Here is a 57,671-nt window from a genome sequence, read left to right as displayed (position 1 = left end):
TTACAAAGGAAAGGATGAAATTGGAACTCTATACAAAGACATTTTTAAAATGAGTGAAAAATTAGAAAATATTATTGATCTCTATAAGGGGAAAATCTCTAAAAACAAGGAAGCTCAAATACGTTTAGAGGAGAGCATAAAGTTATTTATGCACGAGGTTAAAACCCCTCTTTCAGCTATAATTGGCTTTAGTGATCTTCTTTTAGAGGATGAACCTAACGATGAGATTAAAATTATAAACGAAGAGAGTAAAAGAATTTTAAAAATGGCAAACACTCTTTTAGAGGACAACGCTTTTTATCAGGAGGGTATTAGTTTAGATATAACAAGATTTAATCTTACCTCTTTAATCGAACTTTCTTTAAAAATATTTGAAAATGAGCAAAAGCTATTAAATAAAAATATAATCTCATTTTTGTGGAAAGATATCTATATTTTAGGAGATCGAGAAAAACTAGAACAGGTTATTTTAAATATCTTAAAAAATGCACTAGAATATGCTAAAAAAGAGATACGAATCTATGTGGAAGAGCAAGAAAATACTGTTACACTATTTTTAGAAAATGATGGCATCCATATTGATGAAAATGATTTAAATAAAATTTGGAACAAATTTTTCTCTTCTAATAGTGAGGGACGAGGACTTGGACTTTATATCTCCTCTGAAATTTTAGATGCCCATGGATTTCAATATGGCGTTAGAAATACCAACTTTGGAGTAAGTTTTTTCATTGTTTTAAAAAAAGAGATATAAAAGAGATATTTGTACGTTATTATAAGCCATAAAATAAAATTTATTTAAAGGAGATTATCAACATGAAAAAATTTTTACTTTTAATGACTTTAATTTCTGCACTATCTTTTGCTAAGGATTCACCTTCTGATATTTTAGAGGACCGTTTAGAGGATCACTTAAAAGTTAGAATGTCTTCTACTTTAAAAAATGCTGATTATGATGTTACAATTGTTAACAACAATATGAATATAGAAGTTGAACTTGAAGGATTTTCAACTCCAAAGTTAAACTTTGATAAAGTTGCTCAGGAGATTTTAAATAATATAAATACTGATGGTTCAATTGATGATATATATATCGTTATAAAACATGATAGCACAGTGGGAGAGGATAAAATTCTTTACTCTCAATACTTTAAAAAGTAGTGTTTTATAAAGCTCTCTAAAAGGTTTAGAGGGCTTTTTTATTTTAAGAATTTATGTTATACTAATCTAATCTATTATCTTAAATCTAAAAGGAGTTTTAGCTGTATATGAAAAAAAAATCTTACAATATTTTCGTTATTTTATCTATGACGTTTCTGACTTTTTCTTTAATTTTTTTCTTAGTAATTAGAAATAAAAAAGAAAAAGAGAGAGAAGCCTCTTTTTTAAATAAAATTACGCTATATACTAACTATGTTGATTTTAATAATCTTACTCCTTTAGAAAAAAAAGTTCTAGATGAGTTTAATAAGATTCCAAAGAGTGAATATCCACATAGATATAAAGAGATTGCAGAGAATAATCGAGTTCTTTTAAACTCAATCTCTGAACGTAATTTAGGGGCATTTATCTTAAAACAACTTTTAAATAGCGATAATTTATCCCCAGAGGCAAGATTATATCTCTTAAATAAACTTAGAGTCTTAGATGCTTCTAGTGGAAATATTGCTAATGCCATTAAAATTACTATGGATTACTACAATTTAGCTGAAGAATTGAATTCACAGTATGATATTGCTAGAGCTAAAATCGCCCTTGGAGCTATTTTCAGCAGTCTTGGAGGATATGAAACCTCTATTAAAATTTTAACTGAAATTAACTTAGAAGATAAAGAATTTCCTGAAATATTAAGATTAAAGACATCCCTTTATCTTTACTTAGCTGAAAACTATTATTTTTTAAAAGAATATGACAACGCATTAGATGCTTTAGATAGTATTCCTAATTTAAATAGTGAACCTATTGATTATCAAAAAAATGTAGTTGTCCTTAAAGAGCTTATTAATGCTCGAATATATACTGAGTTAAATAATCCTAAAATAGTAAAAGCCTCTATTGATAAGGCTAATTTTGAATTAAATAACTTAACCAAAATTTATTTTACAGATTTAAAAACTTTTCATATGATTGCTTTACAAGGTTACTACTTAAGATATGATACACAACATTTTTCACCAACTGTTCTTGAAGATTTTATTGAAAAAGCAAAGCTCAATGGAGATATAGTATTTTTAAAACTAGCTTTTAAACAACTTTTTAATTACTATTTTGAAATAAAAGATTTTGATAGATATAGAAAATTGTCTATTGATTATGAAACTTATCTTGATAAAATTAACTTCACTAACAACAAAGTTTTTAGTTTATATCTCATTGAAAATATAGAACATGAGCGTTTTGCTCGGGAAAATGAGAGACTTTATAGAAACATAGCTCTTTTGTTTTTAGCTATATTTGTTATTTTAGGAGTTTCATATAAAAGATCTCAATATTTAAGTAAAAAAGCTAAAATTGATGCTTTAACTGATATTGGAAATAGATTGGCTTTTAACAATGATATAAACTCTCTTAAAAATGAGAAATACTCTATGTTACTCTTTGATATTGATAACTTTAAAAGAATAAATGATAAGTTTGGACATGACTTTGGTGATGAGGTTTTAATTACAATTGGTAAAATTCTTAAAACCATAGAGAATAAAGAGATAACTATATATAGAGTTGGAGGAGAGGAGTTTGCCATTATCTTTACTCATTTAAACGAAGCTTTCGCCATGGAAAGCTGTGAATATATTCGTAAAAGTGTGGAGAATATCCACTGGAAACATCATATTACCGTTACTATAAGTGGAGGTTTTTCCAAGGCTACCAAAAATACATATGTTGAATGTGATAAAAGACTTTACAAAGCTAAAAGCTCTGGAAAAAACATGATTATATATCAAGATATTAATGAAGGAGATTTAAAATGATTTACCGATTGTTTGTCATTGTTTTTTTTGTGCTTTTTAATGCGGCCTTTAGCCAAGTCTATATCCCTAAGACCTTAAAAGAAAGAGAGATTCTTGACACCTTAAAAAAAGAAAAGATCACCATTGCTTTACTTGATGAACCTTTTTATAATTTAAGTTATCCAAATGTCCCATCTTTAAATGAAACTGTTAAAAGATTTTTTAAAGATTACATGCAACTAAATGTTACTTTTAAAACAATCTCTTATAAAAATTTAGAAAAAACTTTAGAAGATAAAGAGGTTGATGGAGTTGCTCTTATCCCTAAAAATAGTATATATGATGCTCACCTTGATTTTAGTGATAGTATTTTCTCTGAAGAGCTTTATGTTGTTTCTCAAGAAGAAAAAATAAACTCTTTGGGAGATCTAGAAAATAAGGTTATATACACACCACATATGAGGTCATACAATAATATTTTAAAAGCTATTTTAGATAACAACGATCTATACAGTTATCCCATACCTGTTGATAATTTAAATAACTATAAAAATAAGCTTATATTGACAACTAACCCAGCTCTTTATAAACCTAATTATGGAGTTAGAATAAGTCACTCCTCTGGAGTTACAATGGCTTTTTCTCATAGATATAAGGCTCTTATCCCTCTGGTAAATGAGGCTTTAAATAAACATTTTAGAGCTGTGTTTTTAGAGGAGGTAGACTCTTTAAATAAAACTTTAGCCTATAATAACTTCTATACATCTTTAACCTCTGAGGAGAAAAAGTATTTAGAGACTCTTCCTCCTATTAAGGTGGCTTATGAGAATAGAACTCACTCTTTAGTTTCTTACAAATCTAAAATTGATGGGCTTTATAAAGGAATAGCGCCAAATATTTTTAAAGTTTTAAAAAAACTTAATATACAATTTATTGATGTTACCACTAACACTTGTCAAACTCCTGATAATTTAAGAAGTAAACAGTTTGACACTATGCTACTTTCTAAAACAAAAGAGCGTAGCAAAGACTTTATATTCTCTAAAAAAATCTATGAGATTGGTGTCTATGTAATTAATTTAGATAACTCCCCATCATCTTCTGGAAGTATTGGAGTTTTAAAAGATAGCGTAGAGGAGCATATTGCAAGAAGATATGATGTTGATGATAATATAACTGTTTTTGATGATTTTAACGATATGGTTAAAGCTCTTGATTCTAGGAAAATTGGAAATCTTTTAGTAACAAATAAAGAGGATTTCGATTCTAACAAATATAATATTATTCCCTTTGAAACAATCCCTATAAACTTAATGTTTAATAAAGAGGATAAGATTTTAAGAGGTGTTATTGATAAAGCTTTTAAATACTTTATTGATCTACAAAAATTAGAGGATATCTCTAGCTTAGAAAAAGAGTTTGAAGATAAAGCTATATATTTAAAAAATAAAGAGATTCAAAACCTTCTTGTATTTTTCTCTGTTTTATTTATATTTATAATTTTAGCTGTCTCAACATATCTATATAGAGAGCGTTTAAATAAAAAAACCCTCCTTAAAGACTCTTTAACAGAGCTTCCTAATAGATTTATATTCGATAAATTTTGCAGTGAACAAAACACCTTATCAGGATGTACTTTTGTTATAGATTTAAATAACTTTAAAAATATAAACGACTCCCTTGGACATGAGTTTGGAGATGTTATTTTAAAAGAGTTTGCTAACTTTTTAAAAAATAGCTTTATTGATTCATATATATTTAGAATCTCTGGAGATGAATTTTATGGTTTCTCTTTTGAGAACTCTGAAAGCATAATAAATAAATTAAAGAGATTTAGAGATTACTGTCCTACTCTATTAAAATACAATATTACATTTAATTTAGGGCTAAGTTATAAGGATTCTAAAAGTTCTTTAGCCACTAGCTTTAAATATTCAGATTTAGCTATGCTTGAAACTAAGAAAAATAAAACTAGTTTTTATAAAGTAGCTGATGAAAAATTTATTGAAAGAATGAATAGAGAATCTTCTATTCTCTCTCTTTTAAAAGAGGATATTAGAGGAATCTATCCTATGTATCAACCTAAATTCTGCTTAAAAAATGAAAAACTCATAGGAGCTGAAGCTCTTGCTAGATATAACTCTCCTGAGCTTGGATTTATTGGTCCTTTTGAGTTTATTCCCATAGCTGAGAAATATAACTTTATCCATAAAGTTGATTATAAAATTGCAAAGGACTGTATTGTTTTTATTAAATCTTTAATAGAAAGCAATAGCATTCCATCAGATAATTTTAGAATCTCTTTTAATATATCTATGAAGACTTTTAAAAGAGATGATCTTATAACTATTATTGCCGGTTTACTTAGTTATTTTAAAGTTCCTGGAAAATATATAGAGGTTGAGATTACAGAATCAATTTTTGTTTTAGATATGAAAGATTTAGTAACTAAGCTTAAAGCTTTGAAAACCCTTGGAGTTCAAATATCTTTAGATGATTTTACTGCTGGACACTCTACCGCTGGTCTACTACCTCTTTTACCTATAGATATTGTTAAATTTGATAAATCTCTTCTAGATTCAATAGATATAAATAACACTAAGGGAGAGATTGTCTATAAAAATCTAACTACCCTTATTAAAGATTTAAATTTTAAAATTGTATCTGAAGGAATTGAAACTAAAAAGCAACTAGATTTCTTAAAATCTTTAAATGTTGATTGTGTTCAGGGCTACTACTTTAGTAAACCAATCTCTAAAGAGGAATTTACTATGGAGGTCAAAAAAATATGATTTTTAAAATATTTTACATCTTTTTAGTTGGTCTATTTTTTCTTTCAACTTCAATTAATAAAAGTCATCTATTTAATGAGATTAATTCAGCAGTTGAGGCTTTTAATATACATTTTAATAGAGATATTCAAATGTTACGAAATGAAATTGATTTCCTACACGCAACTAAAAAGGAGTTACCTTTTTCTGGATATAAAATTGACGAGAATATGACATACTTTAATATTGACGGAACTGGAGTATATTTTAAAAATATAGTTTCTTACCCTAATCAGTTTAGTTTTTACAACTTAAAAGAGGCCAAGGATAATCTTAACTCTAAGCTTGATAACTCTCTTTTATATATTGTTCACAACAACATTAGATCCTTTGCCCACGATAGAAAAGTTATATATACAGATGACTTTAGTCAAACTTGGGTCAATGTTTTAAAAACTAGTGCTTTAAGTTTAGCTGTTTTCAAAGATAAAAGAACTATCTCTAGAAACAACACTGAGTTTGCTCTTCACAATCTATATGTTGATAAAGTTCATAACAAAGAGATGTTTACAATTATATTTCCCAACTATGAATACTTTAACAATGCCCAAAAGCTAAGATCTCTTTGGTATTTTGATTTTAACAGAGATTTTTTTGCTAAAAATAGTAGGCGTTTAAAAAGAACTCTAAATTTAAACACCACTATAATTGACTCTGAATTTCAAGTTATTTACTCAACTGAAAAAGATGCAGCTAAAGTTGTTGAAAACATTAAAGATTACTATGTTTTTCCTTTGGAAAAAACCAACTATAAAATCCTAATTGAAAAGGAGAATCTATTTCATTTAGTAAATTTAAAGGAGATTTTTCTACTTATATTTATTCTTTTCTCTGTTTTTTATATCAATAAAAAAGAAAAGTTAAATAAAGAGTTAAACTCTTTAAAAATGCTAAATAAGATTAAAAGCAAACTACTTTTAAGAGAACCTTTGACAGCTCTTTACAATAGATATTACTTACAAGAAGAGATGAAGTTTCCTATAAATAATTGTGGTGTTGTACTTCTTGATATAGATCATTTTAAAAATATAAACGATAAATTTGGACATGATAAAGGAGATTTTGTTTTAAAGGGTGTTAGTAACTGTATAAAATTAATTGCCAATAAAAATATCTATCCTTTTAGATGGGGTGGTGAAGAGTTTCTAATTATTTTTAGAGATATTGGCCAAGATGAGTTATTAAATCAAGTTTATTTTCTTCAAAAGTTAATTAGAGATTTAGACCTTATTGAAAATCATAAAATTACAGCTTCTTTTGGAGTTTTCCACGCCGATATTAAGGATAGAACATCTTTTTATTCATCAGTATCTAAAGCTGATGAAAAATTATATACTGCTAAAAATAGCGGGAGAGATAAAATTATCTATTAAAAATAAAAAAACTGCAAGATTAGCTTGCAGTTTTTTATATTAAATTTAATATATTCTCTAATATTAAAGCATAGATAAAGTAACTATCCTCTATTGATAGCTGTAGATCTAAATCTACATCTAAAAGAGCTCGATCATCATTTTTTAATCTCTCTCCTATAAATATAGTGTTTAATCCCTTATCTTTATTACTTTCAAATATATTTCTAACTGATTTAGATATAGTTCCACTTAAAACTAAAACAACATCATCTTTTTTAAAGGTTTCAATAACTTTTAAACTGCTCTCTTCACCTAAGTTTAAAAATATATTTTTTCCTGTTGTTAAAAGTTTTGAGTACACAAATCTCTCTAAATTGAGAAACTCTCCTTCACAAATAAGCATAACTCTATCACTATTTTTTATGTATTTAGCAATTACTAAGATGTTTTCTAAAGTTACTGTTGGAGGTAGAGCAAAGATTTTATCTTTGAAACTATCTAAAAGTTTCTCTAAAAATGTGTTATCTTCAGCTAAGTAGTCTCGACTTTTATTCAAATCTATTTTCATATCTAAAAATCCACTGTATCCAAGTTTTTTAGCCAATCTTATTATAGATGGAGCACTGACTCCAGATTTATCTGCTAAGTCCATAACATTGTATTTTTTTACTAACACTAGATTTTCTTTTATATACTCCACTAGCTTTTTTTCACTTTTAGTTAACTCATCCTCTATTCCTTCAACTTTTAAAAAAAACATATTACCAACCTTTTAAATATTTTTTATTCTGCTCTATCACCATATCTAGTGCTTGCTTTGCTAAAGTTCCGCTGTTAACTAGTGGATTTATAGTAAGAGCTTGCAGTGCTTTTCCATAATCACAATTTATAGCTGCATCTATAACTAACTTTTCAAAAGTTTTAAGTAAAGCTACCTCTCCCTGAGCTGACAGCGATAACTGCGAACTAGATAGTGGAATAGCTCCTGAACTTGTTATATATGCTGTTGTTTCAATAACACTGTCATCTGATAGTGATTTTATTATACCATTATTTAAAACGTTTACAACCATTAAACTTTTTTTATTGTTGTATATTGATGAGATCAGTTCACATGCAGCTTCTGAGTAGTAAGCTCCACCTCTACTCTCTAACTCTTTAGGTTTTTCACTTAAGTTTTCATCTTTATATATTTGGAAAAGTTTATCCTCTACCTCTTTTACAAATTCAGCTCTAGTTTTATGTCCCTCATAATCCTTTAGCTGTTTTTTTAGCATATCCCCTCTCATATAGTAGTATTTATGATATGGACATGGCATCATTCCAATCTCCTCTATCTGCTCTGGTATCCATGGAGTTGCATCAATGTTTTTAGGATTGAACTTCTCTGAAAGCATAAGCTTAGGCAGTATCTCTTTTACTACATCACGACCTTTAAAATATATATGTTTTCCCCATACATAGTGATTTAATCCCACAGCGTGGAATATAAAGTCATCGCTTCCTAAAACCTCTTCAACAGCTTTCATCATTCCCACAGGAACATTACAAAGACCTATACACTTTACCTTTGTGTTGTTTAAAACTGCCTCTGTTACCATTCCACTAGGGTTTGTAAAGTTTATAAGCCAAGCCTCTGGGCATAGCTCCTCTATATCTTTACATATATCTAAAATTACAGGTATTGTTCTAAGAGCTTTTGCCATACCTCCAACACCATTTGTTTCTTGTCCCATCATCCCAAGTGATAGTGGAATTCTTTCATCTTTTATTCTAGCATCTAAAAGTCCTACACGAAGCTGAGTTGTTACAAAGTCAGCACCTTTTAAAGCCTCTCTTCTATCTAAAGTTAGTGTTATTTTCCAATCTAATCCTGCTGCTGCTACCATTCTTCTAGCTAAATTTCCAACTATCTCTAGCTTCTCTTTTCCATCCTCTATATCCACAAGGGCTATCTCTTCAATTGGAAGTTCCTGTGCTCTTTTTATAAATCCCTCTATAATCTCAGGAGTATACGATGATCCCCCTCCAATTGTAGCTATTTTCAATCTTTTTTTCATATTAAAACCTCCACCTAGCTTAATCTTTTAAAAGTAACGTTGCACCGTATTCATTGCTGTATTTTCTTTTTACAAAATCTATTCCTAAGCTATTTAGCTCTAAGAGTAACTTCTCTCTAATTATAGTTTCATTTTCTATGATTCCACCTACAAAACCAACAGAGTTTAAATCTGTAACTCTTTTTAAATCAAGTATTAGATTTTTTAAATCTTCCACTGTCTGATCTATAATCTCTTCACATATTTTGTGATTACTATTTTTTAGAACTATAGAGGATAGCTTCGCTATCTCTCCCTTATCATTTTTATAGATCCATTTTAAAAACTCTCCACTATTTTTAGTGTCTGTTAATTTTAAAATATCCTCTAGAACTTCCTTTGGAAAACTCTCATCTTTATCAAAAGAGTGAAATAATCTTTTTCCAAGGGATAGACCGATAGAGTAACCACTTCCCTCATCTCCTAGTAGATGACCCCATCCACCTTTTCTATATAGAGTAGAGTCTTTTACTGCAAAGCCTATACTTCCAGTTCCGCTTATTATCATCATACCATCATTTTTTCCATGAATAGCTAAAAGACCTATGTGTGCATCGCTGCTTGCAGAGTATTTTTTAAAACCAATCTCTTTTAATATTGAGTTTAGCTTCTCTACATCTTCAGGTCTTCCTGCTCCTGCTGCTCCTACTCCTATTTTTACACTCTTTGCTTCTAAATTAAAGTGGCTTAACATATTTTCAAAAACCTCTTTTACTTTATCTCCACTAACAACTTGGAGGTTCATAGGACCACCTAAAAAGTGTCCTAGAACCTCCATCTTGTCGTTGTATAAAGTAGCTGTTGTTTTTGTTCCCCCACCATCAACACCTAAAATATACTCCATTATTTTACCTCTTTTAATATAAATTTCTCCCAAGGTTTTATATCATCTAATAGATAGATCTCATCCTCTTTTATTCTACCTACTACATTTGTTTTTCCAGTATTTTTCATATCTGTTTTAGCTATTTGAAGCTCTCCTGCATAATGTCCATATAAAGAGCTCTCTATTATAATGTCCCCTCTTTTTATATCTACAGGATTAAATACCTCAAAATTATGACCCTTATACTTTACTCTAGATTGAGTTGATCTTATTAAATTCTCATTTACATCTCCTCTATTGAAATGTAAGAAGTTTAATACGATATTTTTTTCCACTTCAGGTATATTGTCTACTAAAGTAACTGATAGATCTAACATAGTCTTTTTCAGTTCCCCTAATTTTTTAAGCTCCTCTTCACTAGCATAGCAGTTTGATATGATAACTGTATCAATTCCCTCTTTAAATAGATCTTTTGCTGCTACATCTACAGGTAGATATCTATGCTCCTCTAATGTACATAACCCCTCATCCACTGGCCATGGTCCAAAAGTAGCATTCTGTGAGTTCACAAAAGCTGATGTCACTAAACCATACTTCATAAAGTTTTTATTACACTTTCTAAAGTGTTTTCTAGTTAGTCCTGTATATCCATGTGGATAGAAGTTATGACACCCTAAAAGATTGTCTCTATTAGGCTTATAATCCATTATAGTATCAACATATTTTGTGTCGTTACTCATATTGATCTCAATTTTCAAGTCATACTCATTAAAAGTCATAAGTGATTCTTCATTTCCTGTGTATCCAACATCTAAACGTATTCCATAAGCATCTAAATTTTTAAAGAAGCTTAAATCACTATACGATATATTTAGATCACTAAAAATTTTTGGACTTACATCAGCTATAACTTTAAATCCTAGAGAGTTAGCATATGCAATTGTCTCTTTGAAGTTTTGAACAATCTTCTCTTTATCCCCTTCTATAGATAATAAACATGTAAAAATTCTAGTAAATCCATATTTAGAAGCTAACTTTATATACTCTTTATCCTTTTCAACATCTGAATGTCCTGGATATATTGAAATTCCTAACTCTCTCATAATTTCTCCTATCTATTTTCTAATTTTTCTAGTCTTTCATTCATCTTAAACATAGTCTCATACATCTTTATCATCTTTTTGATTAACTCTTTTTCAGCAATTGCTGTCATTAAATGATCTTGTGCATGAACGAAAACCATAGATATTGGTGTTGGCTCTCCTGCTGCTTCTTTTTGAATAAGGTCTGTTTGAACATAGTGAGCCTTATGAATAGCACTTTCTGCCTCTTTTAATTTTGCTGCAGCTGCTTCAAAGTCACCTTTTTCAGCTTCTCCTAAAGCCTCATAAGATAGTCCTCTACACTCTCCTGCTTGTCCTACTATAGTAAATATAATCTCCTCTAACTCTTCACTCATCTCTACAACTGACATATATATTAAGCCTCCTCTAATCCTTCTTCTTCTAACTCTTGTGCTGACATTTTCTTATCATACGCTTTCATGAACGGATAATAAACTGCTGCCATTAAAACTATATTAAATATACAAAGTGCAACTGCTCTCACATCTCCACCTGTTGCTAGGTATGCTCCAATTGGTGCTGGGAATGTCCAAGGAGCTAGAATAGCTGGTCTTGAAACTAAGTTTAGCGCCATTACTGTATAAGATACTATTGTTGCTAGAACTGGTCCTAGTACAAATGGTATTGTGAAAAACGGATTTAACATAATTGGTAATCCAAATATAATCGGTTCATTTATATTGAAAATTGCTGGTAATATTGTAGCTTTTCCTAGATCTTTTAGGTATTTAGACTTTGCAAATAGAAGTAAGAATACAAGTCCTAATGTTCCTCCTGATCCTCCAATCCAAATAAACCACTGGAAGAATGGCTCTGGAGTTATATATGGTAAAACTTTATCTCCAGCTTGCATAGCATCAGCGTTTGCTGTTAACATCTCAAGCCAAATAGGTCTAGCCATAGCTCCTATTACTGAAACTCCATGAATTCCAGCTGTCCATAACATTGTTATTAACATAACCATTATTATAGCTCCAATTGGAGTATCTACAATTCCCTTTAAAGGGTTAAATATATTTGCAAAGATATTGTGAATATCTAATTTAAACATTACAAATAGTAACCAAGTAACTAAAACTACAGCAACTGTTGGAAATAGAGCTTCAAAAGATCTAGCAACTGAATCAGGTACACCTTCAGGCATATTTATTGTGATTCCCTTTGTTTTAAAGAATCTTAAAACTTCCACAGCAAATATAGATGTCACTATACCAACAAAAAGTCCAGCTCCTCCAAGTTTACCCATAGGTAAAACAAATCCTAATCCCTCTCCAGTATTTGAAGTGGCAATAGATGGAATTATGGTCATAAAATATGCAACTAACGATAGTGTTCCTCCTGAAACTCCATCTAGTTTATAATTTTTAGCTAAACTGTAACCAATATTATAAGTAGCATATATTGCTACAAGACCCATTGTAATTCTAAAAGGTATTAGAATATCTCCAATATTCTTTTGAATCCACATAAATACACCCATGCTTTCTTTCCATGCTGCAGGCACTGGAGGGAAAGCTATTATTAAAAAGAAACTTCCTACTATTGTTAAAGGAATAGTTGAAACCATTCCATCTCTTATGGCTTTTAAATGTCTTTGTTCTGCTAATTTAGTCATTGGTTTCATAAAAACATTTTCTATTATTGCATAAAATTTTTCCATTTTATTTTATCTCCCCTGTTTTTTTTATTTTAACATCTCTTTAACTTGAGCAAGTAAAAACTTTCCACCTAATGGACTGTAACCCTTTGTTTCTATAACTTGTACTGGAGTGTTATTCTCCTCCCCAATAGCTTTAAACTCATCAATTTTATGTCTGATCTGTGGTGCTACTAAAGCTCCATCCCATCCATTTTTTAATTCAGTTTCAAACTCTCCCGTTCCTACAGCTTTTGAAGTGATCTCTAATCCCTCTTTTTTCCCTTCATTAACTAAAGCTTTAACAACCATTGCACTTGACATTCCACCTGAACAAACTAATAATATTTTCATTTTCCAACCCTCCAACTTTCTTTGAAAAAATTTTCCATTTTTTTATTTTTTATATTTATATATTTACTATTTTTTTGTCAAAATGTCAACTTTTTTATTTTTTTTACTTTTTAAGAACATATAGTTCTTTTATGGACTTGTAAAAAATCTGTATTTCATCGTATAAATTTTGTAAAAAAATTCCAAAATATCATTTTAAATAAAAAAAACTGCAAGATTAGCTTGCAGTTTTTAAAATATATAACTTACTCCTGCTGTCACTTTCCAAGACTCATCCTCTGAAAAAAAATATTTATATCCTGTATAAAAGGACACCCCTGTAGCTGGATTCCCAATAGCTCCGTTTAAACCAAACTCTTGGGAAAAATCATTTTTATCCTTTAAGTCTCCTCTTTCACTCTCCTCTACTAAACTTTTCATTCTATTTTTTACATCTTCATCTATTCTATTAAGCTCCTGTCTAACTCCTGCACTCATAGAAAAATCCACTATATGACTCTCTTGAAAATACTGTTTTCCAACTCCCATTCCCAAGTAAAAAGTATTTAATATTCCATTTAAATTATCTAAACTCACATTGTAGTTTCCATAATTCTCATTTATACTTCTTTGAAAAACAGCCATAGACTGAATTTTTCCCATAGGTTCTAAATAAAGGGAATCAACTTTAATTTTTTTAGAAACTTTTCCAACTCCTCCAAAAAAATGGTTTTTTAAGTTAGAGTTTAAAGATTCATTTAAATTTTCACAACTAAATCCTATTAGATCCTCACTATATCTCAAGTATGCAACATTTACTTTCTCATCTGATTTTAATTTAGGAGTTCTTAATCCACTTTTTAAATTGGTATCCATTTGAATATAACTCATAGTCCAACCTGAATCTAAACTTAAATTTACTGGATATCTTTTTCCTATAAAGATTTTATTCTCTTTTTTATCTGAACCATAAAGCAGTTGAAAAAATAGAATAAACACTAGAAAAATACCCCTTGTCACAGAACCCCTCCCATAAGCTTTTTTTATTTATACAACAGATTTTTTAATTTACCTTTTGCTTTTTTCTCATTAATTTTATTTTTTTTAAAAGAAATTTTTAATTTTTTACGAATAACTAAAACAAAGATATATTTACGGGAGGTTTCTCTATGGGATTATTTTCATGGATTATATTAGGACTTTTATCTGGCGCATTAGCTAGACTTATGATGCCAGAAGTATATACAGCTGGACTTTTTGCAACTACAATTTTAGGGATTGTAGGAGCTTTAGTTGGTGGATTTATAGGTAGTCTTCTTGGAATAGGATCAGTTACTGGTCTTAATTTAGGTAGTATTTTCCTATCTGTTATCGGTGCTTTTGTTGTTCTATTTATTTTTATAAAATTTAGAGGACGTTAACATTTGCCTGTTAAGTAAAATTTAGATAAATGGAGGAGGGGTTAAGGTTTCTGACCAGGCTTTAACCTCTTTTCTATTTTTTGGAAACAAAATGAAGGAATGATTTTTTTAATTTTGTATATTAAATCCAGATTGGATAATATATTTTAAGGAGGAATTGTATGGAGATATTTGCAGACTATATTCGCTCTAACGTTTTAATTGCACTTTTTCTATCTATTGGTATCGGATATGCTATTGGAAAAATCAAAATCGGTAAGTTCCAGCTAGGTGGAATTGCTGGTAGCTTAATTATTGCAGTTATAATAGGACAGCTTGGATTCAATGTCCCTGGTATTTTGAAAACTGCTTTCTTCGCTTTGTTTATTTACGCTTGTGGTTATGAAGGGGGACCAAAGTTTTTCGGAGCACTGAATAATAAAGCTTCGATGAAATTTGTAATCTCATCATTTTTCATGACTGTTGTAGGTTTGCTGTGTGTTCTTTTTTGTTCATACTACTTTGATTTAGATAGAGGGCTTGCCGCTGGGCTTGCTGCTGGTGGTTTAACTCAATCAGCTATTATTGGTACTGCTGGAAACTCTATTGGAAATTTAGGTTTAAGTCCTGAGTTAACTAAGCAGCTTCAAACAAATGTTGCTGTAGGTTACTCTGTTACATATATTTTTGGTACTCTTGGTCCTGTTCTTATGGTTGGAACTATTCTTCCATTAATTATGAAGTGGGATCTTAGAAAATCAGCTATTGAACTTGAAAAATCTCAAGCTAAAGGTATTGTTTTAGGTGAAAATGAGTTTCTAGCTCTTGAAAAAGTTTCATCTAGAATCTATGAGATAACTAAAGACTCTAAATATCTTGGAAAAACAGCTCGAGAGTTAGAAGAGGATTTCAAAGAAAAAATATTTCTTTTAGATGTTTCTCAAAATGGTTCTGTTATAAAAGTAGATAACTATGATAACTATGTTTTCCAAGAGAATGATTGGGTTGTTATTGGTGGAAAAACAAAGGCTCTTCTTAATCTAGATGGTGTTCTAGGAAATGAGCTTTTTGATTGCACTAAGTTCTCTACAACTACTACTGAATATAAGAAATCTATTATTTTCCACTATAAAAAATTTGCTGGGAAAACAATTGAAGAGATAAAAGCTCTTTTACCTCCTGCTGCTACTCTTGGTTTTGTTGTAGCTCAAGTCTATAGAGAAAATGAGGAACTTCCTTTAAAACCTGACTTTAAATTTGAATTTGGAGATGAAGTTATTTTAACTGGTAGAAAGCAAAATATAGATAACTCTTATAAACTTTTAGGTTATGCTACACCTAGCAAAAATGTTGTTGACTATATCACTTTCTCAATTGGTATGATTTTAGGTATCATGATTGGAGAGATCACTCTACCTATTGCTGGTATTCCTATCTCTTTAGGAACTGGTGGAGGATGTCTTTTCTCTGGTCTTATTTTCGGATGGCTAAAAAGTAGATTCCCTAAAGTTGGTGGAATGGACACTGGTACAGTTTCTTTCCTTAAAGTTTTCGGATTAGTTGTTTTCGTTATAATTGTTGGTTTAAATGCTGGTAAGAGTGCCCTTGTTACTATTGAACAATACGGTATGACTCTATTCTGGCTTGGTGTTTTTGTAACTATGGTTCCACAGATTATTACATTCCTATTTGATTACTTTATCTTAAAAATTAAAAATCCTGTTGATTCAGTTGCTATCATTGCTGGAGGTAGAAGTGCTAACCCCGCTTATGCTGAGGTTCTTAGAAAAACTCAAAACTCTACACCAGTATTACCGTTCTCAGTTGGATATGCTGTTGCTAACGTATTTTTAACTATGTGGGGACCTGTTATTGTTGGAATTATAACTAAAAATTAAATGGAGGTATTATTATGAAAGAGTTAAGCCCATTTGAGCTAAAAGATCAGCTCATTAAATTAGCTGACGAAGCTTTTAAAGGTGAAGTTTTAAATGCTGGTAGAGGAAATCCAAATTTTTTAGCTACTCTTCCTCGTAGAGTTTTTAACTTAATTGGTAAATTTGCCATTGAAGAGTCTGAAGTTTCATACTCGTATCTTCACAATCATATTGGTGGATTCCCTAAAAAAGATGGTATTTACACTCGTTTCTTAATATTTTTAAGAAAAGAACCTTGTTCTGCTGAAGTAAATGGAATTTTAACATACCTATCTTATATTGAAGACCAACTTGGTTTAAATACTGATGAGGTTTTAATGGAGTTTGTAGAAGCTTACTTAGGAAGCCACTATCCTACACCTCCAAGAATGCTTGTTAACTCTGAAATTATTGTAAAAAAATATCTAACTAAAGAGATGTGTCAAAATAGAATTGAAACTGATTTTGATGTTTTTGCAACAGAGGGTGGAACAGCTGCAATGTTTTACATCTTCAACTCTTTAGCTACAAATAAACTTATTAAACCAAAGGATAAAATAGCTATTGTAACTCCAATTTTCACACCATATTTAGAGATTCCAAAATTATCTGAATATGATTTAGATATTGTTGAACTACAGCTTGATCCTAAATCTGATTGGCAGCTTCCTGCAGCTGAACTTGAAAAGCTTAAAGACCCTAGTATAAAACTACTATGTCTTGTTAATCCAAGTAACCCACCATCAACAAAATTAAGTACTGAAACTCTATTAAACTTAAAGAAAATTATAGATAACGACAGACCTGATCTTATGATTATAACTGATGATGTCTATGGAACATTTGGTGATAACTTTGTTTCATGTTTTGGAATAGTTCCTAAAAATACTCTTTTAGTTTACTCATTCTCAAAATATTTCGGAGCTACAGGATGGAGATTAGGTACTATCTCTGTTTCACATGATAGTATTTTTGATAAGTTTTTAAAAGCAGCTGATGATGAAGTTAACAGTAGATATGCAATAATGACACCAACTCCAAAAACTCTATCTTTCATTGATAGAATAGTTGCAGATAGTAGAGCTGTAGGTTTAAACCACACTGCAGGAATATCTACTCCTCAACAGTTACAGATGGTATTATTTGCTTTAAACTCACTAGTTGATCTAAATTCAGATTATAAAAACTCATGTAAACAACTTATAAGAAACAGATGTAAACTTTTATATTCATCTTTAGGAAGTCATTTTAATGATGATGAAAATATTGTAAGTTACTACACTCTTATAAATGTTGCTGATATTGCTCTTGAACTTTTTGATGAGAAATTTGCACAGTGGTTTAAAGATAACAATAAAATAAATGATTTCCTATTTGCTTTAGCTAAAGAAACTGGTGTTGTTCTACTTCCTGGAAAAGGATTTGGAGATACTCATCCTACTTTAAGAGTTTCTCTAGCAAACTTAAAAGAATACCAATATGAAGCTATTGGTAAAAAGACTAAGCAAATTTTAAAAGAGTTCCATACTCAATATGAAAACTCTAAATAAAAAAGACTAAAGTTAACCCTTAGCCTCACTTTACAAGCTGTAGATAGCTATTGCATCTGCAGCTTTTTTTAATGCTTTCTCTTTTTTCTTAGCTTCTATCTCCACATCAAAATCTTTAAAAAGCCAGATGTACTTTTTTATATCCTCATCTGATATGTAATCACTATGAGATTTATCATCTATGGAGTCTTTTCCACTTGATATATGTGCTAATGGTTTCTTATTTTTCCATGTTTTTTTTATTTTTTCTATATTATAGTTTTCATCCTTTGTAACTCTTGCGTGATGCACATCTAAAACCATAGAGATATCCATTTTTTCACATAGCTCTAAAACTTCAGTGGCTCTATAATAGTGACAATTTTCTAAAACTAATATACTTTTAGTGTAATCGTCTAAGGTATTATATGTTTTTATAAATTTATCTATACCATCTTTTTTTCCAATGTGAAGAACTAGTTCACTTATACCTGCAAATTTTGCAAACTGTACTTGGCTTTCCAATATTTTCAAGGAGTTTTCTATAACTTTTTCACTATCGCTATTTAAAACTACAAATTGATCTGGGTGAATTATAAGTCTTATTTTAGAGCTATACTCCTTTATGATTTCTAACTTTTGTAAAATATCTCTATCCTCTCTCCAGTTCCAAAGATCAGGATATGGAATTACAGATGATGAAACTCTATAGATGTAGTTGTTTTTTAAACAAAATTTTATACAGTCTAAAGTATAATCTAAATTAAAAAGTGCTGCTTCTTTAACTTTTTCTAAATTAAAGTTTTTAAGTGCGTTAACACCTTTTTTCATGCCTTTTCCATCTAACATACAAACAAGCCCTAGCATTTTACCACCATCCTAAAATCTATATCCTATATCTATAGCCACTGAATCCTTTGTTCCCCAAGTTGTTTCCACCATTAGAGTCATATTATTAGAAAGCTGAACAAATACTCCTGCTGCAGGTGATATCTCATCTAACTCTAAATCTATTGTGGCATTTAAATCTCCAATTCCAGCTTTAACTTGTGTTCCCATAAGCTGATAAGTAGCTCCTAAATATGGAGTAATATTAGTTATAAATGTATCTTTTGGTTTAAAACTATAACCTAATCTTGCATTTGAAACCTCTGCTTTTTTCTTAGCTAAACCATCCTTCATATGAATTTCAGTGTATGTATATTGAAGCATTCCGAAAACATTTTTATACTCTCCAGCTAAAATACCACCAATACCGTAAATGTCTCCCTCTGTTTTAAACTTTCCATTTAATTTTACTTTTTCTAAATGATTGTTTATCTTATCTTCGTAATCTCCTATTATTCCATCTACAAAGCCATTTCCAGTTCCTGGTATTCCTATCTGAGGGCTTCCTGCTCTCATATCTACATCTGCTTCTAATTGACCATATATTCCGTAAATAGACAAAAATGGTAATACAAAGTAATCTAATTTTACTCCTCTAACCTTAGCTTTTACTTCAATAGATTCTGGATTAATAATCTCTAAATCCACCTCATTGTTTCCAATGGGAATTTTTTTTATGTTTATATCAATGTTGCTTATCTTCCCTTTTTCTGTTTGGTTTACTCCTAAACCTGATATACCCCAACGATTCATTGGATATGGAATCCCATTCCAATACTCCTGCGCTAAAAGCAGTTGCGGTAGTAAAAATAATAATCCCGTTGTTCTTTTCATTATTTCTCCCTTAATTTTTTCCCTTAAAATTCCTTAAAATCCCTTTTATTGTATCACAGATGTTATTCTTTAAATAATAAATTTATTTTTAAGAAAAAAAAAGAAAGTCAAAACTATCTCTGAATAAGTGATTATAAAATAAAAAATTTTTTTTAGGAGGTTTAGAAAATGGGAATTTTAACATGGATTATCCTTGGAATTCTAGCTGGTGCCTTAGCTAAATTTATTATGCCTGGTACTCAAGGTGGAGGAATAATTGCCACTATGATACTTGGTATTGTTGGAGCCTTCGTTGGTGGATTTATAGGTAGTATTATCGGTATTGGTTCTGTTCATGGATTAAATATTGGTAGTATCTTTACTGCAGCTTTTGGAGCCATTGTAGTACTTTGGCTTTTCAATAAATTCAGATAAATAAAAAGAGAGATTTCAACGTCCCCCGAAATCTCTCTTTTTTTAATTTAAAATTATTAATCTACATAGTCCCTATTATATTTAAAAACCATCCAGAAGTCTTATAGTCCTGTTCTCCCAAAGAATCCTTGAACCCAGAGAAGTTATATCCCCCTCCAAGCTTCATATTTCTATCTATATTTTTATAGATTCCAAAGATAGCACCACTTAAAACATCTTCGCTAGCTCTATCCACTAACCATTGATATTGACCAAAAACTTCCCAACTATTCATAACACTGTAGTTAGCTTTAAAACCTAACATATATAGCTCATTTAAATAGTTATTTTTCTCACGTCTATACCCATTTTTCATAGATATATCTAGCTCTCTTGTAAAGGAATAGATTGTTTCAAACTCCCCTATATGAGCACTAAAATCTTTATTTGTTTTAGTGTCTCTATCTAATATTACAGTATATCTTGAAAGGTAGTTTAATCTATCGTTGTCTATAGGTCTATAGGCTAAGCCCATGCTACTTTCTAAATAACTATTTCTATAGATATCCTCTGTAAAAGAGTAATTAAATTTACCTGCAAAAGTATACTCTTTACTGTACTTATAGGTAAAAGAGTTAGTTGTAAGATACTGCTCTATAGCCTCTGATCCTTTATCCTCTCTATATTCAACTCTATTTCTTAAAGCTAAATTTTCTAATTCAGCTCTTAAATATAAAGATCCTCCTCTTCTACGACTCTTTTCATCATTTGGTAAAATAAGCTCACCATGCTGAATAGATCCACCTAAAGTTACACCTCTTCTTAAATCGTAATCTATACCATATCCTTGAAGTGATGCATTTTTACCTCTCTCTTTTATAAACTGATTCTCTTGATAGATACTAGTTCTCTCTCCCACTCTAGCTCTTTGACCTACAGTGTATCTATCTCTAGATATCTCTCCATCTGAACTATAACCTGAGTAGATATTATAGTTATCAAAAAGTTGATAATCTCCTCCAAGTTCAAAGTAGTTTCCTGAATCTCCAAAAGATGTTCTTCCATTAACTTTCAATCTGTCATTTATTCTCTTTTCAGCTCCTAAAGATAGAGCGTTACTAAGTCCAGCTTTTATCTCACTATAAAGTTTTGTACTCTCATTTAAAATATACTCTAACTTAGCACTAGTAACTGTTCCTGTCTCTCTTTTCTCTCCCCACTTCATCTGATCTACATATTGAAATTTCAAATAACTTTTTAAGTTTTCAGAGTGGCTATATTTTAGCTCACTTCCAAAAGTCTCTAAAAATCTGTCATCTAAATCTGAAGCAAAAGAGTATCCTCTCTCTTTTCTTTCATACCAAGCTTTTAACTCAGCTTCTTCTAAAAGTTTTAGAGCTCCTGTAATTCTATATGCATTTCCAGATATTTTACTCTCATCTCTATCCACCTCTTGGAAAGTCAATCCACCATCAAAGGATAGATAATTACTCACATTAGAAACTCCTGAACTACTGCTAAACTCGCCCTTTATATAGTTTCCATTTTCATCTTTTAACTTAACTTCAACACCTTTTAAATCATAATCTGTTTTTCCACGAGTTTCATGAACAGCTGTTATTCCAACTGTTACATTGTCATTTATATCCTTTACTACTTTCCCACCATAGTTAGATGAATCAACTACATCTCCATCTTTTGGAAGATAGCTATAGTCAACTACTAAATATGCGTAATAATCTGTAGAACTTCCACCGCTTAAAGGTGTTGTAAGTATAACCCTTCCTATAAAAGGATCAATTTCATAATCTCTTCCCTCTTGTAGATATATTATTTTTTCCACAACATAGGTGTCTGAATCAACAATTTTAATCCAAACTTTTTGGCTGCCCTTTAATACTTCACCATTTTTCAAAAAGTATAAACTTCCACCAGTTCCTAAAAACTCATCATGACCATACATAGTATTTGGAGTACTCATAAAAACTTTTACATTTATATCATCCTCTTTATACTCTCCTTTTAGTCCATAGAGTTCCTTGTTGTAATCCATAAACTTTGTTCCTACAAATCCTGTTTCATAGTTACCCCACATTATATATGATTTTTTGTGCTCCAACTTTAGATAAAGCTTTCCATTTGTACTTATCTCTTTTCTAATTTTAGAGTCGTCTCCATAAGTTGGATAATATACATAATCATCATCTGTAACCCTTTCTAAAAGCGTCTGATTTTTTTTATCCTTAGTATCAAAATGAAGTGTAAGTTTATAGTCACCATAACTTCCTTTACCAAAATATGTAGCTCTTGGTTTTTCACTATCTTTTCCTACATATGCATCAACAAGACCTGTTCCCATATATGTATAGTTCTTTTCACTCTTTACCTCTTGTGACTCATCCTCTTTTCCCTTTTGAACTATAAAATTAAACTTTGTTAAAGAGTAGGGAGTTATTCTTTTTACAAGTGGATTTTCACTTTTTATTACACTTCCTTTTGGCAAACTATTTTCATCTAATTTTAATGAGAAATTTTCTCCAAAAGCTTTTTCAACCCATTGATCAGGAAGATGGAATCTTCCAAACTCGTCCGCTTGAACTACTACTCCTGAAGGTGTATAAACAACTGCGTATGGTATTCCTTCATCAGTTTTTTCATCTATTACTTTACCAATTATAGTAGCTGTATTTAAAAGTGAATCTCCCTTTACATTGACACTAGCTTCACCAATATTTGATATCTTACTGTTTCTATTTGCCACATAACTTTGAAATATATTTTTACCTATATTAGCTCCTACAGTAGCTTTCATATAAAATGTTTTACTATATTTTTCCCCTGGTTTTAAACTAAATTTCTGGAACTCCTCATCTAGATACCTAAACCCTTTTGGTGTAGTATTTTTTAAACTTAGATTTTCATAGCTCTCTTTATCTAAATTTTCCACACTAACAGTAAAACCAACTACCTCTCCAAGCTTTATCTCACTTTTTGTAGAACTTAAACGAACTCTTACTCCTTGCTCAGCTTTTTCCTCCTCTGAGTACTCAGACATGGGTTTTAAATATATTGTTTGATCGTCATTTGTTCCGCCAGCTATTTTAGCTTTACTCTCTATAACTCCAATAGCGTTACTATCTATATCAGCTTCTACTAAAAACTCTATCGTTACTCCTGGACCTATATCAACTTTTGTATTTAAATCCTCTCGACCAGAAACTTCATTTTTCAAATGAGTATGTTTTTTAAATCTACTCGATTCATCTTTAGCTCCTAAATATGTTACTTTCCAATTGGAAAAAGCTCTACCATAACGCTTTCCCTCTTTCTCTGTTGTAACTTCAGAAAGTATATCCTCTATAGGTATTGAACGACCATACCCATCTCCTTTATTTTTGATTGTAAGCATATATTTCAGTTTATCCCCTGGTTTATAAATTCCATTTTCAGGTTCTAAAAGAGTTTTTTCTCCACTAACTGAACCGCCAACACTACCTAGTTCATCACTAGTTTTTCCCATTCCATTTATCACAAAACTCATACCAGATAATGTTCCAATAGCCCTATCTGAAACTATCCCTGATATTTCAAAAGTTATACTACTCTTTGGAGCAAAATCTATATTTTTTCTAATCTGATTACCTGTATCACCCATTTTAGAAGTTATAACAGTTCTTGGATCACTACTTTTTATCCCTATGTTTATTCCCTCTAAAACTTTTTCTTTAACATCTGAACCAGCTACTAAAGCCTTTACATTATCTAAATTACTTTCTACATTTAAGTTATCTAAAAATCCCTCTCCAATATTTTTTAAAACAACTTCATAAGTTACCATATCTCCAGGCTTATATCTCATCCCTTTTGTAACTATCTTTCCATTAACACTCTTTAAACTATTTGAAAATTCAAGCTTTCCAGGTAAAGACTTAACTTCACTCTCTTTTATATCATCTCCATAAACAGATCTCATATGTATACTATCAAAAATACTATTTTTAGTAACACCTTTAAAGTTATACTTTACCTCTTGCCCTGGATATATCACTGGAACTTTCTCAATTGGAGAGCTATTTTTAAAAGCATTTACTTTTTTATTTTCAACTCCTGAAGCTGAAACTAAAGCTTTATCTACATCTAATCTATATTTTTGTTCATATGCAGTTCCATAACCTCTATTTTTCAAAGTGATAGTATAATCGATCTCTTCACCAGCTTTATAACTCTCTTTTAATACTTTTAAACTATGAGTTACATCACTTTTGTCCATCTTTGCAACTACGTTATCCTTTACAATATCTCCCACTGACTCTTTAGATACTTTTCCTTTTACTCTATACTCTACAGCCCCTCCAGGTAATATATTTAAAACATCCTCTCCCTCTGAAGTTTCATCCACTATTATCCCTTTATCTCGAGATATTTTTTTATCACTAGATGAAAAAGCTAAAATCTCTCTTCCACTTACAGATTTTGTTTTTAAACTATCTATATTACTATTAAATCTATAGTTATTTAAAATTCCAAGACCTTTATTTTCAACTTTAAAAAGATATTCTATATAACCTTCTGATGTATATCCCTTTAGTTTTTTATTTCCACTTTTATCCAAATAGCTCTCTACTTGGTAGGTTACCTTAGGCTCTGAACTGTGTGATGAAATTTTATTATTGACCGTATGACTATCAATCAATAGTTTTGATTCTATATCACTAACACTAAAATCATCTACATATACATTGTATTTTTTTATAATTTTTTTGCCTTTTCCTAAAGCTATTACCTCTTTTAAACTAGTCTCATTTTTAGGGAAAGCTTTAACAACCTCTCCCTTCCAGTTCACTACTTCACTTTTATCCACTAGAAACTCCAAAGGAATATTACTACCATTTCCTTTTCCACTATTTTTTATCTCTATCTCATATGTATACTCTTTTCCAGGAGAGTACTTCTCAGTATTTAAAAATTTTATATCTAAACTGTATGGCTCGCTTTTCGTAACTAACCCTTTATACTCAATATCACCTAAAATATTCTCGTTTATTTTACCTTTTATCTCATAGATTAAGCTCTCTCCAAAAGGGATATCCATCACACTTCGAACATCTTCTCTATTACTTTTAACCTCTATATTTGAAAGAAGTAGTTCTTTTTTTCCATTTAAAGTTGGTACTAAAATTTTATCTATCTCCTCGTCTAACTTGAAGTTATTTAGATATCCTAGACCATCAGGTTCAACTACAACTTTGTAGTTTATGTAGTCTCCAGGGGAGTAAGTTTTTAAATCTACCTCTCTTTTTATTTTAGCCTTTGAACCTAACACTTCACCTTTATATGTTCTTTTTTCTAAAAGTTGATTATCCTCATAAATTGTAACTATATTTTTTAGCTCTTGAGATAAAAGTTTTGGATTTGGTGTAGCTACAATCTCATATTTTATACTCTCTTCTGGAAGTAACTCTACAATCTTATCATCTAAAAGATCTCTATCTCCTGTACTAATTTTTTTACCATTTTTAAATATCTCCCAAGAGGTAAACGCCTCTCCTTCAACATCTAAAAATCCTTCACCACTATTTGCTAACTGCCCCTTAACTTTTGTTAAATCATTCACTATCTCAATATCTCTTTTAGGACTATTTTCATAGTTTGAAATTATAATGTCATATGTAAAGGCCTTTAGCGGATTAATCTCCCTACCATAGAGAGTTTCTAATAAGACTATTAAAGTTATAAAAATTTTAAATAAAAATAGTAGTTTTTTCACACTCTCCTCCTTCACATTTTTTATCTTTATTATAACATTTTTGAAGGGGAAGAATAAAATAAAAAACTAGGAGAATTTGCACTCCTAGTTTTTCTGATATATCTATTTATTTACTAATTTATTTATTTTTTCTTTTTACAGTTGCCAAATGCGCATTTACAGGAATATTTGAACTATCAAGTCCAGGAGTTTGATTGTGTAAATTAAACTCTACCTCAACTTGAGGTCCAAAGAATAGACAATGAGTTGATCCACCAAAGTGGAACATTCCTAACTCTTGACCTTTTTTAACATGTTGTCCTTCAAAAACACGTACATCACATGTTGAAACTTCAGCCATTCCAACAGCCATAAAACAGAATAAACCTATATCTGGATTGTCCGCTTCAATAAAAATTAAAGCACGAGTTGCAACTTCACAGATATAACCTTGTGATTCATTTGGTCCTGCTGGGTCAAGACCTACACTAAGTGCTTGTGAATAATATGTTCCATCTATAATTTTTGTTTTTACAACTTTTCCAGAAATTGGTGCATGCCAACGATGGTAGCTAAGAGCACTTAGAAATGCTTGATAAACAGTTCCACCAACGAAGTTTTCAGTCAATGGATCATTATCTAGCATAAATTTTAATGCATAAGGTTGTGCCTTTATCCAAAACTTATCATATAGTTGAACATTATTAACTAATCTATATGGAGCAGACTCACAAGCATTTATAACAATAGCGTCATCTTCAGGCATAGCAATAGGTCTAACTCCCTCTCTGAAACGACGTGTGAAAAAGTCATCCCATGATGTAAAACCGTAGTGAGGTAAACTTGGATCGCAAATAAAATCATCAACAAATGTTGGCATTGCTTTTTTAGCATCTTCTCCAAACCAACCTGTTTTAGGATCATCATTTAAAACATGAGCACTTTCTGCTGAAGATAGATATACAGCCCACTCATCTAACATATTTTTAAGATGTGAATTAATTTTTTCATCTAAAAATCCTGCCCAACCACCAGTTGTAGCCATAGACCAATCTAAGATAGCATTAAAAGGAAAACCTACAAGCCCAGTTTCATCAAACTCTGGAGAATGAGTCATAATTACATTAAAAAGAGATAACATATGCTGATAATCACGAACTTGAGGTAAATCAGCTGGTGATTTTGTTTTATTTTTCGCAACTTGATCAAACATCTGAGTAAAAAACATATAAGCTTTTGGATCTGTTTCAATGAAGTTTTTTAAATTTTCAACAGCTGGTAATAATGGTCCAGTGTGCTTATCTGCTTTTGCCATAATTTTTTTCATCCAAGCAACTAATGTTTCTTGATCTGAAGGCATCCATTTTCCTGCCATAAATGTTTTATCAATTGGTTTAATATTTTTTTCCATTTTAACACTCTCCTTAATTTAAATTATAAAAAGAAAAAAATCTTTATATATCTACTTACAATTTTTTTTTTATTTTCCTTGTAATTTATAAAAAGCAAAAAGCACAGAGTTTAATCTGTGCTTTTTTACTTAATTCACTTTAATATATACCTTAGGAAAATTTATTACGCTGTTTTTACTTTTCTTCTATTTTCAAGTACATCGAAGAAAATTTGTAACATGAATATAACCGCTAATGAGAAACTAAGTGCACTTCCTACCACTCCAACTGCTTGAAGTAAAATTAGTGCTAAAAGTTGAATACCTAGGTATTTAACTCCAATCATCCATACTGAGAAGAATGGGAAAGAAACCTCTCCATCATTTGTAATCTCTTTTTTAATATCCTCTTTATCCCAGATAAATCCAACAAATACACAAAGTAGTAGTCCACCCATTGGTAATAAAATATTATCTGTTAAATATCCTAAGAAATCAAAGAAGTTTAATCCAAAGAATACTTTTAACTCAGCTAATGGTCCAAAAGAGTGTGAGTTTGGAATTGCAAATACTGCAATTAAAGCACTTACTAAAATTGTAGCTTTCTTTCTATCTAGCTTCATTTGATCTACAACGAAAGATACAACAACCTCTAATAATGAGATAGTTGATGTTAGTGCAGCAAATAAAACTAGCACAAAGAAGATAATTCCAAATAGGTTACCCATTGGCATTGAAGCAAAAACTTTAGGTAAAGTTATAAAGATTAATCCTGGTCCAGCTGTTGGCTCAAGTCCAAATGAGAATACCGCTGGAAGGATAGCAAGTCCTGCAAGTAAAGCAATTAGTGTATCTAACACAGGTATACAAAGAGCACTTTTTACAAGGTTAGTGTCCTTTGGAAGGTAACTACCATAAGTTATCATAGCACCCATACCTAAACTTAGTGAGAAGAAAACCTGTCCTAAAGCTGCAATTACAACTGAAGGAGTAATCTGTGAGAAATCAGGTTTTAGGAAATATTTAATTCCTTCCATTGCATTTGGAAGAGTTACTGATCTTGCAACAATAACTAACATAAATACAAACAGAATTGGCATCATAATTTTACTTGCTTTTTCAATTCCGCCAGATACACCCTTTAAAACAATTAATGCCGTTACTACAACAATAACAAAGCTATATACTATTGGTGACGTTCCAGAAGAGATAAAGTTTCCAAATGTTGCCACTGGGTCCTCTGTAAGTCCGCCTCTAATAAACATACCGATATATTTTACAATCCATCCAGCAATTACAACATAGTATGAATAGATAATAAAACAACATAAAATTCCAAAGATTCCAATGAATCCCCAACCTTTTTTAATATTATTATATGATCCAAAGGCATCAGATTTTCCTCTTCTACCTATCGCCATCTCTCCTAACATAAGGGAAAAACCTAGTATTACTATTAGAGATAAATAGACAATTACAAATGCTCCTCCTCCATTCTTTCCTGCTAAGTAAGGAAACTTCCATAAATTTCCAAGTCCTATAGCTGATCCTGCCGCCGCTAATACAAAACCTACACTTGATCCCCAATTACCTCTTTCGTTACTCATAGTTCTTCACCGTCCTTTTGAAAATTTTTTTTTATTTTTAAGAATAATAACACATACAAAACTAAATTACAATAGTTTTTTTACATTTTTTTAGTACAAATGTCTATTGTAAAAGAACTTTGATAAAATAAAAGACTTTTGTGCTATTTTTATGTACAAGTATTTGAAATTTTTAGAATTGACACTTTGGCTAAATTTATAGTATACTGTTCTTAGTAAAACGGAGCCTAAGGCCGATGGCGAAGATGTTTGTAATATATTTGTGTTGTGATGCTGCCATAACAATACGCTTATTAATTCATATTTAAAATTTTTAAGTAAGATAATTTAAGCTATTCAGGCATACCTATAGGTATGCCTTTTATTTTGCAATACATATTACCTCTTTAGGCGAAGCATAATTTTTTAGGAGGAAACAAATGAAGAAAAAAATCAGAATACCTGATACCTATGTCATTATCTTTTTTGTAGTTGTCTTTGCTGCAATTCTTACTTACCTTATTCCTGTTGGTAGCTTTACCATGGAAAAGATTCAATATGCCACTGAAGCTGGTATGAAAACGAGAACTGTTCCTGTTCCAGGAAGTTTTAAATATGCGTTAAACGATTTAGGACAACCTCTGACTAAGGGTATTCCTATATTTGCTGCTGGTGGAGATATGAGTGTTACTAACTATATCTTTGAAGGTCTTGTTAGTGGAGATAAATGGGGAACTGCTGTTGGTATTATCGCATTTATCCTTATCACTGGTGGAGCTTTTGGTATTATTTTAAAAACTAAAGCTGTTGAAGCTGGAATACTTAATATGATTAAAAAAACTAAGGGATCTGAGGCACTGCTTATACCTCTTGTTTTCCTTCTATTCTCTTTAGGTGGAGCTGTATTCGGTATGGGAGAGGAAGCTATTCCTTTTGCTATGATTCTTATACCTATAGTTGTTGGTATGGGATATGACTCTATCACCGGTATTTTTATGTGCTATATATCAACTCAAATTGGATTTGCTACATCTTGGATGAACCCTTTTAGTGTGGCTATCGCTCAAGGAGTTGCTGGGGTTCCTGTACTTTCTGGAGCTATGTTTAGAATAGTTATGTGGATATTCTTTACATCTTTTGGAATTATCTATACTATGAGATATGCTAAAAAAGTTAAAGCTAATCCTGAGTTATCAATATCTTATGAAACTGATAAGTTCTTTAGAGATGATTTTAAAGCTGATGAAACAGAAGATTTAGAATTTAAGTTAGGACATAAACTTGTATTTTTAACAATATTCTTAGGAATGTCTTGGATTATTTGGGGAGTTGTTTTCCATGGATATTACTTACCTGAAATAGCTGCACAGTTCACTATTATGGGAGTTGTTTCTGGAATTATTGGAGTTATCTTTAAATTAAATGATATGACTGTTAATGATATTGCTATCTCTTTTAGAAAAGGTGCAGAGGACCTTATTGGAGCAGCAATGGTTGTTGGTATGGCTAAAGGTATAGTGCTAGTTTTAGGTGGAGTAGATGCTGGAACTCCTACAGTTTTAAATACTGTTTTAAACTCTGTAGCTGGTGTTTTAAGCCATTTACATGCTTCTATATCTGCAGTTGCAATGTACTTCTTCCAGTCTGTATTCAACTTCTTCGTTGTATCAGGTTCTGGACAAGCAGCTTTAACAATGCCAATTATGGCACCACTTTCAGACTTAGTTGGTGTTCCTAGACAAGTTGCAGTACTAGCTTTCCAACTTGGAGATGGATTTACAAATATGTTTGTGCCAACTTCAGGTATCTTAATGGCTATTTTAGGAATAGCTAAAATTGAGTGGGGAGTTTGGGCTAAACTTCAAATTAAATTCCAAGGAATCCTTTTCTTCCTAGGATCAATTTTCATGATTATTGGAGTTTTAATAAAGCTTCAGTAAAAAATATTTTTAAATATAGTTTGACATTTTGAAAGAAAATGTTGTATACTCACTCTTAACAAAAACAAATAGAGGTTAGTTCACTTCCATATACGGAGCCTAAGGCCGACGGCGATGATGTTATGATCCTGTGAATTAAGTATTGTGACGCTGCCATAACAATACGCTTATTACTTAATTAAGTTCTCTAGGGCATACCATTCTTTGGTATGCCTTTTATTTTGGGGTAGTAATTTTTTTACTAAATTAGGAGGATTTAAATGGTTTCATATGGGGTATTATCTATAATTCCAATTTTAATTGCAGTTTTTTTATCTATCAAAACTAAAAATGTAGTTTTGTCACTTTTTTCCAGTGTATTTTGTGGAATTTTCATTTTAAATGGTTATAATCCTCTAGAGACTACAAAGGTTCTAGTGGGGAAATACTTTATCAATCAACTTACAGATAGTTATAACGCTGGAGTTATTGTACTTATGATTTTTATAGGTGGATTTATTGAACTTATGATGATGTCTGGTGGAGCTTACGCATTTGCTGAGAGTTTTAAAAACTCTATAAACTCTAAAACTAAAGCTCAACTTTTAGCTTATTCCACAGGGATTATGATATTTTTCTCTGACCTAGGTACGCCATTAATTGTTGGGCCAATCTTTAGTCCTTTTTTCAAAAGACTAAAACTTTCTAAGGAAAAACTAGCTTTTATACTGGATTCTACATCATCTCCTGTGGCTGTTTTAGTTCCTTTTATTGGATGGGGAGTTTTTATCATAGGACTTTTACAAAAGGAGTTTGAGCTTTTAAATCTGTCTCTTTCAGACTATGAAAGTTTCATAAAATCTATTCCTTTTAACGTTTATCCAATATTAGCACTGACTATTATTCCAGCTTTAACGCTGCTTAAGCTAGATTTTGGGCCTATGAGAACTTTTGAAAATAACCCTATTGATGAGAGTGAATTTGAAATTGATAACTCTAAGTATCATGTGGAAAATGCCAAAGGGTCTTTTGTTTGGGTACCAATACTAGTTCTTTTAGGAACTCTATTTTCTATGCTTGGTGTTTCTTTTATAACTTCTAGAGTTTCAGGAAGTGCTTTTAGAGCCGCTCTAACAAGTGGATACCTATATGCAGCCCTTGTTTTAATGGGACTTATGCTTTTTTATAAAAGTAAAACATTTAAAGAGATATTTTCTATCTATTTAAGTGGTATGAAAAAAATGAGTGAGATTGTTATAATTCTGATTTTAGCTTGGTCGCTAGGTGTTATTAATAAAGACTTAGGAGCTGACCAGTTTTTAATTGGATTTTTAAAAACTTTAGATATTAACTCTGGATTTATTCCAGCTATCGCTTTTATATTTGGTGCTGTTATCTCCTTTTCAACTGGTAGTTCTTGGGGAACATACAGTATTATGGTACCACTAGTTATACCTATGGCTGTAACTTTTAATGCTCCACTTTATGTGACAATTGGAGCTATACTTTCAGGTGGACTTTTTGGAGACCATGTTTCACCAATTTCAGATACAACTATACTATCATCAGCAGGAGCTGGATGTGACCATATAAATCACGTAAAAACTCAAACTCCATATGCTGTAGTAAACGCTATTTTAGCTATATCTGTATTCTTGATTGGTGGATTTACACAAAATAGTTCGTTAATCCTTTTTGCAATAGCTATTCAAATTGCAATTTTAATAGGAATAAAAATCTTTACTAAAAACAGATTCTATAAAGGAGATGAGCAATGCAGTACTTTTCAGGAAGATTTAAAGAAGCAGCAAGTGAACTAATCCTAGATTTTCACTCCTCTATTCACTTTGATCAACGACTATATAGATACGACATTATGGGTAGTATCGCTCATGTGAGAGGGCTTTCTAAAATGGAGATCATTTCAAAAGAGGATGGGGGCCTCATTGAAAAAACACTTTTAGAGATTCTAGAGGATATTGAAAATGGAAAGATTACCTTCTCTACAACCTACGAAGATATTCATATGAATATTGAAAAAATTCTTATTGATAGAATTGGTGATGTGGGGAAAAAACTTCACACTGGACGTAGTAGAAACGACCAAGTAGCTGTAGATATGAGACTTTTTACAAAGGATGAAGTAAAAAAAATCCAGTCCTATTTAATTGAACTAATTGAGGTTACTACTAACTTAGGAAAAGAGCATTTAGAAACATATATGCCTGGGTTTACTCACCTTCAAAAGGCTCAACCAATATCATTTGGACACTATATGTTTGCATACTCTGAGATGTTTAAAAGAGACTTTATCCGTTTAAACAACGCCTTTGAGTTACTTGATTACTCACCTCTTGGATGTGCAGCTTTAGCTGGTACAACTTATCCAATAGATAGAGAGTTCACTGCTCACACTTTAGGATTTAAAGGACCTACTTTAAACTCTTTAGATGGTGTTAGTGATAGAGACTACTTAATTGAGATTCTGTCTGCACTTTCAATTGTTATGATGCACCTTTCAAGGTTCTCTGAAGAGATTATAATCTATACTTCAAATGACTTTGGATACATTGAATTAAGTGATGCTTTTTCAACTGGAAGTAGCATAATGCCACAGAAAAAAAATCCTGATGCAGCTGAACTAGTTAGGGGGAAAACTGGTAGAGTTTATGGGAATTTAATGGCACTTTTAACAACTATGAAGGGGATTCCTTTAGCGTACAATAAGGACATGCAAGAGGATAAAGAGGTTTTCTTTGACGCTGTTGATACTGTGAAGGGATGTTTACAGGTATTTGTTGGGATGGTTAAAACGTTAAAAGTAAAAAATGAGGTTTTACTTTTAGCTTGTAACGATGGTTTTATCAATGCCACTGACGTTGCAGACTACCTAACTGTTAGGGGAATGAGCTTTAGAGAAGCTTACAAAATAACTGGGGAAATTGTTAGTTACTGTATTGATAATGGGTTGAATTTAGAAACTCTACCACTTGAGAAATACAGAGAGTTTTCATATATTTTTAACGGGGATATATATGAAACAATAGCTATTAAAAATTGTGTTGAAAAAAGAAAGTCCTTAGGTGGACCAAGTAAAGAGAGTTTACTCTCTCACTTAGAAAGATTAAATGAATTTTTGGATGGGGCCAAAATAGATCTTATTAACTATAGATTAAACGATATAATGTAATAATAAAAAAGGTATACTAGGGAGTATACCTTTTTATAATTTCGCTAACTTCTCTACAGTTGGAATATCTGTTGGGACCCAATTTAAGGTCATCAATAGCTCTTTTCTCATCCACTTAAACTCTTGGTGTTCTACTAATTTAAACTCTGAGAAATCTAAAACTGTACAGTTATACGTAGATAATTTTATAACAAACTCTTCATACTCTTTTTGAACTTCATCAAAAATTTTATCAGCTCTTATATCTATATTTAGTTCCTCTTTAATCTCTCTTTCCAAAGCTCTTTTAGGATCCTCTCCCTCTTCAATCTTACCACCTGGAAACTCCCACATCCCTGGGAAAGTTTTATCCTTTGGCCTCATAGCACAAAATATATCACCATTTGGATTTTCTAAAATAGCTCCTACTACTTCAATAATTTTTTTCATTAATTTCTCCTACTTCTAATAAACTTATCTCTATAGTTTATCACTTTCTAATAAAGCTGTAAACTCCCTTATATCATTCATTAAGTTTATATTAGGATTGCACTTTAAGACCATACCATCTAAATACATAAGACTCTTTATTATGTGAAACATTCCCTCTTCAAATTCCATTCCAGAGTTTATAGCTAATTTTATTGTTTCCATCATACGTCTTGTTAAGCTAACTTGAGATACTGTGGAATTTTTAAAATCACTGTAAAGTTCTTTAAAATCTTTTTTAAATTTTAAATACTTCTCATCTACTAACTCTTTCTCTGACATCTCATTTAAATAAAAAACTGCCTTGTCATAATCATATCTACATAGGTAATAAAAAAACCAAAATAGTCCCACTCTTAATTTGTTTTTTACCCTTCCTATAGTTGAGCAATCTATAAGATTTATACAACCCTTTGGATCTAAAATTATATTTCCAGGATGGAGATCCCCATGAAAAACTCCTAGTTTAAACATATAGAAACTATGGTATTTAAATACTTTTAAAAGATCCTCATATTTTAGTTCGCCATTTTTTAATAGAGTGTTAAAACTTTTTCCCTCTATATATTTTGATACTGCTACTTTTTCAGTGCATAAATTATCTATAAATTCTGAAAATTTTAATTCTTCTAAATCAAATCTCTTTTCATTTTCTTTTTTTAATCTCTCAAAGTATTTTGCTCCTTCTACCTCATTTTTAAAATCTAATTCTCGCAAAGTAGACTCCTCAATATTATTTAAAACTTCTAGTGGATTAAATATTTTTTTTAACTTAGGATAAAAAAAGAGTAAAGTATTTATTACTTTTCTGGCGTTTACTATATCTTCTAAAAATTTTTTCTTAAAATCCTCTCTCCTTATTTTTATAGCAACCTTTTCACTTTTATTCTCATTATTTCTTAAATATCCTAAATGAACTTGTCCTATTGATGCTGAGGCAAAAGGCATCTTTTCATAGGATTTCATAGATGTCAATATCCACATGTCGCCACCTATAATATCATCTATATCCTGTTTTTGTGCTTCATAACTATATTCATAAAGTTTCGCTAGATAAACACATGTTGATTCATCTATAAAATCCGCTCTCAAAGCATAATATTGAGCAATTTTTACCGCTAAAAGCCCCATCTTCTCTATCTCTTCTAAAGGTGGCGGGGAGTTTGTATGAATTTTATATATCAGTTTCATCAGTTTTAATTTTTTCATAGCTACCTCCTTAAACTTTATATATTTATACTAAAAAAGAGAGGCTATACCTCTCTTTCCATTAAAATATTATCTAACTAACCATCCACCATCTATAGCTAGAATATGTCCATTTACATAATCTGCTGCTTTTGACGATAAGAATATTGCTCCTCCTACTAGGTCTGATGTTTGTCCCCATCTTGCTGATGGTATTCTTCCTAATATCTCGGCATTTCTTTTCTCGTCAGCTCTAATTGGTGCTGTATTTGCTGTTTCTATATATCCTGGTGCTATTGCATTTACTTGAATATTATCTGCTGCTAACTCATTTGCAAAAGCTTTTGTAAGCCCTGCTACTCCATGCTTACTTGCTGTGTACGATGGTACAAACTTTCCACCTTGGAATGATAACATTGACGCTATGTTTATTATCTTTCCTCCACCTTGCTTTTTCATCTCGATTGCTGCAGTCTTACTTAAATAGTATATTGAAGATAGATTTAAGTCAATAACTGATTTCCAATCTTCATTGCTTCCCTCTAAAATTGGTGATCTTTTTATTGTTCCTGCGTTATTCACTAAGATATCTATTCTTCCAAAAGCTTCCATGCATTTTCCTACAGCTTGCATAGCTATATGCTCTTTCGATAAATCTCCAGTTGCATAAGCAATTTTTCTTCCTAAAGCTTCTACCTCTTTTATCATATTTTCCATGTTATCATCATTATATGTAAAGATAAATAAATCAGCCCCCGCTTTTGCAAGCCCCATTGCAAGAGCATTTCCTATTCCTACGTTTCCACCAGTTACCATTGCAACTTTTCCCTCTAAATTAAACATATTTAACATAGTTTCCTCCTAATTATTTTAACTGATCCATTGGAACGTGGTCCATATCAGTAAACGTTTGATTCTCCCCAGCCATTCCCCAGATAAATGTATAGTTTTTAGTTCCTACACCTGAGTGAATTGACCATGATGGAGATATTACAGCTTGCTCATTAGCCATTACAATGTGACGAGTCTCTTGAGGTTGTCCCATCAAATGGAATACTCTTGAATTTTCATCCATATCGAAATAGAAATAAACCTCCATTCTTCTTTCATGAGTATGTGTTGGCATAGTGTTCCACATATTATTTGGATCTAGCTCTGTCATCCCCATTACAAGTTGACATGATTTACAAACTGCAGGGTGAACATATTGAAATATAGTTCTTTTGTTTGAATTCTCTAAATCTCCCAAGTTAACTTTATTAGCTGTTGTTCTATCAATTTTTACAGTTGGATATCCCACATGTGCTGGTGATGAATTTATATAAAATTTAGCTGGTTTATCTTTAGAGTTTGATATAAATACTAACTCTTTATTTCCCATTCCAACGTATAATCCATCTTTAGCTTCCATATCATATTCTGTTCCATCAATGATTACTTTTCCTGCACCACCAACATTTATAATTCCAAGTTCTCTTCTCTCTAAGAAAAACTCAGATCCTAACTCTTTACATCCTGCTAGTTTTACCTCTTCTTCAACTGGCATAATTCCACCAGCTATAACTCTATCTACATGAGAATAAATTAAATTAACCTCATCAGCAAGGAAAACTGTTTCCATTAAATAATGCTTTCTTAACTCCTCTGTTGTATAGTGCTTTGAATCATCTGGATGATTTGCATATCTTATATCTAATCTCATTTTTACACTCCCTATTTTTTATTATTTTATAAGTCCGAATAAATCTGGTAACCACATAGATAACTGCGGAATAAATATTACTAAAATTAATATAATCATTGTCACCACATAAAATGGTAATAAAGTTTTAAAGACCTGCTCTATTGTTACATCCCCAACCTTACATCCTGTAAATAATATTGGTCCTACTGGTGGTGTAATTGTTCCAATACATAGATTAAATACTATCATTATTCCAAAATGTATTGTACTCATTCCAAAACTTTGAGCTATTGGTAGAAATATTGGTGTAAATATCAATACAGCTGGTGTTGGATCCATGAAAGTTCCTATTATAAGCATTAATACATTCATTATTATCAAAATAATAGCATAACTATCTGTTATCCCTAAAATTGACTTAGCTATAATTTGAGGAATATTTGTAAAAGCCATTACCCATGACATTATTGAAGAAACTCCAATCATAAATATAACTATAGCTGTCATTTGAGCTGAAGAAAATAGAATTTTAGGCAATTCTCTAATACTCATCTCTTTATATATCAATGATAATCCCAAAGAATAAACAACAGCTATTGCTGATCCTTCTGTTGCAGTAAAAATACCTTTTAAAATTCCACCTATTACTATTACAACTAATAGTAAACTTGGAATGGCATCTAAAACAACTTTTATTTTTTGATTTAAAGTAGTTTTCTCTTTAGATACATATCCATTTTTCTTTGCCATTATTGCCGATAAAATCATAACTCCCATTCCCCACAGAATTCCTGGTATATATCCTGCTATAAATAGAGCTGATATTGAAACACTACCTGCTACTGTTGAATACACAATTAGAGTATTACTTGGAGGAATTAACATCCCTGTTGGTGCTGAAGCTATATTTACTGCTGCACTAAACTCTGGGCTATACCCCTCTCTTTTTTCTATTGGACCTATTGTTCCTCCTACTGCAGCTGCAGCTGCTACTCCTGATCCACTAATAGCTCCAAATAGCATATTTGCTACTACATTGGATTGTGCTAAAGATCCAGGCAGTCTTCCACCTATTAATTTTGCACAATTTATTAAACGAATAGCTATTCCTCCGTTATTCATTATATTTCCAGCCAGAATAAAAAACGGAATTGCTACTAATGAAAACGAGTTAGTTCCTATGAAAATTCTTTGAGCTGATGTTACCATAGATCCTTCAAAAGGAAGTATTGTTAACATAGATATAGTTGATGCAAAACCTATACTAACACTTATTGGAACTCCTATTGTCAATAATATAGGAAGTGACATAAACATTATTAATCCTGTTTGTAGTGCTAAATTCATTTTAACTCTCCCTTTTTATAGTATTTATTATTTTCTTTATATTAAGAATTGAATAAAATAATATAAACACCCCACTTATAGGGATAGCTGCATATACAACACCTATTGGTATTCTAAGTGCGGCATCAAACTGGACCATCTGTTTAATCACTGATAAATATCCCCCTATAACCAATACTCCAAAGGTAAAAATAAATATTATTCCCTCTTGTAAAATATCACAAATTATTCCTATTTTTTGAGGCAATTTATCTCTTACAAAAGTTATTTGCATATGTTCACGTCTTCCAAATATATAAGCTGCTCCAAATAAAACTAGCCATATAAATAGATATTGACATAGTTGTTCTGTCACTGCACTTGGATTATTAAAAACATATCTTGTTATAACTTGCCAAGTTACTAAAGTTGTCATAACTGCCATTAAAACTATACAGAATATCTCAATTATTTTATCTAAACCATTTCTTAAAGTTTCCATCCTTGTTCTCCTATTAAAATTTTATTGAGCTAAAGATCTAATATCATCATATATTTTTTTAGTTACTTCAGATGAATTTTTAACATTCTCTTGTAATGGTTTTATATTTTCCTGGAATGGCTTTATTGATAACTCAATAAATTGAGCTCCATTTTCTTGAGCTAATTTTTTAGCTGCCTCTACATTTTCTGCCCAAGCTTTGAACTCTAAATCTACAGATTCTTTAACTAACTTATCAAAAATATCCTTATTTTCTTTTGTCATTCCATTGTAAACTTTATCATTTATAATTATTAAGTCTGGTACCATTAAGTGATTTGTGTAAGAGAAATACTTTGCAACTTCATAGTGTTTTAAGTCTGCATAAGTTACCTCATTATTTTCTCCACCTTCTAAAACACCTTGCTGAATAGCAGTGTAAACCTCTCCTTGAGCCATTGGAGTTCCAACTCCTCCCATTAAATCAACCATTTTCTTCATTGTATCAGACTGCATTACTCTAACTTTATATCCCTTTAAATCCTCTGGTTTTTCTATTGGTTTATTTGTATATATCGATCTTGCTCCTGCTGTATAAGCTCCAACTACTTCAAAACCATTTTTGCTAACTGATTTAAACAGTTCATCTAATTTTCCAGATAAAAATACATTTTTTTGATGATCAATACTATCATAGATATAAGGTAGTCCTATTACAGCAAAATCTTTATTAAAATTTTCAACAACAGGATTTCCAACTACAGCCATTTGAATAACACCATTTTGTACAAGCTCAGTAGCTGCTCTTTGATCTCCTAAAAGAGCATTTGGTGAAATTTCTACTTTATATTGACCATTTGTCTCTTTATCTAATTTATCTCCAAAATCTTTTAATGCTTTATATTGTGGATGAGATTCCGATTGATTAAAAGCTACTTTTAATGTTGTTGATCCTGTTGTTTTTGCATCTTTATCTCCAGAGCATCCCATTAAAACTCCTGTAAATACAACACCTAATCCTAAATTTACTAATTTTTTCATAATTATACACCCCTTCTTTTTATCTTTTTATCTTTTATTAAAATAATTTTCAAATTCCCCATGTATTAAATTTTGTAATCTATTTATTCCACTAAAAAGATGTTCTGATATTATCTCTTCTATTTTATCTGTATTTTTTTCTTTTATAACCTCTACTAACATTTTATGATCCTCATAGATTGCTTTAAAATTTTTAACTTCTAATATATCTAGCATCTTAAATCTCTTATAGTGAATCTGAGCCTTTTCTATCTGCTCCCAAATAAATATATTTTTTGTTAATTCATACCATAATTTATGTAACTGGCAATCTAGATCATAGAACTCTTTTGTTTCAAACTCTCTTTTTAAAAGAAGCTCTTGAAGTTTAAGATTATACTCCATATCTGCAATAAATTTATCATCTATTAATCTCACTGCATCTTTTATTATTTGCTTTTCTAAAACTATTCTCATATAAATACTTTGTTTTATGATATCCATATCTAATAGACTTACATAACTTGATTTAAATGGAACACTTTCAATAAGTCCTGTTGATGAAAGTTTATTCAATATATCTCTACTTGGTGTTCTTGAAACTCCATAAATATTACTTATCTCTTGCTCTGTTATTGTTTGACCTGGTTTATATTCTAAATTCATTATTTTTTCTTTTAGATCTTCATATATATTTTCTGTATTATTTTTTACTGACATGTCTACCTCTCTTTGTATACTTTTTCTAAGATTGTATACGATTTTTAATTTAGTATACAATCTGATTTTTATTTTGTCAAATTTTTATTTTATTTTTTTGTATTTTAAGTGATTTATTATATTTTTTTTATTTCATTATGTATGTTTTCTAAACCTTTTTATAGTAAAATAAAAAAAACCTCTAAGTTAAACTTAGAGGTTTTAATTCTACCATTTAGTTGCTGTGTAATCTCCTGTTTTTGAGTTCTTAACAACATTTATGTATACTACTTTTCCAGAACTTTGATCAATATAATCAGAAATTCCTGAAATTAGATATCGATAATCTTGATTTAAATCTGGTGTTTCAGCTTGTACATGACCTTTTACTTGCCACACTGGAATACTATTTGCATAAGCTGACAAGCTTAATGCTTTTACAAAATAATTTACAAATTGAGTATTATCACTGTACCATGCCTCTTCAAACATTCCATTGTGAACTCCACCATATGTTTGTTCTACTCCCCACCATTCATTTACTGGAGCTGGGAAGCTTTCCTCTGTTGTAAATGGACCTGTAACAGTATAGTCATAAACTATATTATAATTTGCTCCTTTATTTACAAAGGTTCTTGTATATCCTTTTGATGCTAACATATTTTGTAGTGAGTTTTCAAAAGTTTGTTTTTGTAATCCTGCTTCTGGTCCCTTAGATGAAAGATAGTATGTCCCCGCTGGTACCATCTTTGGTGCAAATGAATCCACAGCTACCATATGTCCATCAATTAAAGATGTACAACCCTGAAACATAAGTAAAGCTAGTGGTGATAGATAGGCTAACTTTTTAAACATAATAAAATCCTCCTTAAACTTATCATCTTTAACTAACTTTACTTAAATATTTTTGCTCTTCCTTTATTTTAATCTCTCTTTATTTTCTTTAGAAAACATATCCTATATGAACTTGGAATAAAGTTTCGTTATTTAACACATTATTAGATATAGAAAAATCCATTGGTCCTAAGAATGTATCCCATCCAATTCCTACTCCATATCCCTCTTTTCTCATATCCCAAATACCTTTTTCGCTTTCAAATCCAGAATAGTAATTATATGTTCCTATATTATAGTTCAAGCTTAAGTATAAATTTGTAAATACTGTATATTGTAATCCTGCTCCTCCTAGGAAGAAGTTATCTGTATAAACAGATGAAATTGGTAATCCTACAAAAGAGTAGTTTCTTCTCAATGGATTACTTCTTAATCCTCCTAAATTAAATAACTCTGAAAGTGGTGTATTTTCAGCGTTATACATCTGTCCTCCACTTAAGTTAACATTTAAAGACCAACTATTCCCTATTGGGAAATACTTTGTAGCCATTGCTGAATATCCTTCAAAAGAGTTTCCTTCTTTTGCATTAGTTTCAGAGAACACTTGTAATAATCCTTGCCCACCTTTAGTTGCATACTCTGATTGATTCATTGTATCGTAATAGAAACTAAATGTATTTGTGAAGTATGATCCATCCTTTTTAAAGAATGAGAAGTTTTTAATTTTCTCTCCTGAAGAGTAATTTGTTTCCATATTTTTATAGCTCAATGTATATCCTGCTATTATATCGTTAAATATTGTTGTTCCTACTGATAGATTTGTCTCAAAAGTATTATTTTCATATGTTGAAACATTATCTCCACCCTTATATAGGAATATTGGGTTTAATCCATATCCAATCTCTGCTGATACAAGTAACTTATGATCCCAAACATTATACTGTGTTGTATCTGTTAGTGATACTTTTGGATATTTTGAAAGTTCTGTTTTTAAAGTGTAATTTTTCTGAGATAGATTAAACTTATTGAAAACAGGAACCTCTGCTACAGCTTCTAATCCTGCACCATAGTTAGACACATAGAATAGTCCAGCTTTTAGCTTTGTTTCTAACTTTTCTCTCACTGTAAAATTCACTGTATCTCCGTCTACAGTGTAGAAAACTCTATCTACATAATTTTTAGCAAATATCTTTTCTGCCCAAAGATTTAACTCTTTTACTGTTAGCTCTCCCTCTTTAGGTCTTAATTTTTCAACCTCTTTTGCAGTTAATAGATCATTTCCACTTAATTTAACATTTGCTATATTAAACTCTCTATTTCTCATCTTCTCTTTCTTTAAATTAATCTCATTATATCTAGCTTTATCTGTTAGTTTTGACAGTGCATAATCAACTTTTTCAGAAGCGATTTGTCCCTCTTCAACTAATTTTGGTAAATTATCAAAATCTAAAGTACTATGTTTTTTTACATCTGGAGTTATTAAAATATCTGGGTAATGAGTTTGAATCTCAGTACTCTTATCTCCATTATATGTTGATAACTTATCAAGTATCTGAATTATATTTGAGTTATCTGTTATAACAATAGGTTCTGCTGCTATATCTACACCTATAACTATATCTGCACCCATATTTATAGCTTGTAAAACTGGGAAGTTATCTGCTACTCCTCCATCTACATAGTAGTTATCTCCCTCTCTTATTGGATCTAAGAAAGTTGGAATTGCCATACTTTTTAAAGTTGCTAATGCTAAGTCACCACTATTTATCTCAACTGATTCTCCTGTTTGAAGATTTGTAGTCATAGCTCTAAATGGTATTGGGAAATCTTTAAACTCTGTTACATTTTCTGCTCTTGCAAAGATTTTCTTTAGCTCTAAATAGATATACTCTCCATTTAAAACCCCCATTGGTAGAGATAGATTGAAATTTTTTGTCAAAGCTATATTCAGTGGATACTTATTAGACTGAGTCTTTTGAACAATTCCTTCTAAGTCTCTACTAGAGCTATTTTTAAACAGATCATAAAACTGTATATCTGTTACCACCTTTTCAATTTCATCTGGAGTATATCCCACAGAGTACATCGCTGCTATGATACTTCCAGCACTTGTTCCCACTATATAATCTATTGGAATTTGATATTTCTCCAGTGTTTTTAATACACCTATATGAGCAGCACCTTTAGCTCCTCCTCCACTTAAAACCAATCCAACTTTAGGTCTAGAAATATTTTGATTCTTTATAAAAGTTTGTTTTAAACTCTCTAAGTTTTTTCTTTTTAACTCCAGCTCCTGTATCTGTTTATCTATCTCTTTTATTTTTTCAGCAGCAGAGTTAACTCTATTTTCTGATTCTTCAGCTGCTAAAACAGATAAACAAAGCACAAAAAATAAAACTATTTTTCTTAGCCTTCCCATTTAATCCTCCCGTTTTTATTTAATCTTTTGATGAAAGTATTCCTGATCCAATTACAAGTCCTAATATGACATTTGTTAATACAATCCCAGTTATTATCTCTACAACAACTAAAAATTGAGCTAACATTGTAAGTGGATATACATCCCCGTAACCAACTGTTGTTATTGTTATAAAACTAAAGTATACGTGTTTAAAATAAAACTCCACCTGAGGTAACTCTCTAGTTATTCCGTTAAATACAGGTGTTGAACTAAATAAACTAAGTATAGTATACAAAAGTCCAAAGCTTATAGCAATAGTTATATAAGTAGTTATGACAACTATTACATCTGCTGGAACAACTTTTCTTCTACGTCTTAAAAAATCTGAAAAAACATATTTTAATATTATTATATGACACGCTATTAGTAGTATTATATTTATAAAAGATAACAAATAAAAAAAGTATCTTAAATCACTTGTTTCCTGCCTTAAATTTAATGAAAAATTTATAATAGGAACTAATATTAAATAATAAAAAATTAAAGCTGTAGCCTTTAATGGTCCATCTCTAAACAAAAAGTTTTTTTGTTTTAAAAAAACCATTGGTAAAATACTAAAATATATTTTTACAGAACTTAAAGCTATCTCTAAGTAATCTAACCTCTCCTTTTCAACTATTACATGGGCTACAATAGATAGTAGTACTGCAATTACCCCAGAGATTATTGCATTTTTCAGAAAATCATATATCTGCTCTTTTTTGTATAATCTCATCTTTCCTCCTGACTCTTTTTTAGAAATATACTTTAGAAAACTATTTTTCCCTTTTAATTTTTTCCAAAACTATTTTATATCATCTCTAACTTTTAAAGTCAATATTTTATACCCTTTCACTATTGAAATATACTACTACTTTCTAAGTACCTTTTTTCAAATGTATGCTTTTAAAAAAAAGTACCTAGATAAATCTAGGCACTATATGTTTTTATTCTATTTTCACAATCTTTACCACCTAAAAATTGACAAAGTTCAATAGTTTTAGGTTTATCAAAAATTATTCCCGGTGGTCCCATCTCAACTATTTTTCCACCACTTACAAAGATAACACAATCAGCTACACCCTTAGCAAACTCCATCTCATGAGTTACCAAAACCATATCTTTTTTATCTTTTCTTAGCTCTCCAATAGCCTCTAAAATCTCCTTTGTTAAAGCAGGATCTAAGGCTGAAGTGGGTTCATCTAAAAGTAAAAATTTAGGCTTTAATGCCATTGCTCTAACTATTGCAACTCTTTGTTGTTGTCCTCCTGAAAGTTGATGAGGATATTTATTTCTATGCTCAAATAATCCAAATCTTTTTAAAAGTTTTTCGGCTCTTTCAACGCTCTCATTTTTAGAAACTCCATGAACTTTTTCCAAAGGTAATATTATATTTTCTAAAGCTGTTAAATGAGGAAATAAATTAAAGGCTTGGAAGACTACTCCTATACCCTTTCTATACTCGTGAAGTTCCTCCTCCTCTTTAGGGATTCTCTCTCCACTAACAACTATTTCTCCTTCATCAGCTATTTCTAACCCTGCTAAAATTCTTAACAGCGTAGATTTACCTCCTCCAGACGGTCCTATTATTACAATTGAGTGTATCTGTTTTAAATCTAAATTAAGTCCATTTAAAACTACCTGTTCTCCAAAATTTTTATGTAAATTTTCTATTTTAATTTCCATAACTATACCTCCTCTCTAAATATTTAGAGAGATGGGAGATTGGATAAGTCAATATCAAATAACCCACTGCTAGAATACAGTAGTTCTCTATTGGAGAAAAAGTTAGAGAATCCACCTCCTGCACATTTTTTGTAAACTCGTTTACTGCTATTATTGATAAAAGAGAGGAATCTTTTATCAAGCTAGCAAACTGCCCTGCAAGTGGTGGCATAACTCTTTTTATAACTTGAGGTAGAACTATATATCTGTACGTTTGAAATTTTGTAAAAGCAAGAGATCTTGCTGTTTCTATCTGAGTTTTATTTATACTTTCTATTCCTGCACGAATAATCTCAGAAACATAAGCTCCTGAAAATACTCCCATTATTAAAACTCCCATTAAATAACGATTTTCTATACCAAAAGCCGTTCCTATTACATAGTAAAATAGATATATCTGAACTATTAGTGGCGTTCCACGAATAACTTCAGTAAAGCCTTTAGCAAAATAGTAAGTTGGTAAAAAACTTCCTCTTTGACCTAAAACTAAAAGCCCACCTATTATAAAACTAGCTATTAGAGAAAAAATTGATATTACCAATGTCATGGTAAAACCAATCATAAATTTATATTTATACTTTTCAATTATTCCATCCCAATTGTATGGGTAGTCTAATCTACTGAAAGCATAATGAAAAACTCCTAAAACTATCACAGTTACTAAAACTATATTTATCCACTTTACAACTGGTGTTTCTTCTTGAGTTTTGGGTTTAAAAAATAAAGTTTTTAGTATACTCATATCATCTCCTAATCAAAGAAGAAAGGTACATTTTTCTCCTTGAAGAAAGCTCTCTCCTCACCTAAGTATTTATCAGCTAATTTATTAAATCCTCCATTAGCCTTATATTCCACTATAAATTCATCTATTTGAGCTCCTAAATCCTCCTCACCCTTTCTATATGCTACTGCCCAAGGTTGAGATTCATTTTCAAATTGAGCTAATAGTGGAGTTGTTGTTTCTGAGTTTCTTGTCCAGTTTCTATATATTGTCAATGGATCATATATAAAAGCATCTACTTTACCTTGAGAAACCTCTAATACACAAGCACTTTCTTTGTCAAAAACCATTATCTCAGCATTTGGAAAGTATTTTTCAGCCACAGTATGTCCACTTGTTCCCTTTTTTACTGCAACTTTCTTTCCTTTTTGATTTAAATCATTTGCATTTGCAATACCTGATTTATTATTAACTAACATTGCTAAATAACTTTTAGCATATGGTGTTGAAAAATTAACAGACTGCTTTCTCTCATCTGTTACAGACATTGATGATATTATTACATCTACTTTTTTAGTTTTCAAAGCTGGAATAAGACCACCATAAGCCATGTCCTCTATAATTACATCTCTTCCTAAGAACTCTCCTAAAGCATAGGCCATATCTACACTTATACCTGTAGGTTTTCCATTCTCATCTGACATTTCAAAGGGAGGGTATGCTAACTCCATTCCTACGATTAAAGGTTTTTCATTTGCAAAAACTAAACTTCCAAGAATCAATGTTATAAAAAGTATTATTTTCTTCATATTCTCCTCCATTGTATTTTAAAGTTTTTTATAGCTCTATTCTATTTTCGAATAAATCCAAGTTTTCCTCTAAAATTTTTAATTTAGTCCTACTTACAGATAAACAACCATCTCCAACAAAGGTTATTTTTTCATTTTTATAATCAATCTCTTTTATTAAATTTTTATTTATAAGAGTTCCTCTATCTACCCTTATGAAGCAATCTAAAATTTTCAGTTTATCTTCAACTTCTGAAAATCCTCTTTTTACTGAATAAATTTTCCCATCTCTTGTTGTTATCTCTGTTTTTCTAGTAAGTCTACAATAATCTAGATAGATAATATCTTTAATCTTTACAATAGCTCTATAAAAACTTTCATTTATTACAATCTCCTCTATATTTTTAGGGATTGCTTTTCTATTAAATAACTCATCTAAAGATTTTTCTATTTCAAAGTAATCATCTCTATACACACAATCATATATATCACGTCTTTTAAAATATTCTTTTATCCTTCTAAAGTCATCATCTCTAGAACATAATAACACAATGGGAATGTTTTTTCTACTAAAAAAGTGTATTTTATTGTTGTCTTTTTCGTATTTTAAATCTAAAATAACCGCATCGATACTTTCGATATCATATTTTATTAAGCTTTCTACTGAATAAAATTCAACCTCTAGAAGTTCGCTTAATATCTCTTGTAAATTTAAATCTATATTGACACCTATTTTTTTCAATTAAGTTCCTCCTGCAGTTTTTCAAATCTGTATCTACTAGCTATTAAGGATATCCGTTTAGAGATCTCCTCTAAATATCTTTTCTCCTCATAAACTAATTTTGTACCTCTATTGGCTATTAAAATAACCCCTATAAATGGATTTTTATTATATTTTAACCTCACTGCATAGTCATATTTTTTATTTAAAATATCATTTTTCTCTAATAACAGCTCATCTTCATCATATCCTCTATCTAATAAAAACTTCTTATAATCATCTCTTTGAATAAGGATTTTAGTTTCTACTTCACTTAACTCTAAATTTTTCTTTAACTCTTTTGAAAGCTGTTCTTTAAACTCCTTAGAGTTTTTAGTTAAATACATACGATTTATTAAATTTTCTATATAATATCTATCAACTTTTAAAGTTCCCTGTATAAAGTATGTATATAGATTTAAAGTTAAAAACGAAGCAATAACTCCTAAAGCTATCTCTACACTCTCTGTTATTACAAAAAATAAATATATATGTAAAAACATTTGAAAAATCTTTAAATTGAGTACTTTTACTTTTCCCATAGTATTTATATCTATTAAAAATATATACCAAAATACATACACAAACTCAAACATATTTAAATAATAAAAATATTTATTATTGTTTATAAAAAATTCCACTGTTAATGATAAAATTATAAAACTTGCAATTAATGCCAAGTTTTTCTTTTCTATCTGTTTTATTATCTGTTTTTTCTTAATTTTTATAGATTCTAAAAGAAACATAAAAAGTATTATAATTAATGCATCTATCCAAACATAGAAAAATATAGAAATTTTTAGAAAGCTGAAATAGTTAGTAGCTAAATAGTTTAAAATTTTAGAGTTTAAAATTGCACTAGTCATAACTACTTCCCCTATGTAGTACATTATAAATAATATCCATAAAAACATATTTATAGATTTATCATTTTTTATTTGGTAACTTTTATTTTTTACATAAATCAATAAGTATAACCCTAAAATGCTTGTTGTTACAAGATTAATTCTTGTTAAAATTACATTTGAGAAAAGTTCTGAATTAGTTAAAAGAATTTTTAAGCAAAGGAAGAATATTGGAAAAATAATCTCTTTTTTTCTTACAATCTCTTTTTTGAAGTTGTATAAAAGTCTCAAATTAAATAGTAGAAATGCTCCAGTTAAAACATTTAAAAATATATTATTTTTTCTTAAATCTATTTTAGGAATATATTTTAGTCCAATTATTAAAGGTTCATCCTTCTTTTTTTCTGTTAAAATCTCTTGTGCAGGATAATTTTTCTCTTTAATTTTAACTAAATATTCTCCTGATTCACTATTTATATTCATATAATCATTTAAATAGACAAAAATAGGAACCTTTTTTAATACCCCTCCCTCTTTTTTATATAGTAACACTTTCTCTTGATTCGTATTAAATATATCTATACTCTCCCTATTAGTTGTTATAGATATATAGTTATTACTATCTTTTGACAAGTATAACAAAGCTGAAAAAACTGTTAGAAATATAGCTATATATATTCCCATTCTGCTTTTTATATTCATTCCCCCTCCTAATTTTATTTATTATTTATATATTATATCATTTTCTGATTTAATATTTAATATTTTAAAAAATAAAAAAAACCCTCATTTCTGAGGGCTTTTTTATCTATTTCTAGATGTCGGGGCACTTCAAACTTTAACACAACGTTAACGTTTCAAGGGTAAGTTTCCTTACAGTGTAAATTATACACCTTTTTTACTTTTTTTAAAGTGCCTAAGAACATTCACTGCATTTCTGTACACAATTGTTTTAATTTTAAGAACATTATTAACTATTTTAGATCTCTTCTCCACATCTTTTTAAAAGAGCTTCCCATCTTCTATCCACTTCATTTTGCATCTCCTCTATTAGATGCTCATTTCCAGGTTTGAATAGATGAGCAAATCTTCCTTGATCTTTTATAAACTCTGTAATTGGAAGTTTATTTTTAGGTCTATAAGATAGTTTCCATTCTCCATTTATAACTTCAAATAGTGGCCAATAGCAAGTTTCAACTGCTAATTTGCACATCTCCATAAGTTTTTCTGTAGAGTATCTCCATCCTCTTGGGCATGGTGCTAAAACATTTAAAAATGCTGCTCCCTCTGTATAGATAGCTTTTTCTGACTTTTCATGTAAATCTTTCATATTTCCTAAGAATGTTGTTTGAGCAACATATGGAATATTGTGATCAGCAATAATAGCTGTTAAATCTTTTCTACTTTGAACTTTACCGTTACTCTCTTTACCAATTGGTGAAGTTGTTGTATCAGCAAATCTTGGAGTAGCAGATGATCTTTGAATCCCTGTATTCATATATGCTCCGTTGTCATAGCATACATAAACCATATCATGCCCTCTCTCCATAGCTCCAGAAAGTGATTGGAATCCTATATCATAAGTTCCTCCATCTCCTCCAAAAGCTATAAATTTATATGTATCATCAATTTTTCCACGTCTTTTTAAAGCGTTATAAGCTCCCTCTACTCCACTTAAAGTAGCTCCTGCATTTTCAAAAGCACTATGGATAAACGAATCTTTCCAAGCTGTATATGGATACATAAATGTTGAAACTTCTAAACATCCAGTGGCATTTGCAATAACTGCCTTATCCTCTACTTTTAAAGCTCTTAAAACTCCTCTTACTGCAACTCCTGCTCCACATCCAGCACAAAGTCTATGTCCTCCAGTTAATCTTTCTGGTTTATTCATTTCCTCTTTAAAATTATATGCCATCTTACTACCCCCTTACTCCTAAGTGTCTGTAAACTCTACCAACTTCGAAATCATCTGTATGTGCTAAAAGCAGTTCTGGGTTGTAAGCTATCTCCACTTGATCCTCTATAAGTTGCTTTGCGTGTGCCTCATAAAGAAGTTCATTAAATACTCCTTTTATAGTATCTACAGTTACATCTCTTCCACCTAATCCATAAACATAGTTAAACATCTCTGGTCTATCGTGTGAGTCATAAAGCGCTGATCTAACCTCAGCAAAAAGTGGTCCACCTGCTCCTGAGAATCCTTCACACTTATCCATTACTCCAACAACTTTTATTCCTGTTAAAGTTTGTTTTAATTCATTAAATGGGAATGGTCTAAACACTCTAATCTTAATAAGTCCAACTTTCTTCCCCTCTGCTCTTAACTCATCTACAGCTTCTTTTGCTGTTCCTGCAGTTGAGTTTATAACAACTATAGCTACATCTGCATCTTGCATTTTATACTCTTCAAAGAATGAATACTTTCTTCCAGTTAATTTTTCAAAATCTTTTGCTACCTCTTTTATAACTTGTCTTGCACTTGTCATTGCATGAGCTTGCTGAACTTTGTGCTCCATATAGAAGTTTGCTGTATCATATGGTCCATGAGCTATTGGTCTAGCTGAGTTTAACAGGTAATCCTCAGGATTATACTCCCCTACAAAAGCTTTTACTTTCTCATCCTCTAAAAGCTCTATATTTTCAACAGCGTGAGATGTTATAAATCCATCTTGGCAAACCATTGCTGGTAGCATAACTCTTGGATCTTCAGCTATTTTTACAGCTTGTATATAGTTGTCATATGCTTCTTGATTTGTTTCACTGTATATTTGAATCCAACCAGTATCTCTTGCACCCATTGAATCACTGTGATCAGCATTTATGTTGATAGGTCCTGTTAGTGCTCTATTTATAAGTGCCATAGTTATAGGTAATCTCATTGATGAAGCTACATAAAGCATCTCCCACATTAAAGCAAGTCCACATGACGAAGTTGCAGTCATAGTTCTAGCTCCTGCTGCTTGAGCTCCAATTGCTGCTGACATTGCACTGTGCTCTGATTCCACTGGAATAAACTCTGTATTTACATTTCCATCAGCTACATACTTAGAGAAGTACTGCGGTACCTCAGTTGATGGTGTAATTGGAAACGCTGGCATTACATCTGGATTTATCTGTCTCATGGCTGTAGCTACAGCTTCGTTTCCTGACATTCTCTCTCTTATACTCATTTTCCTCTCTCCTCCTAAGCCTTTGTAAACTCTATCGCTTTAAATGGACATACTGCAAAACAAACTCCACACCCTTTGCAGTGATCCTGATCAAAATCTAATCTTTTTCCATCTTTAACTGGAATAGCTGAATCTGGACATACTGGAATACAAAGTAAGCACTGCTTACAGTTCTCCTCTATGAAATCAACTTTCATAGTTCTCCAATCACCAGTTTTAAAGTTTTCTGCACTTCCAGCTTCGTATACTACTCCACCAGGAGTTATCTCTTGCCAAGTTATAGTTTCATCTATTATTCTTCCATTTTTATTTTTCATTATCCTTCCACCTCATCCATTGAACGCTTTAACGCACACATATTCCCCTCTAAAACTTGAGGTTTAGTACTAAATTTATGCTTAAATGATTCTTCCATATTTTTTATAAATTCATCTTCTGGAATAAGTCCACTTACTTTTACAACTGCTCCAAGCATTGGTGTATTTGGGAAGTATTTTCCTAAACACTCCTCAGATATTTTTCTTGCATTACATGTATAAAGTCTTCCTGTATATCCTCTTAATTCAGCTCTTAACTCTTCAGGAGTTCTCTCACTATTTACAATTATAGCTCCTCCATCTTTTAATCCTTTTTCAACTTCAATAGCTTTAATTAAAGTTTCATCTACCACAACTACAAAGTTTGGCTCATAAATATTTGAGTGAACTCTAATAGGCTCATCTCCTATACGGTTATAAGCTGTTATTGGAGCTCCCATTCTCTCTGGTCCATACTCAGGGAATCCTTGAACATACATTCCACTACTAAATGCTACATCTGCTAATAGAAGAGAAGCTGTCTTTGCACCTTGTCCACCTCTACCATGCCATCTGATTTCTACCATTTTACTCATGATCTACCATCCTTTTTTAAATTTTACTTAGATAACGATATATTGTTGATTCAGAAACATTTAAAGCTTCTGAGACCTCTAAAACTCCACCTCTTAAATCAAATATCCCCTTTTGGTGAAGCTTTTTTATAACATTAAGCTTCTCCTCCCCCTCTATCTCTTTCCAAGATACTCTACCTTTTAAAATCTCTAGTAAAGCCTTGTTTATCATCTCTTTTATAGAGTTTGGAAAATCTACTTCTGTTACTACCTCTTTTTCATCCTTTAAATTTAAACCAAAATTTGCCATACTTTCCATTTGATAAGCTATGTTTAAATAACTACTTACATCTACATTCACACATATCATTCCAATAATATTCCCATCTATATTTTTTATAAAAAATGTTGAAGATCTAAGAATTTTTCCTCCAACAACACCTTTTGAATTTGTTATAAACTCCTTATCATCGTAAAGTCTTTCTTTTAAAATTTTTAGTCCAAATTCACTCATAGGAGAACCTATCTCTCTACCACTCACATGGTTGTTGTATATCTCAATACTTGAACAACTCACATCTCTTAAATCATGAAGCACTACCTCTACGTTTTCTCCATAACACTTAGACATAAATCTCGCCACTTTTCTATACTCCTCTAAGATCTCTAAGTCTCCTTTCAACTCCATCCCCTCCCTTACCAATACAGGTATATACCTCACTCATTTCAAAAAGTCAAATTTTTTTCTTATAATAAGAATTTTTTTCCCATCTGTCTTATTCAATAAAAAAAGGGAGTTTCCTCCCTTAATTTGCAAGCAATCCTATTTTTAACATAAATAATCCAACTGCGTATATCATTGGAAATGCAACTATACTTCTTAAGAAAAATATCTTCATTACATCAAAAAAATTAAACCCTATTTTTGAGTTCATAAGAATAATTCCTGTTTCGCTAAAATATATTAACTGGGAAAATGTAAGTCCTCCTATTACAAATCTAGCTAACTCACTTGGACAATCCTTAATAAAAACAGCTGGTAACCACATATCTGTAATTCCTATTATCATTGATGGTGCCATATATTGAGCTATCTCTTTTTCAAATCCAATAAACTCTAAAAATGGTATCATTGGAGCTGTTATAACTTGAAAAACCGTTGTCTTTTCAGCAAGAACTAGTCCTATTGTTCCAACTAACATTATTACTGGAGTAAAGGTTACATATATTGTCAAAACTTTTATAAAAGAGTCTTTTAAAACTTTTGTAGCCTTTGTTTTTCCTGCTACATCTGAAGCTAACCTTAAAGCGTAGCTCATACTTGTGTCTCTTTCATTTGGTGCTTCGCCCTCTTTATAGTAATCATCTTTAAATTTTTTCAGTGGAAGTCTTGAAATTACAACTCCTGTTAAAATTGTACAAACTACAATAGAACCATAAAAATATCCAAATATATGTGATAATCTTAATAAATCTGCCATCATTATAGCAAAAGATATTCCAACTAAAGAGAATGATGTAGCTATAATAGCCGCCTCTTTTTGTGTGTAATATCCCTTTTCGTACTGTTGATCTGTAACCACAATTCCAATAGTTCCATCTCCTACAAAAGATGCCAATGCATCTATTGCAGCATATCCTGGAACTCTAAAAAGTTTTCTCATATATGGAGCTATTAAAGTTCCAATAAATTCAACAAGTCCAAAGGATGTTAAAAGAGGTATTAGCATAACTTCTAATAAAAATGTTACTAATATTGTTGGAAGTAACTCATCTATCATCATAAGACCTGTTCCCTCATCAGCCACAACCTCTCCTATAACAGTTGGCATAAAATTATATGCTATTAATATCAATGATGATGCTCCAATTATTCTAACAGCTGATACAAATTTACTACCTATAAAAAATTCGTCTAAAACTCTATCATTAAAAGTTTTTTTCTTTATTCCTAAAATAGTTCCAAAGATGGTGACAGCAGCAAATCCTATCATTAAGGATTTAATTACTCCCACATATCCATTAACTATGTAACTTTTTATGTGTCCTAAAAGCATTGCTGACTCTCCTCCAATTACAATTGGAACTAAAAAAAGCCAGATTCCCATAAAAGAATAAAATCCGAATTTAAAAGTATTGATTACCACTATCGCCTCCTTATTTTTTAATAAAAAAAAGAGCGCACAAAGGTACGCTCTAAAAGATAACAAATAACAAAATACTTAGATATTGTTATGGCAGCGTCACAATATTTATGTTCACAGGGTTACAACGTCATCGCCATCGGCCTTAGGCTCAGTTTATAAAGGTGAACTAATATTAAAATTTTATAATGCATTATGATGCATTTTAGTTATTTTGTCAATATGTTATTTTTTATTTTTTTATACTAATTCTAGACCATTTCTTAAGTCTGCTATTATATCCTCTACATCCTCAAGTCCAACAGATATTCTAACTAGTCCATCAGTAATTCCAGCAGTTAATCTCTCCTCTTTTGTATATGGTGAGTGAGTCATTGAAGCTGGATGTTGAATAAGTGTTTCTGTATCTCCTAATGAAACTGCTAAAGAACAAAGATTTAGGTTATTTAATAAAGTTTTTCCTGCATCCATTCCACCTTTTAGTTCAAAGGCAAAAATTCCTCCAAAGTCTTTCATCTGCTTACAAGCTATATCATGTCCTGGATGTGTTTTTAATCCTGGATAGAATACAGTTTCAACTTTAGGATGAGTGTTTAAAAATTCCGCTACTTTTCTAGCGTTAGAACAGTGTCTTTCCATTCTAATCTCTAAAGTTTTCATTCCTCTTATTATATAATAAGCATCCATAGGACTAAGAACTGCTCCTGTCATATCTTTTACTCCAACAAGTCTGATCTGAGTTACTAAATCCATTTTACCAACAACAAAACCAGCTATTACATCTCCATGTCCATTTAAGTATTTTGTAGCTGAGTGAACAACGATATCCGCTCCCAATGTCAAAGGTTTTTGACAATATGGTGTTGCAAATGTGTTGTCCACCACAACTAATATATCACTATTGTGTGTGTGAGCTATTCTTGAAACTGCTTCTATATCAACTATTTTCAAATTTGGATTTGCTGGTGTTTCTAAATAAACAACTTTTGTATTAGGTTTTAATGAGTTTTTTACAGCTTCTAAATCTGAAGTATCTATGAATTCTACATCTATTCCAAATTTTGTTAATCCATGACTAAGCAGAGCAAACGTGCATCCATAAAGTGTTTTATCTGCTAAAACATGATCTCCTGCTTTTAAAACTGTCCACATAACTGAAGCTATTGCTCCCATTCCTGAAGCTGTAGCTAGTGCTGCTTCTCCCTCTTCTAAAAGAGCTAATTTTTTCTCTACAACTGTTACTGTAGGATTTCCTAATCTCGAATAAATATATCCCTCTTCCTCTAAAGCAAATCTTTTTCCCCCTTGCTCAGCTGAATCGAATATAAATGTTGATGTTTGATAGATTGGTGTAGCTAAAGTTCCAAAAGGGTTTTTTTCACTTCCACCATGAATTGCTATTGTTCCAAAACCATTTTTCATATTTTTATCCATAATAACTCCTCCTTATGAAACCTACTTTTAATTAATTCAATTATACCCCTTTTATCTCTGAAAGCAAGGTTTAAGAAAAAAAACTGTTATATAACAGTTTGAAATAATAAAAACCAGCTCATGTGAGCTGGTTTTCTCTATCTTAATACATCACTATATAAAAACATTGCTAAGTAGAAGTAAATTACTAAAGCTAATGCATCAACTATTGTTGTAACTAATGGTCCTGCCATTATAGCTGGGTCTAATTTTAGTTTTTTAGCTCCTATTGGAAGTAATCCTCCAACTAATTTAGCTATTACTACTGTTATTCCTAAAGTAACTGACACTAGCATTGACATTTTAAAATCCTGCTTTAATATATAGTTCATACGCAAAAAGTTTACAGCACCTAATCCTAATCCTACAATTAAACTTACTCTTAACTCTTTCCATACAACTTTTAAGTAGTCACTCATTTTGATCTCCCCTAAAGCCATTCCTCTTATTATAAGAGTTGAAGATTGAGATCCTGCATTTCCACCTGTATCCATAAGCATTGGAATTGCTGCAGCTAAAACTACCATCTGTTCTATTATTTCTTCATATTTACTAATAATCGATCCTGTAAATGTTGCTGAAACCATCAATACCAAAAGCCATGTTAAACGATTTTTAGCTAGGTGTAAAACTGAAGTTTCTAAATACTCCTCTTTACTTGGAGCCATAGCTGCCATTTTCTGGAAATCCTCTGTATTTTCTTCCTCTATAACATCTACCATATCATCTATTGTAATAATTCCAACTAAGATATTTTCTTTATCAATTACTGGTAAAACTGTTAAATCATACTTTTTAAATAACTTTACTGCTTCCTCTTGGTTTGTTGATGTTTTTACAGAAAGTATATTCTTATCCATTATATTTTCTATAATTTCATCATCAGAAGATGCTAAAAGTTTCTTTAAAGTTATCTCTCCCTCAAGCTTTTTGTTTTTATCTATAACATAAGCCACATCTATAGTCTCAAGATCTTCAGCGTATTTTCTAATATGCTCAAGACTTTCTCTCACTGTTTGACTACTTTTTAGAGAAAGATACTCTATTGTCATTAAACTTCCTGCTGAATCCTCTTCATAAGATAA

49 protein-coding genes (2 of these 49 running past the window's edge) are annotated in these 57,671 nt (G+C 30.8%); 12 read left to right on the top strand and 37 right to left on the bottom strand.

Features of this window, described 5'->3' with window-relative positions:
* The 5 genes from NON08_RS06025 to NON08_RS06005 all read left to right on the top strand — a co-directional run.
* Positions 1 to 754: the final stretch of a sensor histidine kinase gene (locus NON08_RS06025; RefSeq protein ID WP_256690535.1), read on the top strand. Its footprint begins 848 nt before the window's first position; the window shows 754 of its 1,602 coding nt (coding positions 849-1,602); its start codon lies off the left edge, out of view; its stop codon occupies positions 752 to 754.
* A 62-nt stretch (positions 755 to 816) separates the two neighbouring features.
* Complete coding sequence (locus tag NON08_RS06020) at positions 817 to 1,161, top strand: hypothetical protein (RefSeq protein WP_256690534.1); 345 nt, start codon at positions 817 to 819, stop codon at positions 1,159 to 1,161.
* A 107-nt stretch (positions 1,162 to 1,268) separates the two neighbouring features.
* Positions 1,269 to 2,972: a GGDEF domain-containing protein gene (locus tag NON08_RS06015; protein WP_256690533.1), complete on the top strand. Its 1,704-nt coding sequence runs from the start codon at positions 1,269 to 1,271 to the stop codon at positions 2,970 to 2,972.
* Entirely contained in the window at positions 2,969 to 5,743 is a 2,775-nt protein-coding gene (locus NON08_RS06010) for an EAL domain-containing protein (RefSeq protein WP_256690532.1), read from the top strand. The genes NON08_RS06015 and NON08_RS06010 overlap by 4 nt, the downstream gene beginning before the upstream one ends.
* Positions 5,740 to 7,155 carry a GGDEF domain-containing protein gene (locus NON08_RS06005; RefSeq protein WP_256690531.1) on the top strand — a complete coding sequence of 472 codons (1,416 nt, stop codon included), beginning with the start codon at positions 5,740 to 5,742 and terminating at the stop codon, positions 7,153 to 7,155. The genes NON08_RS06010 and NON08_RS06005 overlap by 4 nt, the downstream gene beginning before the upstream one ends.
* 34 nt (positions 7,156 to 7,189) lie before the next feature.
* On the opposite strand, the gene NON08_RS06000 is transcribed toward NON08_RS06005, so the two are convergent.
* From NON08_RS06000 to NON08_RS05965, 8 genes are all read right to left on the bottom strand, one after another.
* Positions 7,190 to 7,897: a MurR/RpiR family transcriptional regulator gene (locus NON08_RS06000; RefSeq protein WP_256690530.1), complete on the bottom strand. Its 708-nt coding sequence runs from the start codon at positions 7,895 to 7,897 to the stop codon at positions 7,190 to 7,192.
* 1 nt (position 7,898) lies between these two features.
* Complete coding sequence (locus tag NON08_RS05995) at positions 7,899 to 9,197, bottom strand: 6-phospho-beta-glucosidase (RefSeq protein WP_256690529.1); 1,299 nt, start codon at positions 9,195 to 9,197, stop codon at positions 7,899 to 7,901.
* A 19-nt stretch (positions 9,198 to 9,216) separates the two neighbouring features.
* Complete coding sequence (locus NON08_RS05990) at positions 9,217 to 10,080, bottom strand: N-acetylglucosamine kinase (RefSeq protein WP_256690528.1); 864 nt, start codon at positions 10,078 to 10,080, stop codon at positions 9,217 to 9,219.
* Positions 10,080 to 11,165, bottom strand: a complete 1,086-nt coding sequence (locus NON08_RS05985; RefSeq protein ID WP_256690527.1) for a DUF871 domain-containing protein — start codon at positions 11,163 to 11,165, stop codon at positions 10,080 to 10,082. Before NON08_RS05985 ends, NON08_RS05990 begins: the two co-directional genes overlap by 1 nt.
* A gap of 8 nt (positions 11,166 to 11,173) precedes the next feature.
* Positions 11,174 to 11,536: a PTS lactose/cellobiose transporter subunit IIA gene (locus tag NON08_RS05980; RefSeq protein ID WP_256690526.1), complete on the bottom strand. Its 363-nt coding sequence runs from the start codon at positions 11,534 to 11,536 to the stop codon at positions 11,174 to 11,176.
* A 5-nt stretch (positions 11,537 to 11,541) separates the two neighbouring features.
* Positions 11,542 to 12,846, bottom strand: coding sequence for a PTS sugar transporter subunit IIC (locus tag NON08_RS05975; protein ID WP_256690525.1), 1,305 nt, complete (start codon positions 12,844 to 12,846; stop codon positions 11,542 to 11,544).
* A gap of 24 nt (positions 12,847 to 12,870) precedes the next feature.
* The gene (locus tag NON08_RS05970) at positions 12,871 to 13,176 is read right to left on the bottom strand and encodes a PTS sugar transporter subunit IIB (protein ID WP_256690524.1); all 306 of its coding nucleotides are present in this window, start codon (positions 13,174 to 13,176) and stop codon (positions 12,871 to 12,873) included.
* Positions 13,177 to 13,407: 231 nt separating this feature from the next.
* Positions 13,408 to 14,175 (bottom strand): autotransporter domain-containing protein, encoded by a 768-nt coding sequence (locus tag NON08_RS05965; protein ID WP_256690523.1) that lies wholly within the window; start codon positions 14,173 to 14,175, stop codon positions 13,408 to 13,410.
* Between the two features lie 149 nt (positions 14,176 to 14,324).
* Between NON08_RS05965 and NON08_RS05960 the strand changes: the two genes are divergently transcribed.
* The 3 genes from NON08_RS05960 (at position 14,325) to NON08_RS05950 (ending at position 18,021) form a co-directional block, all read left to right on the top strand.
* Positions 14,325 to 14,576, top strand: a complete 252-nt coding sequence (locus tag NON08_RS05960; RefSeq protein WP_256690522.1) for a GlsB/YeaQ/YmgE family stress response membrane protein — start codon at positions 14,325 to 14,327, stop codon at positions 14,574 to 14,576.
* Positions 14,577 to 14,737: 161 nt separating this feature from the next.
* Positions 14,738 to 16,453: an aspartate-alanine antiporter gene (gene aspT, locus NON08_RS05955; RefSeq protein ID WP_256690521.1), complete on the top strand. Its 1,716-nt coding sequence runs from the start codon at positions 14,738 to 14,740 to the stop codon at positions 16,451 to 16,453.
* Positions 16,454 to 16,467: 14 nt separating this feature from the next.
* Positions 16,468 to 18,021 carry a bifunctional aspartate transaminase/aspartate 4-decarboxylase gene (locus NON08_RS05950; protein WP_256690520.1) on the top strand — a complete coding sequence of 518 codons (1,554 nt, stop codon included), beginning with the start codon at positions 16,468 to 16,470 and terminating at the stop codon, positions 18,019 to 18,021.
* A 30-nt stretch (positions 18,022 to 18,051) separates the two neighbouring features.
* Here NON08_RS05950 and NON08_RS05945 read toward each other — a convergent pair whose 3' ends face one another.
* Together NON08_RS05945 and NON08_RS05940 are read right to left on the bottom strand one after the other, a co-directional pair.
* The gene (locus tag NON08_RS05945) at positions 18,052 to 18,867 is read right to left on the bottom strand and encodes a hypothetical protein (RefSeq protein WP_256690519.1); all 816 of its coding nucleotides are present in this window, start codon (positions 18,865 to 18,867) and stop codon (positions 18,052 to 18,054) included.
* 12 nt (positions 18,868 to 18,879) lie between these two features.
* On the bottom strand, positions 18,880 to 19,722 hold the full coding sequence (locus NON08_RS05940) for a hypothetical protein (protein ID WP_256690518.1): 843 nt from the start codon (positions 19,720 to 19,722) through the stop codon (positions 18,880 to 18,882).
* A 168-nt stretch (positions 19,723 to 19,890) separates the two neighbouring features.
* On the opposite strand from NON08_RS05940, the gene NON08_RS05935 reads away from it, so the two are divergent.
* On the top strand, positions 19,891 to 20,136 hold the full coding sequence (locus NON08_RS05935) for a GlsB/YeaQ/YmgE family stress response membrane protein (RefSeq protein ID WP_256690517.1): 246 nt from the start codon (positions 19,891 to 19,893) through the stop codon (positions 20,134 to 20,136).
* Positions 20,137 to 20,197: 61 nt separating this feature from the next.
* Here NON08_RS05935 and NON08_RS05930 read toward each other — a convergent pair whose 3' ends face one another.
* The 3 genes from NON08_RS05930 to NON08_RS05920 all read right to left on the bottom strand — a co-directional run bounded on the left by NON08_RS05930 (position 20,198) and on the right by NON08_RS05920 (position 28,858).
* Positions 20,198 to 25,882, bottom strand: coding sequence for a hypothetical protein (locus NON08_RS05930; RefSeq protein ID WP_256690515.1), 5,685 nt, complete (start codon positions 25,880 to 25,882; stop codon positions 20,198 to 20,200).
* Positions 25,883 to 26,000: 118 nt separating this feature from the next.
* A complete protein-coding gene (locus tag NON08_RS05925) occupies positions 26,001 to 27,272 on the bottom strand; it encodes a phosphatidylserine decarboxylase family protein (RefSeq protein WP_256690514.1) in 1,272 nt (423 codons plus the stop codon).
* A gap of 164 nt (positions 27,273 to 27,436) precedes the next feature.
* On the bottom strand, positions 27,437 to 28,858 hold the full coding sequence (locus tag NON08_RS05920) for a sodium-dependent transporter (protein WP_256690513.1): 1,422 nt from the start codon (positions 28,856 to 28,858) through the stop codon (positions 27,437 to 27,439).
* Positions 28,859 to 29,277: 419 nt separating this feature from the next.
* Between NON08_RS05920 and yfcC the strand changes: the two genes are divergently transcribed.
* From yfcC to argH, 3 genes are all read left to right on the top strand, one after another.
* Entirely contained in the window at positions 29,278 to 30,777 is a 1,500-nt protein-coding gene (gene yfcC, locus NON08_RS05915; RefSeq protein ID WP_256690512.1) for a putative basic amino acid antiporter YfcC, read from the top strand.
* A gap of 260 nt (positions 30,778 to 31,037) precedes the next feature.
* Positions 31,038 to 32,576 carry a Na+/H+ antiporter NhaC family protein gene (locus NON08_RS05910; RefSeq protein WP_256690511.1) on the top strand — a complete coding sequence of 513 codons (1,539 nt, stop codon included), beginning with the start codon at positions 31,038 to 31,040 and terminating at the stop codon, positions 32,574 to 32,576.
* The gene (argH, locus tag NON08_RS05905; protein WP_256690510.1) at positions 32,531 to 33,946 is read left to right on the top strand and encodes an argininosuccinate lyase; all 1,416 of its coding nucleotides are present in this window, start codon (positions 32,531 to 32,533) and stop codon (positions 33,944 to 33,946) included. Before NON08_RS05910 ends, argH begins: the two co-directional genes overlap by 46 nt.
* Positions 33,947 to 33,979: 33 nt before the next feature.
* Here argH and NON08_RS05900 read toward each other — a convergent pair whose 3' ends face one another.
* The 24 genes from NON08_RS05900 to mgtE all read right to left on the bottom strand — a co-directional run.
* Complete coding sequence (locus tag NON08_RS05900) at positions 33,980 to 34,375, bottom strand: (deoxy)nucleoside triphosphate pyrophosphohydrolase (protein WP_256690509.1); 396 nt, start codon at positions 34,373 to 34,375, stop codon at positions 33,980 to 33,982.
* 30 nt (positions 34,376 to 34,405) lie between these two features.
* Positions 34,406 to 35,623, bottom strand: a complete 1,218-nt coding sequence (locus NON08_RS05895) for an AarF/UbiB family protein (RefSeq protein ID WP_256690508.1) — start codon at positions 35,621 to 35,623, stop codon at positions 34,406 to 34,408.
* A gap of 69 nt (positions 35,624 to 35,692) precedes the next feature.
* Positions 35,693 to 36,454, bottom strand: coding sequence for a 2-dehydro-3-deoxy-D-gluconate 5-dehydrogenase KduD (gene kduD, locus NON08_RS05890; protein WP_256690507.1), 762 nt, complete (start codon positions 36,452 to 36,454; stop codon positions 35,693 to 35,695).
* Between the two features lie 13 nt (positions 36,455 to 36,467).
* Positions 36,468 to 37,304: a 5-dehydro-4-deoxy-D-glucuronate isomerase gene (kduI, locus tag NON08_RS05885; RefSeq protein WP_256690506.1), complete on the bottom strand. Its 837-nt coding sequence runs from the start codon at positions 37,302 to 37,304 to the stop codon at positions 36,468 to 36,470.
* A 21-nt stretch (positions 37,305 to 37,325) separates the two neighbouring features.
* A complete protein-coding gene (locus NON08_RS05880) occupies positions 37,326 to 38,633 on the bottom strand; it encodes a TRAP transporter large permease (protein WP_256690505.1) in 1,308 nt (435 codons plus the stop codon).
* Between the two features lies 1 nt (position 38,634).
* Complete coding sequence (locus NON08_RS05875; protein ID WP_256690504.1) at positions 38,635 to 39,114, bottom strand: TRAP transporter small permease; 480 nt, start codon at positions 39,112 to 39,114, stop codon at positions 38,635 to 38,637.
* Between the two features lie 21 nt (positions 39,115 to 39,135).
* Positions 39,136 to 40,134: a TRAP transporter substrate-binding protein gene (locus tag NON08_RS05870; RefSeq protein WP_256690503.1), complete on the bottom strand. Its 999-nt coding sequence runs from the start codon at positions 40,132 to 40,134 to the stop codon at positions 39,136 to 39,138.
* 27 nt (positions 40,135 to 40,161) lie between these two features.
* A complete protein-coding gene (locus NON08_RS05865) occupies positions 40,162 to 40,833 on the bottom strand; it encodes a GntR family transcriptional regulator (protein ID WP_256690502.1) in 672 nt (223 codons plus the stop codon).
* Between the two features lie 207 nt (positions 40,834 to 41,040).
* Positions 41,041 to 41,667: a hypothetical protein gene (locus NON08_RS05860; protein WP_256690498.1), complete on the bottom strand. Its 627-nt coding sequence runs from the start codon at positions 41,665 to 41,667 to the stop codon at positions 41,041 to 41,043.
* Between the two features lie 88 nt (positions 41,668 to 41,755).
* Positions 41,756 to 44,065, bottom strand: a complete 2,310-nt coding sequence (locus tag NON08_RS05855) for a patatin-like phospholipase family protein (RefSeq protein WP_256690496.1) — start codon at positions 44,063 to 44,065, stop codon at positions 41,756 to 41,758.
* Between the two features lie 19 nt (positions 44,066 to 44,084).
* Positions 44,085 to 44,822, bottom strand: coding sequence for a potassium channel family protein (locus NON08_RS05850; protein ID WP_256690495.1), 738 nt, complete (start codon positions 44,820 to 44,822; stop codon positions 44,085 to 44,087).
* Positions 44,823 to 45,016: 194 nt separating this feature from the next.
* Positions 45,017 to 45,772, bottom strand: a complete 756-nt coding sequence (locus NON08_RS05845; protein ID WP_256690493.1) for an amino acid ABC transporter ATP-binding protein — start codon at positions 45,770 to 45,772, stop codon at positions 45,017 to 45,019.
* Positions 45,762 to 46,553: an amino acid ABC transporter permease gene (locus NON08_RS05840; RefSeq protein WP_256690491.1), complete on the bottom strand. Its 792-nt coding sequence runs from the start codon at positions 46,551 to 46,553 to the stop codon at positions 45,762 to 45,764. The genes NON08_RS05845 and NON08_RS05840 overlap by 11 nt, the downstream gene beginning before the upstream one ends.
* Positions 46,554 to 46,561: 8 nt before the next feature.
* Entirely contained in the window at positions 46,562 to 47,341 is a 780-nt protein-coding gene (locus NON08_RS05835; protein WP_256690490.1) for a transporter substrate-binding domain-containing protein, read from the bottom strand.
* A gap of 28 nt (positions 47,342 to 47,369) precedes the next feature.
* Positions 47,370 to 48,062, bottom strand: coding sequence for a LytTR family DNA-binding domain-containing protein (locus tag NON08_RS05830; RefSeq protein WP_256690489.1), 693 nt, complete (start codon positions 48,060 to 48,062; stop codon positions 47,370 to 47,372).
* Positions 48,059 to 49,627, bottom strand: coding sequence for a hypothetical protein (locus tag NON08_RS05825; RefSeq protein WP_256690488.1), 1,569 nt, complete (start codon positions 49,625 to 49,627; stop codon positions 48,059 to 48,061). Before NON08_RS05825 ends, NON08_RS05830 begins: the two co-directional genes overlap by 4 nt.
* A 277-nt stretch (positions 49,628 to 49,904) precedes the next feature.
* A complete protein-coding gene (locus tag NON08_RS05820; RefSeq protein WP_256690487.1) occupies positions 49,905 to 50,843 on the bottom strand; it encodes a thiamine pyrophosphate-dependent enzyme in 939 nt (312 codons plus the stop codon).
* 4 nt (positions 50,844 to 50,847) lie between these two features.
* On the bottom strand, positions 50,848 to 52,098 hold the full coding sequence (porA, locus tag NON08_RS05815; protein WP_256690486.1) for a pyruvate ferredoxin oxidoreductase: 1,251 nt from the start codon (positions 52,096 to 52,098) through the stop codon (positions 50,848 to 50,850).
* A 14-nt stretch (positions 52,099 to 52,112) separates the two neighbouring features.
* Positions 52,113 to 52,415, bottom strand: coding sequence for a 4Fe-4S binding protein (locus NON08_RS05810; RefSeq protein WP_256690485.1), 303 nt, complete (start codon positions 52,413 to 52,415; stop codon positions 52,113 to 52,115).
* Positions 52,415 to 52,990, bottom strand: coding sequence for a 2-oxoacid:acceptor oxidoreductase family protein (locus tag NON08_RS05805; RefSeq protein ID WP_256690484.1), 576 nt, complete (start codon positions 52,988 to 52,990; stop codon positions 52,415 to 52,417). Before NON08_RS05805 ends, NON08_RS05810 begins: the two co-directional genes overlap by 1 nt.
* 16 nt (positions 52,991 to 53,006) lie before the next feature.
* Entirely contained in the window at positions 53,007 to 53,651 is a 645-nt protein-coding gene (locus NON08_RS05800; RefSeq protein ID WP_256690483.1) for a transcriptional regulator, read from the bottom strand.
* A gap of 124 nt (positions 53,652 to 53,775) precedes the next feature.
* Positions 53,776 to 55,116, bottom strand: coding sequence for a YjiH family protein (locus tag NON08_RS05795; RefSeq protein WP_256690482.1), 1,341 nt, complete (start codon positions 55,114 to 55,116; stop codon positions 53,776 to 53,778).
* Between the two features lie 237 nt (positions 55,117 to 55,353).
* On the bottom strand, positions 55,354 to 56,547 hold the full coding sequence (gene megL / locus NON08_RS05790; RefSeq protein WP_256690481.1) for a methionine gamma-lyase: 1,194 nt from the start codon (positions 56,545 to 56,547) through the stop codon (positions 55,354 to 55,356).
* A 137-nt stretch (positions 56,548 to 56,684) separates the two neighbouring features.
* Positions 56,685 to 57,671: the 3' portion of a magnesium transporter gene (gene mgtE, locus NON08_RS05785; RefSeq protein ID WP_256690480.1), read on the bottom strand. The gene runs 366 nt beyond the window's last position; only the last 987 of its 1,353 coding nucleotides appear in the window; the start codon falls outside the window, past its right edge; the stop codon is at positions 56,685 to 56,687.

It is taken from the genome of Cetobacterium sp. NK01, from assembly GCF_024506395.1.
Classification (GTDB): Bacteria; Fusobacteriota; Fusobacteriia; order Fusobacteriales; family Fusobacteriaceae; genus Cetobacterium_A; species Cetobacterium_A somerae_A.
The sequence above is the reverse complement of the archived record's forward strand: the minus strand, read 5'-3'. Positions and strand labels throughout refer to the sequence as shown.

Bases quoted from the DNA above. Each gene is read 5' to 3' on its own strand.
- NON08_RS05875 (WP_256690504.1), bottom strand. From the start codon at position 39,114: ATGGAAACTTTAAGAAATGGTTTAGATAAAATAATTGAGATATTCTGT.
- argH (WP_256690510.1), top strand. From the start codon at position 32,531: ATGCAGTACTTTTCAGGAAGATTTAAAGAAGCAGCAAGTGAACTAATC.
- NON08_RS05935 (WP_256690517.1), top strand. From the start codon at position 19,891: ATGGGAATTTTAACATGGATTATCCTTGGAATTCTAGCTGGTGCCTTA.
- NON08_RS05920 (WP_256690513.1), bottom strand. From the start codon at position 28,858: ATGAGTAACGAAAGAGGTAATTGGGGATCAAGTGTAGGTTTTGTATTA.
- NON08_RS06020 (WP_256690534.1), top strand. From the start codon at position 817: ATGAAAAAATTTTTACTTTTAATGACTTTAATTTCTGCACTATCTTTT.
- NON08_RS06015 (WP_256690533.1), top strand. From the start codon at position 1,269: ATGAAAAAAAAATCTTACAATATTTTCGTTATTTTATCTATGACGTTT.
- yfcC (WP_256690512.1), top strand. From the start codon at position 29,278: ATGAAGAAAAAAATCAGAATACCTGATACCTATGTCATTATCTTTTTT.
- aspT (WP_256690521.1), top strand. From the start codon at position 14,738: ATGGAGATATTTGCAGACTATATTCGCTCTAACGTTTTAATTGCACTT.
- NON08_RS05870 (WP_256690503.1), bottom strand. From the start codon at position 40,134: ATGAAAAAATTAGTAAATTTAGGATTAGGTGTTGTATTTACAGGAGTT.
- NON08_RS05960 (WP_256690522.1), top strand. From the start codon at position 14,325: ATGGGATTATTTTCATGGATTATATTAGGACTTTTATCTGGCGCATTA.
- NON08_RS05825 (WP_256690488.1), bottom strand. From the start codon at position 49,627: ATGAATATAAAAAGCAGAATGGGAATATATATAGCTATATTTCTAACA.
- NON08_RS05855 (WP_256690496.1), bottom strand. From the start codon at position 44,065: ATGGGAAGGCTAAGAAAAATAGTTTTATTTTTTGTGCTTTGTTTATCT.
- NON08_RS05990 (WP_256690528.1), bottom strand. From the start codon at position 10,080: ATGGAGTATATTTTAGGTGTTGATGGTGGGGGAACAAAAACAACAGCT.
- NON08_RS05950 (WP_256690520.1), top strand. From the start codon at position 16,468: ATGAAAGAGTTAAGCCCATTTGAGCTAAAAGATCAGCTCATTAAATTA.
- NON08_RS05850 (WP_256690495.1), bottom strand. From the start codon at position 44,822: ATGAGATTATACAAAAAAGAGCAGATATATGATTTTCTGAAAAATGCA.
- NON08_RS05910 (WP_256690511.1), top strand. From the start codon at position 31,038: ATGGTTTCATATGGGGTATTATCTATAATTCCAATTTTAATTGCAGTT.
- NON08_RS05925 (WP_256690514.1), bottom strand. From the start codon at position 27,272: ATGGAAAAAAATATTAAACCAATTGATAAAACATTTATGGCAGGAAAA.
- NON08_RS05940 (WP_256690518.1), bottom strand. From the start codon at position 19,722: ATGAAAAGAACAACGGGATTATTATTTTTACTACCGCAACTGCTTTTA.
- NON08_RS05840 (WP_256690491.1), bottom strand. From the start codon at position 46,553: ATGAGTATACTAAAAACTTTATTTTTTAAACCCAAAACTCAAGAAGAA.
- NON08_RS05975 (WP_256690525.1), bottom strand. From the start codon at position 12,846: ATGGAAAAATTTTATGCAATAATAGAAAATGTTTTTATGAAACCAATG.
- NON08_RS05860 (WP_256690498.1), bottom strand. From the start codon at position 41,667: ATGTTTAAAAAGTTAGCCTATCTATCACCACTAGCTTTACTTATGTTT.
- porA (WP_256690486.1), bottom strand. From the start codon at position 52,098: ATGAGTATAAGAGAGAGAATGTCAGGAAACGAAGCTGTAGCTACAGCC.
- NON08_RS05810 (WP_256690485.1), bottom strand. From the start codon at position 52,415: ATGAAAAATAAAAATGGAAGAATAATAGATGAAACTATAACTTGGCAA.
- NON08_RS05880 (WP_256690505.1), bottom strand. From the start codon at position 38,633: ATGAATTTAGCACTACAAACAGGATTAATAATGTTTATGTCACTTCCT.
- NON08_RS05865 (WP_256690502.1), bottom strand. From the start codon at position 40,833: ATGTCAGTAAAAAATAATACAGAAAATATATATGAAGATCTAAAAGAA.
- NON08_RS05970 (WP_256690524.1), bottom strand. From the start codon at position 13,176: ATGAAAATATTATTAGTTTGTTCAGGTGGAATGTCAAGTGCAATGGTT.
- NON08_RS06010 (WP_256690532.1), top strand. From the start codon at position 2,969: ATGATTTACCGATTGTTTGTCATTGTTTTTTTTGTGCTTTTTAATGCG.
- NON08_RS05805 (WP_256690484.1), bottom strand. From the start codon at position 52,990: ATGAGTAAAATGGTAGAAATCAGATGGCATGGTAGAGGTGGACAAGGT.
- kduI (WP_256690506.1), bottom strand. From the start codon at position 37,304: ATGAGATTAGATATAAGATATGCAAATCATCCAGATGATTCAAAGCAC.
- kduD (WP_256690507.1), bottom strand. From the start codon at position 36,454: ATGTTAAATATGTTTAATTTAGAGGGAAAAGTTGCAATGGTAACTGGT.
- NON08_RS05835 (WP_256690490.1), bottom strand. From the start codon at position 47,341: ATGAAGAAAATAATACTTTTTATAACATTGATTCTTGGAAGTTTAGTT.
- megL (WP_256690481.1), bottom strand. From the start codon at position 56,547: ATGGATAAAAATATGAAAAATGGTTTTGGAACAATAGCAATTCATGGT.
- NON08_RS06000 (WP_256690530.1), bottom strand. From the start codon at position 7,897: ATGTTTTTTTTAAAAGTTGAAGGAATAGAGGATGAGTTAACTAAAAGT.
- NON08_RS05985 (WP_256690527.1), bottom strand. From the start codon at position 11,165: ATGAGAGAGTTAGGAATTTCAATATATCCAGGACATTCAGATGTTGAA.
- NON08_RS05900 (WP_256690509.1), bottom strand. From the start codon at position 34,375: ATGAAAAAAATTATTGAAGTAGTAGGAGCTATTTTAGAAAATCCAAAT.
- NON08_RS05945 (WP_256690519.1), bottom strand. From the start codon at position 18,867: ATGCTAGGGCTTGTTTGTATGTTAGATGGAAAAGGCATGAAAAAAGGT.
- NON08_RS05895 (WP_256690508.1), bottom strand. From the start codon at position 35,623: ATGAAAAAATTAAAACTGATGAAACTGATATATAAAATTCATACAAAC.
- NON08_RS05995 (WP_256690529.1), bottom strand. From the start codon at position 9,197: ATGAAAAAAAGATTGAAAATAGCTACAATTGGAGGGGGATCATCGTAT.
- NON08_RS05845 (WP_256690493.1), bottom strand. From the start codon at position 45,772: ATGGAAATTAAAATAGAAAATTTACATAAAAATTTTGGAGAACAGGTA.
- NON08_RS06005 (WP_256690531.1), top strand. From the start codon at position 5,740: ATGATTTTTAAAATATTTTACATCTTTTTAGTTGGTCTATTTTTTCTT.
- NON08_RS05980 (WP_256690526.1), bottom strand. From the start codon at position 11,536: ATGTCAGTTGTAGAGATGAGTGAAGAGTTAGAGGAGATTATATTTACT.
- NON08_RS05820 (WP_256690487.1), bottom strand. From the start codon at position 50,843: ATGGCATATAATTTTAAAGAGGAAATGAATAAACCAGAAAGATTAACT.